Origin of the sequence: Nocardia sp. NPDC051929, from assembly GCF_044548645.1 — a bacterium.
GTDB classification, from domain to species: Bacteria; Actinomycetota; Actinomycetes; order Mycobacteriales; family Mycobacteriaceae; genus Nocardia; species Nocardia sichangensis.
The window spans coordinates 54,337-112,007 of sequence record NZ_JBIUCG010000023.1; the positions used below are offsets into that span (position 1 = coordinate 54,337).

Consider the following 57,671-nt stretch of genomic DNA (forward strand, 5'->3'; position numbering starts at 1 on the left):
GCAGGCATCGGCACGCCGGGAATGGTGCCTGGGATGGGCGGCGCTGGTCGTGGCAAGTCCGATGAAGAGTCCACCCACAAGACTCCGGACTACCTGATCAACAAGGAGAACACCGCTGAGCTGATCGGCGAGCTGCCGCGGACCATACCGGCGGGAGTGATCGGCCGGGACCCGCAGTACGTCGGTCTATCGACGGACGACGACGAAAGCGCAGAGGCCAGCCCAACGACCGAGGCCACGGAAATCTGAACGTCGGCAAACGCACAAACGCGTGAGGATGTGCCGTCACCGCAACGGCTTACAGCGCGATGGGTGGCCGACATGAACGAATGGACGTTGTATGGACGAATGGACCTGGGATCCGGATGACTTCGCTGCACTTTGGTACAGCGACGCCAACGATCGCTTCCCTAATCCATTGCACTACCGAAGCCGCTTCGCACTTCGAGACGAGTTCGCGGCGCACCGCCTGGTCGTGCGCAAGCGCTACTCCTGGAACGAGATGGAGCGGATCCAGCTCGCTCTCGACACACTGACGACCTCGGACCTGCGTATCGAAATACTCGGCGGCACTACCAAGCACAAGGGCCGCGACGGCAGCGTGCGGATGTACCGGATCGTGGGTGCGCGGACCAAGCACCAAGCCGTATCGCTCTACCAGACCGCCAATGTCGAACAGGACGGACCCATCCGACTGCGCCTGTTCAACCCGGACGATCTCCCGGCACATCTGGCGAAGTCGATCCCTGCTCGTGAACCGGGTCAGCATAAACCCGCGACCTTCGATGTCCGAGATCTGCGGCCGGACACCGGTAGTCATCTGGAAGATGTCTCCCGCGCCAGCCCACGGGAAAGGTACGAGCGGCTGGTTCATCGTCCGGCCGACGGTGGCGGTAGCGCTGGCCTGCTCACTGGCCCAGTCAATGTGGTGTCACACCCCCTGGTCGTGCTGCAGTGGCATGACCTCACCGATGACGGGCGCTACCTCGAACGCCGCAGCGGCGATCAAGTCACGGTGAGCCCCGCCTCGGTGGAGGCGCTGTCTACTCAATTCACGACCTGGATCGAGCGCGCCCTGCAACGCCTGCAAGAAGACACACGCGCCAGGTGGTAGCTGTCCGACTGAGCCCGCAAATGATCCGCCAGGATCGCTGGACGTCCGACAGCATCGCCGCGACGCACCGCCAAAGAAACTGCGAACCAATGGAACCGATCGGCGGCCTGCTGCGTCGGATTAGATTGACGGACTCGATCTCGGATATGAGGAGCACGAATGGCTGGCATCGAGCAGGATCCTCTCGGCGCACACAGCGGTGGGCTGGGGCAGCAGGTCGACTCGATGCTCGAGCAGTTGCAGCGGCAGCGTGAGGGATTCGTCGCTGCGCAGTCCCGTCTGTCGTCAGCGACGGCTGAGGCGTGGTCCTCCGACCGGTTGGTTCGGGTGGTGAGCAATATCGCCGGAATCCCCATCGAGGTGCATGTCGTGCCGGAAGCGTTCAAGCGCTCCACTCCCGAGAAGCTGGGCCGGTCGGTCACCGAAGCTGCCCAGTTGGCTGCTCGACTGGTTGCCGAGCGGGCCCAGCAAGCACTCGGCCCCATCGAGCAGCTCGTGGACGACATGCCCGACCTCCCAGACCTCATCCCCGGCGCTCCTAGTGTCAAAGACTTGTTCAAGTCAGTCGTCCCGCGTCCGCCCAGCCCTGCGCCCTCGAAGCCCAAGCGGCCTCGCGTCGATGACGATGACGAAGACGAGTACTTCCGCAACGCCTCGTATCTGGAGGAGCGCCCGTGAGCGACTTCGGCGTCAATCCAGAGGCCCTGCGGGCTACCCAACCTCGGTTCGTCAGCGCGTCCGATCGCGTCAAAGCCGCAGCGGCTGACCTGAGACGCGTTATCGAGGCGGAAGGCACATGCTGGGGGTCGGACAAGATCGGACAGTCCTTCGCCAAGGATTATGTGCCCGGCGCAGACGACGGGTTGAAAGGGACAGACGGCCTGGCCAAAGTGCTTACGAATCTCGGTGACAGCGTCGTCCTTATCGCCGACAAGGTTCAGGCGCAAGATCAATCGACCGCTGACAGAGTGAACCAGATCAGGCCGTGACATGGGCATAGAGCTACCGGGCGAACTACAGTGGGTCGCCAAATGGGTTGTCGGCGCGGGTGACTGGCCTGAGGGTGACGAAACCGCCATGCGGCGAGTCGCCGACGCATGGGACACCTTAGCCACCGTGCTCGACAGCGATATCGAGCTCGACGCCGACGGTGCCCTACGAGATGTTCTCACCGCGCTCGATAGCGGCAAGACCCACGACGCGCTCGCCGACTATTGGCGGCAGATCGACGGTCCAGAGGGATCACTGCCCGCGTTGATCAAGCGATGCCACTCCCTGGCCGACAGCCTGAACGACGGCGCCAACGACATCGAGCACACCAAGATGGTCATCATCGCGGCACTCGTTATCTTCGCTGCCCAGGCGCTATGGGCATTAGGTGTCGCCGCGACAGGGATCGGCGCCCCGGCCGCGGCAGCCGCAGAGGTAGCCGCGCGGGTCGCCACTCAGATCACAATCCGGATGGCGATCAGACAACTCATCCAGCGCATGCTGACGCGGGCCGCGGCCAAAGCCGCCGCCCGCGCCGCGTTAAAGGGCGTCGGCTGGGGCATCCTGCAAAGCGGCGGCGTGGACCTCGGTGCCCGGCTTGTGCAGATCGCCGACGGTCACCGTGACGGATTGAACGCCAAGGACTGGAATCAAGTCGGTCTCGGTACCTTGACCGGAACGGTCGCTGGCGCGCTCGGCGGCGGACTTGGTGCCAGCGGTCTCGGAAGTAACGCCGTCGAGGCGGCAAGCTCCAAAATCGGCAAAGCCGCCACCCAAACCGCGGTCGACGGCGTCGTCGGCACGGCCGCCTACGCAGCGGGCACCGCAGCGACGGTGCCATTCGGCGGCAACTTCGACTTCAGCGCACCGATGGCGACCTCATCCGTCGCCAACGGCGCCATCTTCGCCGCCGGTGCGGGAGCCCACCACAACCACGACTCGACTACTACGAGCGTTGACCATGGCACCGCGCCGCACCTCGACCTCAGTAGCCCCCAGGACATCGGCACAAAGCCATCTCCTACCATCGAGGCCGAGCCAGCTCCAGCAGTTACGACTGAGACCAAACCCAGTCCTCAAACACCGGCCGTCGAGCACACCTCACTCGAGGCACCGCCGTCGCCCAGTCAGCATGAAGTCACTACGGCGCCAGCCTCGACTGGCACGGAAACAGTTCGTCCGGATCACCAGCACGACAGTCCATCGCCGACCACCGCAGACACCACCAGTCGGCCGACCGCGCATAGCGACGCGCCGCCCGCTGCGACGCAACCACCCGCGCATACCGACGCGATGCCCCCAGGCCATCACGAAACCCCAACGCTGCTACAGGAACAGTCCTCGCCGTCGCTGGCCGACAACCAAAGCAGCGGTCCGCGGATGGAACGCCTACCGGACGGCTCCACGCTGCTGTCTGGGCACGGCTCACTGGACATTGAAACCGTTTTTCATCCGCCTACCACCGAGTCAACCCACGCGCTTGATACGCCGTCCGTCGAACCCGACGCGGCGCCGTCGGGCGTGCACGCACCAGCCTCGACGCCTCACGAGGCCGCTACCCCCAGAACAGTCAGTGGTGTTTCTGACGTGGTCTCGGGCGCACCGACGTCGCCAAGCCATCCGAGCACAAGTGCGGTTGCGCCCGTGACCTCGACGGCGGTGGCTGATGGTCCTTCGGTACCGACAACCTCTTCGGTAGGCCCGTCACCCACTCTCGGCCTGAGCGCACCTGCGCATGAGGTCGCTCGGCCGAGCGCACCCAGTCACGCTGTGCCTGCAGATGCTCCGCAAGCGGGACTGCCCACATCTACTGCGGTTCCACCGGCAGCTGCACGTCCTGACACGCCCACGGCAGCGCGACCGGAGGCTCGGCTGCCGCACGCTGCTGCTGCGCCGGCCCCAGCCTCAACGCCGAGAAGCGTGGCACATGATGCCCATTCCACTGCCGTTCGGTCTCTTCACGAGTCTGAGCAAAGGCCGCACGCTTCGGAGCTACGGCCGGAGTCTGGTCGGCCGACCACGACGATTCCAGAGCACAGGCCCCCTCGGGAGGACTCCTCCGTCGCTCGACCACATGATTCTCATCAGCCGCCGCGTGATCCCGGTGCTCCGGCTCACCACCCTGCCCCTCGCGACGCACCGCACGTCAACGAAGCTCGGCCCGAGCGCGAGCGCTACCGACACCAGGCCGACGACGACAGCCGCCTGACTTCGGTCACGCCGCGCGGACGCTCGAACGAAGACGCCGCCTACGACGTGCATCGCTTCACCGACAACCCGAATGACCCGGTCGCGCTGATCAGCATCCAGGTGCACCTCTCATCCGGCGACCACATATCCCCGCAGGAACTACAGCAGGTCCTCGAAAACGCCCAGCTGGGCGCCGACCGATCCTTCAACAGCGGTGAGCGACTTCTCAGCGGCGACCGTCTGCTGGTCGATATCGTCCGCACCGATGACCCGGCCGCCGCACACCTGCACATCAATGTCGACCACGCGCCGACCGGTCCCAACACCTGGCACCCGAACGACCACCCCGACGTCCTCGCCGACCACCTCCGCCACCAACTTGGCCTGCCCACTGATACCGGGCACACTCCGGGTCTCGACGCGGTGGACCTGCGCCACCTCAGTAACGACATCGCTCGCGCCAACACCCCGTCCCGGTTCCAGGACCTGCCTCAAACGCGGGTTGTCGGCAACGGTCGACTGAATCACCTTGAGGATTCGGCCTTCCAAGCCGCGGTGGAGGATGCGCTGCGCGATGGCAACCGCTTCCTGGTCGGAGCCGATCCCCGCACCAACCCCTACGGGCAGCTGATCAACGACGGCGGTCCGGAAAATCCGGGGCGCAGCAACAACTGCGTCGAACAAGCGCTGGCCGCCATCTCCTCCTTCCACGGCGACCCACAGGTCGGGGTCCCGAGATGGGCCGATGTGCTGGCAGACGGAACACTCGATCGCACCGGAGGTGAAGAGGGAGGACTGGAACGCGCTACCGAATGGCTCGGGGGTGAATGGCAAAACTTCGACCACCAGGGCAAGACCATCCAGGAACAGTTCGACGCACTCCACCAATGGATTGCACACCTGGGCCCCGGATCGTCGGCACTGATCGTCAACGAATGGCATGCCCGCGACGTCAACACGGGCGAATTGCGCTATCACCCTGACGGCTCGCCGGTGGTCGACGGCTCGCACGCCACCGTCATTGTCTACCCCTACGACGCCAGCGGACCCGTATGGTGGGACCCGCAGCAACGACTGCTATCAGATACACCGCCGGCCTACATGTCCGCGAACTCATCGTCGCTCTGGTTCATGACAAACGGCCCCGATGGAGGAATCAACAGTGCCAGAACAGCTTCAGACGCGGGAGCAAGTGGAACAGTATCTGGCACGCATCTTCTCGACCGATCAACAGTTCCAGATACTCAAGACCGAGTACGGGTGGGTCTGTCGGAGGATCCTGACGCCAGAGGAGACCGCCAAGGGGATGGGACTCGGGCTGGGGAACTACGTGATCAACGCCCAGACCGGAGTAGTGACAGCCCATTCGAGCCTTCCTCCCCACGTGATCGGGCAGATGTACGACGAAGCGATCCGGAACGGACAACCGATCCAGGGCAGCCAGGTCTACCCACCCCGGTGGCGCGTGAGCATTCAACTGACACAGGAAGATCAACAGAAGATCGAGTACCAGCTCGAAGCCCAGTCGATGGCTCAACCCCCCGTACCGACCATCACGCACCATCTGCTGATCGACAAGCACACCTTGTCCTACCAGCCGACCGACACCACATCGGCGAACGCAGTGGCCTGGGCAGAGATGCGCAACCGGGTGGACGGGACCTGGCCGGAGCAAGGGACATTCGAGTACTGAACTCACTGGGCGCCGCGCCCAACGAGGTACTCACCCCGAGATCAGCACAGCTGCCGGACATCGCCCCACCCGGCCACACTGAACCCGGTGGACCAGAGGGTGATCCGCACGAGCGGCCCAATGAACGGGAGCCGCACTCTTCCTCAGAGGGATCACACTCCTCACGTGACAATCAGTCGACCCCGCCTGGCATGTACCGCGACGCGGACGGCATGCTGCACCGACCGGGCGATCCGGCCAACTCCTACCGAGACCCCGATGGAAGATGGCATCAATTCGGAGACCCGGAAGGCACCTACCGCGACAGCGAATATCGGCTGAGGAACGGGAGTGGCTGGGTCACCGATCCCGCGACCAGAGAGGACATCGCCTTCCTGGCGGATAAAGGTCCGGCCCAAGCCCACGAAGTAGCGAACCCAGACATACGGTCGAGGCTAGACGAGTTGGCTGCCGAGGCCACCCGGCAAGACCGCGACCGCGCTGCTGCCGCCGAAGTGGTCAAAGCCCATATGAGAGAGTTCGACGTCGACAAGATCGACCAACTGAGCGAGAAAAAGCTGGTCGAGTTCATCGAAGACAGAGAAGACCGAATCGCCAACGACCTCTCGCTCACCGACCAGGATAAAATAGCCAAGCTCGAGCGGTTGCACGAGATGCGGGACAACGCCCGAGAGTACAACCGACTTGGCATCGAAAAGGTGCTCACGTCAAAAGAAATGGGGGAGTTGGGTGGAATATCCCACGCCACCGACCGTCCCGACGTTGTACTCCTGACCCCGTTCGAAAACGCGATAGATGGACGCGACACCTTCGACGTCATCGCTTTCGCCGGCCATCCGCCCACGCTGATCATTGATGAGTGCAAGGGCGGCACTTCACCATTGGGTGCTGCCAATACCGAAAACGGACGCGCACAGCAAGGCTCGCGGGAGTACGCTGAGCGCACCGCTGCCATCGAAAAAAATCTCAAGCAACTTCTCATGGAAACACCGGAGCAGATGCGTGCGCGTGGCCTGGACCCGAACAGCCCTGAAGGGCAACAGTTCTTGAAGGCTCGCGACCAGCTGCTCCGAGCCCACGCCGACGGAACTCTCCAAGTCGAGTACAATCTTGTCCACGTATCCCGCGACGGCACCGTCAACGTGGCACATTTCAATATTGAACGTGACGGTCAGTCGTTCTTGCCCGAGATTCTTGGCGGCATCGATAAGTCTCGCGCCTTCGAGCTCGTCGAGAGGCGAGAGCAGGAACAGCAAATGGCGAAGGAGATGGAAGATCTCCGGGTCGAGCTATTGCAAGCACTGCATCCCGACGACCGCCAACCCGTGTTGGATGCGGTCGAATTCGCGCAAACAAGCGCTGTCCCTGGGAAAACGGTAGAGGAGTTGCGGAGCCAGATCCTTGAAGCCATGGAACGGATCAACTCGGCGCAAGCCCTGGAACCCGGAACCTTGAGTAAGGAACTTTTCGCGAGTTATGAACTTCTGGACAAAGTTCACGAGTTGGAGAATGAGAGAAGCCAAGCAATCTTGGCCAACCTCGATCTGCACCCAAGCCTCAAAGAGGTCGCCTCTGAATTGGTGGCGGCCGAAATCGTCGACCGGGACCGAGCGCTCATCGCCAACCTGCGGGCTGTCGACCGCGGATTGGTGAATTCTCTGACGGAACGAATTGTAGAGTCCAGAGAATCGCAGCTGCCGGAGCGTGCGCAACTCTTGGCACAAGCGACTGAAAAGGTCAATGAGCTGACAATCGGTCGCGATAGCGAGCGGGGGGCAGACTTCACACGCGCCCTCGAAGCGCACCGAGCGATCGAGCAAATCGTCGCTGCAGAGCGCGCAAACGATACTCGCACCATCGAGGCGATCGGCCTTGCCCCTCAACATGCAGTGGAGCTGTCTCAGGCTATTGCGGAATCGCGAGAAGAATCGCTTACGCCGTTGAGAGACGCTGTTGCTCGCGAGACAATACGCCAGCATAATCTCGCTGTAGAACAAAATCCCACGTTGAGGATCCCGGAAGGGCGGGAATCTTCATTCGACGCTAAGGCGTACCTGCTTTGCCTGGAAAATGAACCGAGTGGCTTCGACAGGAGTAAACAAGCATACATCTACGAGTTACCAGGCCGCGCGCCAATTCTTGTCCCCTATGACTCGCTAGCCCCACGACTGGCAGAAGCCGCGAAAGCTATTGAACGGGGAGTTTCAGTCGATCACGTCGCACTGGTTCATTTGACCCGGATCAGTCAGGCCATTCCGGCACAGGAGGCCGCTCTTACACGGCCAACTGCTGAGGAATTGCAGATGCGCGGCCGCAGCCGAGACGCGGCCCGGGAACGTGAAAGAGGCCTCTACCGAGGGTATTGAGGCGACGGTGAGTAGTAGGTGAGCGATGATCATAAGGGTGCCGGCATGGCAATGATTCGCGCTGCATTGGGGCGGACAATGCACGATACGACAGCCCGCAGAGTGCAGAAAGGAAGCCTATCCATGTCAAGCCAGGTACATATCGCCCTGCTTGGTTGTGACCGCGAGATTCTGTCCCCGGGCAAGGTAGGGTGTTCCTGTGACTGAATGGCACACCCTCAGTGACGCGGAAATCATCGAGCTGGCGACCCGACTGCGGTCGTTGGATTGGTCATGGCGGATGTCCGACATACCGCAGTTAGCTGCGGAGTTCGGATGGGATGTTCAGAGTCTCGGGGCCCGGTCGGCCATCCTGGACGTCGGCTTCGGGATGGCAAGCGGCGGTGTCCAAGGCCGCGGTGATCAGGCTGAAGTGATCGAAGTTGCGGTGACTTCCAGGGCAAGCAGAGACGCGGCCGGTCAAGCATCGTTACGCGATTCTTTCGCGCGGATGACGTCGACGCTTACCGGTAGCCTCGGAGAGCCGTCGAGTCGGCAACCTGGCGAAGTCCCCGAGATCCGTTGGGCGGGGGAGAAGACGACGCTGCAGCTGATGTGTCTTCGAACGACGGTACGTTTGTATCTGGTGACCAACTCGTGGCTGGCTTTGCATGACAAGACGATAGAACTGCAAGAGCAGGGGCTGATATGACCAGTTGGGCAGAGTTCGCCGATGGTCTGACCCAGCACCTGGCGACCTTGTCGACCGACACCGTCGTAATCATAGGTGAGGCCGGGCAACCGAAAGAGCGGCGCCGCTTCGTACAGTTTCGGCAACTCGACAACATGATTTGGGCCGAGCTGCCGGGCGACAGCTGGCTCGATCCCGATGTACGAGTCGGTGACACCGGAGGCCAGCTCATCACCAGCTGCGGGTGGCAGCAACCCGACGCCGACCACTGCGACAACTGGTGGTACGAATTGCAGTGGCCAGCCACCTCGGACGGCTACCGACAGTTGGCGTCGCGAATAGTGACCGGCCTACGCGACGCATTCGGTATCGCGGATCCGGCGACGTTAGTGTACGAGGCATGGAACGAGCGTGACGGCAATCGCCAGGTGGAGTTGCCGTACCTTGGACTCTCGACAAGAGGGAACGTGCTATGAGTAGCGTCGGTTCGAGCTCTGACCACAGTGCGGCCGGTTGGCGGGTGATGGACGACTTAGCGATCGTCGAGCTAGCCCTCCAGTTACAGTCGCTGGTCTGGTCGTGGCGGATGGATAACCTTATGCGGCTTCTCGTCGTCTTCGGGTGGCGGGATCCGATCATTCAGTCCAGTGACTGGGTTCGCTTCGACAGCGGCCTCGGGCCCGGCAGCTGTGACGTGATCGGCAGCGACGGTGACGCAGAACGGATCGAAATCGCCCTCACCACCCTGGCTTCGGACGACGCCGCTGGCCGAGCTGCGGTCCACGATGCCTACACACGAGCGGCTGCCGCCCTGGCCGGCGCGCTCGGAGCACCGACCGCAGAGATCGTCGGTTCGAGTCCCGAGGTCCGATGGAGCGGTGAGGAAACGACGCTGCTGTTGACGGATCTGGGCCTTACGATAGGACTGCGCTTGGTCGCTAACTCATGGCTGACCAATTACGACCAGGCGAACAACGCGCAGCTACGGCGGACCAGCTGATCAACGGTTGTAGCGGATCTCTGTTGAGAGATGGCGCCTTGGAGCAGTCGATGCACAGCTGCGCTCCAAAAGTCGGTATCGGTATGCGTCATTGACGACGCTGGCACGGAAGCCAGCCGCCGCCTGTGCCGATTGCAGCGGCGGTTCGACGTGCGGCACCCCAACCAGCGACAGACCGTTGTAAGCGCTGGTTACTGATTCGCGTGTTTGTACTGTTCGATTACTTCGGCAGCGATGCGCCCGCGGCTAGAGACCTCAATGCCTCTCTTGCGCGCCCACTCTCGGATAGCTGCAGTCTGATCCCGGTCGCTTGCTGGCCTGCCCTGGCTGCCACGTGCCCGTCGAGCCCGGCCCACCTTGCGGGCGTGAGGCGTCCACTGCTCGAACACGCCGCGCAGGCTGCTGGCGTTCAACACCGACAGGTCCATCTCGTAGGCGATGCCGTCGAGAGCGAAGTTGACGGTTTCTTCCGCGGGGGATTGACCGTCGTAATCGTCGACCATCTCGACAACCACCTTGCGTGCCATGCAGTAGTCCTTTCACACTGGAAAAGCGAGAGCGGAACGCTAAATGCTAACGCATAGCGTCCCCGCGCGGTTCAGCCGCGATGTGCGTGGATGGACGAGCCGGAGCGCATCTGACAAGCGGGTTTCGTCTTCTTAGTTCGTGCTGGCATAAGCCTTTAGGTCGGCCTGCCTACGAGCTGGAAAACAGTTCGGCGGTGGTGAGACGTAGCGCTTGGTCAGCCGATGCAGCGTGGTCAGTCTGGCCCAACGTTTGCCCTGATCGAGAGACGCCATCGTGGCGGCGGCCATATTGGACCGCTCTGCCAGCTGCTCCATGGTCAACCGGCTCTGTCGGCAGTCCCGGAAACCTCCGCCGTCGTGAGGAAATGTTCGCAACATAGCCGGTCTCATGACGGGGGCCGTAAATCGCGCTGGGCGGCGAGTTCGGCTTCCAACTCGGCGATGCGTGCCTCCAACTGTTTGCGGCTGGTCCTCACCGCACGAGGAACAGGCGAGGGTGCCGGTGGTGCTGGTTCCGCCTTCACCCCGATTGGCTCGTACGCGACGATAAGGGCGGGGTCGAGTCCGCATGCTGCACAGGGGTGGGCGGATGAACCGTGCATGGTCGGCTCAGCAGTCTCGCGGTGTCGTGTCGTTTCGGTGATGTGGCCGCAATAGAGTCGGATCCGCCAACGCATAAGGTCGTGGTCCGGCGTTGGCCCCGACGCTGCCATCTTCTTCAACGCGCGGGTCCGGGCGGCCTCTGTCCGTCCGCGGAGGCTGGGGTCTGCCTGTTCTTCTATGTGCCACTTGGCAAGTTGCTCCTTCGCCCATTCTCGCGCTGCCTCGCAGTCCTTTTGTCTACGGTGGTCTCGTCGGGTCAGTTCGTACTTCTCCAACGGGGTGCCGTGGCTCCGGTAGTCAGTCATAGTGTGTCTTCGGCGCTGCGCAGCCGTCTGGATGCTCCGATCTGCACGGCATTGGCTCGTATGGTTGTGCTGGCGAACTCCGAGATCGTTTCTCGGCGAACTCCGACGTCGTATGAGGGCAGTGCGACGTTGTCGTGACGGTGAAAATTGACGTCACTGGGCGTCGGACTTCGGCAGTGCATACCTTGCGTGGAGCCATGAACTCGTGCTGCGCTCGGACAGATCCGCTCTGGCAGCATGGCAGGATGCCGGATCTGCTGTGGAGTGAGGTCAAGAACTTCTTCGACCCCGACCTGATGGGTGCGCTGCCGGATGTATCCGTGTCGGGCACCTCGGTCGAGGACTGGCAGGCGGTGTTCGATCTGGTCCGGTCGAAGGGGTGGGCATGGGAGTACTCGGAGGGTGACGTCACGCAGCGGCTGCCGTCCGCCGCGGAGGTTCTGCCGCGCCCTGCCGGTGCGGAGATCGTCACGCTGCGTGTCTGGCCCGTCCCGGATGTGTTGGTGGTCTTTCGTCCATGGTCTGCCACAGAGATCGACTTCGATGTCGACCTTCGCCAGTTGCAGGGTCAGGCGGGGTTGGACACCCTGTGTGGTTTCCTGTGCACGGTCGGCCGGCGGTTGGGCAAGCCGGTATCCATGAGCGCGGAAGGCGACTACGGTCACCCGGTGCTCGGTTTCGACCCCGCCGCCGACCGCGTGGTGCTGCTGGCAGATCCGGAGCTCGACTGATCTTCTTCCGCGTGCGAATCGGGCTCGAGCACACGAATCGGCGCACTGCAACAGAGAGCACGACGTCAGAATTCGTCGATACGGATATCGTCCGATCGGCACCAACGCCAGCATTCACCGATCAGTGACGTCGCAGATCACCGATAGAACCAGCTCGTAGAACATCAGGAGGGCTGCCACGGAGCAGCCGCTCGGATCCATAGCCGGCGCAGCGGCGACGAACCTGGCGGTGCGGTGCGTTCTGATGGATACGCGAAACCTCGGGAATCCGACCGATTCGTCGACGGGGTCATACCGCATCGTCGAGGATCCATGCCATGGAGGTCGGCGACGAGTACATCTACCGAGCTAAGGACTTCGCGCCATCACAACGGGTCCGCATCATCGGCATCGAGCGGCGGAAGACAACCTCGCGGGTAGACATCGAGTTCTTGGACGGCCAAGCGCGAGGTACCAAGGAGAACGTGCCCGGAAGTCGCCTGCGCGGGCCGTGGGCGCAGGTAGACGAGTTCGACTGGTGGTGGGCCAACTGGGAGCGTCTTAACGACGACCACTACGAAATGACCGCGATAGAGGAATACGCCGTCGCCCAAGTCTTCGGCACGCTGATTCCGGACGAGGTCGCTGAGATCGAAGGACGACCAATCAGAGACTGCATCGCGGTCCGCGACACCACTGCCCTCGAACAACTGCTCGGGATCCCGATGGAGAAGCTGACCGCGGACATCGCCTGGTTCGAAGCGAGCGAGGTGGTGTACCTCTCCTCGGCGGCCGGCATCCTCATGGCCGAACTTGCTTGCCACCAGAATCCGACACCGATACTTGAGCTTGTTATGAAGGAAGAAGCCGAACAGCGGGAGCGCTGCAAGCACGGCCGAACCTTCCAGGCTGTCGATGGGTCAGGTGAACGAACCGCGACCCCCGAGCAGGAGTACGACTCCTACCGTAAGCGCCACCGTCCGCGCCATGAGATGCTTCGTCAGTGGTGCGGTCATCGAGCAGTCACCTTCCACGAGCGTCTGCTTGCCGCGGAGGCTGAAGTCGAGCGGCTGGACATTCTGGCGGCTCGGGCAATCGGCATCGTCAAGGAGAGCAACGCTTTCCTGGGCCAGGAGTTGGAAGAGGAACACGAACGAGAGCGCATCACGCCGGAGAAGGTTCGCCCGGTTGTTGACCGGCCGCTCGATCCTTCGGAAATGCCCGTCATCTATGTCAAGAGGCGGCAGCGCAGATGGTGGTAGCAGCCCGATGTCGTCGATGCTTGGCTGCAAGAAGAATGCTGTCCCGCAGCGCAGGGGCTATGCCGCTGCCCGATCCTGACCGGCTCCTGCGCGGTGAACCTCGTCGTTCTTCACCCAGACGAAGGCGACCCCGCTTCGGGGCATGATCCAGCCATCGAACTGCAGGCCGATCGTTCTGCCGGGCACTGCTTCTGGGCTCTTGGTGACGACGGTCTTGTGGCTGCTGGCAATGAAGTCGATCAGGTTGACGTAGGCGATGTCCGTGTCGCTGTAGTCGAGGTCGATGTCGATCCCGCGGCTTGGCTGATCCACCGTGAACTGCAGCCACCGGCTCTGCGGTGCGGGTTGTAGGCGGTAGGTGAATGCGAGGGTCCGTGGCCGCGTCCGATGGCCATCCGGTAGACCAAGATCGACGGTGTAGGTTTGCGCTCCCTTTCGAGCGCTCCGTCGGATGGCGCGTTCCTCGCCATCAACGGTGAACTGGACCAGTTCGAAGGCTTCCTTGGCGCCAGCGTCGATGCCGCTGGTTGGGTTGTAGTACCAGGCGAAAGTGGAGGCGGGATCGTGGGTCAGGGCGCGGTACTCGTCGGCATCGGATACCGATACGAACCGGCGCACGGTGCCTGACGGCACGGTGGTGTATTCCTGACGCACCGTGATGACAAGCCCGGCGGGATCGGCGGAGATTGCATGGGCGGTATTCGATGTCGGGGTGGTGATCCGAACCGACAGTTTGACGTCATGCCATCGTTCGATGGACTGCACAGCCTGGTCGCGAATGTCTGTGTAGAGCTCGCGGGCCAACTCCCTGTCCTTGAGTCGCATTGCCAGGCTGTTGGCGATGATCTCGTCCAGGAGTTCAGGGGTGGCTACCCGCTGGAGGTCATCGTCTGCGAAGGCGAATCCCTTGATGACGGCTTCTTTCATGGCGGGCGCCTGCTCGATCAGCAGCCGCCGGAGGCGTGCTTCGTCTGCCTCCTGCTTCTCGCGCTCGAAGTAGCTGTCAAGCCAGACGCCGAGCAGGCCGGCGCCAACGAGGAGCGCGCCCAACTCACTCCACGGTACCCACGACAGCCATCCCAGCTCTCGCCCTGCCGGGAGGGACTTGCCGACTGCCATGAGCCCGACGCCCGTCGCGAACAACACCACGACAGCGAGGAGTTTTTTGGTTCGGAGGAGTCGGTTCAGCGCATCATTCATGGAGTTTGATGCATCTATTGTACCAAGCTGGCGGTATTTGGCCTAGACCAAAAGCAGGGTGGGGTGTTCAACTCGCGAGCGCCCCACCCTGCAGTCAAGGTGTCGGTCGTTAGTCGTTGCCGCCACCGAAGAAGCCGTTTCCGCCGCCCATGGTGCCACCTCCTCCCGGTTCGCCTCGCCTAGTGGCGGGTTTGCGCTGGGGGCTTTTGCCCCAGTCAACGGGGCAAAACCGCCCATTCTCTCGGCGAGGGCGACTCGACAGTAAGGTACGAAACGCTTGGGGTCAATACGCTTGCGTACGTCAAACTCTGGCCGCTTCCGCCTGAGTCGTATGGGGTTGGGCATCATGCCCGACGACGCCAAGCCTCCGTTGAACGAGACCACTCGCGTATTCGGCTCTCGTGTCCGTGACCGCCGCCTTGAAATCGGCCTCAGCCAGGAAGCAGCGGCAGTTCGATGCGGCATTCACTGGACCCAACTCGGCAAGGTCGAGCGCGGGCAACGCAGTCTGCGCCTGGAAACCATCGTCAAGATTGCCGACGGCCTCGACATCGACGCGGGCAAGCTGGTCAGCGGATTACCTATTCCGGCGGCTGCGTCAGATTAGAGGGCCGCGGAACTCGGCTCGGACGCGTTAACGGCTCGGGTCGATCGTGCTCCATGGCGACTGGTCCGTGCCAGTGTGTCCGCGGGCGTGGTGAGATCGTCTGCCGTCACCGAGTCAGCTCGTCGGTCGTGCCCAGCTACTCTGGCCCGAGCAGCCAGTCCGGTGTCTGTATGGCTTCCGTCCAGTCCGTTTGAATGATGGACCCGTCAGGGAACATTGGAATCCGGCGCTCGCGAGCTGACGCGAGCAGCTCTGAGACGCGCTCACCGAAGCCGGCCGGATCATCTGTGGGAACTTCCCTGGCCAGGTCAGCAAGTCCTCTCAGGAGTCCGAGTTGCACACGGAAGCCCCCGAAGTTGACCGTCTCGAACGGAACTTCAACCGACGTGTCCTCGAGGCGGTCGCCAGCATCGAGTGCATTGATGAACGGCTGGTAGTAGGCGTGGAGGTAGCGGTCCCATGTCACGTGGTCGAGCCGGATGGCGTCTTCAGCTGGCTCGTCGGGGTCGAAAGCATCGACCACCAGTTCCTCCCCGGTGGGGAAGGAGGCGACGCAGCCCAGTGCGAGCCACGGCGGGTCGGAGTCGATCGACAACACGGAACGCTTTTGCTCGCGGAGCTTCTCGGGAAGCGTGCGCTCCATGGCGCGCGAACGCCCCTTAGCTTCGGCTACCACCCACCCCGGGGAGGCCAAGCCAAATAGATCCGCACGCTTACGGCCGGTCCCGAAGACGACTCCGTACGTCGATGCGTAGCGGTCGATATGCAGCAGATGGCTGACACCAAGCACCTGGCGGCAGAAGATCGCTGTCATTGCCGTACCGAGTGCATAGGAGAGGCCGACGAGTTCGGATCGGTCGAGCTCGTGCGCCAGCCGCGAACGGGTGAGTGCACCATAGGGCCGACGACGAATGTAGGCCGGGATGAGTGACGTGCGGTACAGCCATTCCCAGGTCGATGCGCTGCCATAGCGGTGGCGGTCACCGGGGGCACGCCCGGTAGTGAACAGCGCATGGGCCAACTCTTCGGCCCGAAAGCTCAACTGTCCCCGCGAGTCCACTGAGGTTGGGAACGCGTAGGCGTTGTAGTTCACCTCGAATGACGGTGAAAGCGGAATACCTACCATGATGCCTGTGTCTTTCCTCTGCTCGCTGCCCACTGGCGTCGCCCCGTTCGGTGCCGCCCAAGTGGGCAGCCCAATATCCCAGCGAAGTGCGGCAGACATTCCTTTGCAACTCGATACGGTCAGCCGAAGCCGGGCGTCTCGATCTCGAACTCATCCGGGTACAGTCTGAGCGCACTCGGTGGCCGGCCTTCGGGGATGTGAAGCAGCGGATAGTCCGAGGAGCGGTGCTGCTGCGGTCGGTAGGTTCCTTCGAACAGCACCATCACTGAGCCGCCCACCCCATTTTGGTTTCGTTTCGAGTTCGCATAGCGCCCCGCATTGAGCAGTCCGCGGATATCCCGCCCATCGTTTCCGACGGTGATAGTGCCATCGTGGAACAGCTGGACAAAGGTGCCGTTGTCGGCGCAGACGGTGGCCGCCACCGTGTGGCCGAGTGCGGGATCGGTCGGCACGTCGATATCGGGGCGCCGCGGCTTTGGACCTGGGACCTTCAGGTGTTCACCGATCTCGATGTGGATACTCTCACCCAGAGCGGTCTGGCGCTCCCTGCCACTAACAGTCCAAAGGTGCGCTGTTGAGCGGACTTTGACGCGTCCATCGTAGAACAGGGATATACGGTCGCCGTTGCTGTTGCCAACGACATGCTTGTCGTTATTGGATGCCACTCATACCTCGCGGGGCAATGTTGGTGAATGATCGTGCTGCTGACCTGTGGCGCATCGTCGACTACCGCCACCTCACGCCTCATCGGTACTGTCGGCAGCTGGCGCGAACTGGTGGGGGCCGGGCCATTCCTGGCAGATCAGCCTGGTCAGTTCGGCCGAACGCTTCACAATATCGGTGTCGGTCCACGCGTCAGGGTGGTCATCGATCAGCTCTTTGTTGAGGACAAGCAGGCTGAACTTGCTCAGCAGTGAGCGCTTGCCCTTGCCGGCCTCGCGCCCGGTGGGGGCGATGAGTTGCGTTTCGCTGTCAGTCCAGGGGCGATGGGACAGGGAGCCGTTGAGCTTCTGCGTGACCAGGGTGAGGTTGCCGAGTGTGTTGACGAGTCGGTCGCGCTCGCGGGCGGCCTCGCCGGTCAGGGGCGGCTGCTGATCCCAGTGCTGCTGCCACTTCTGAGGCATGACGTGCTCGATCTGCAGTGGCCCACTGAGACTGACGGATTCATGGCGTTCGGATCGCAGCCGCTGCTCGATCGCCTCGAGAACGACTCGAAGTCGGCTTTGTCGGATCGTCTTGTAGATGCGGAGTGTCGGCAGATACTCCTGCAGCTCATCGTCACTCGGCCACAGTCGCGTCTCGGCCCTCTGCACGCTGAGGTAGCCGAACAGTGCGGTGCCGACCTTCTCCGGCTCGATGCCGTCGAGGATCGCCAAAACTGAGACCATGAACCGATTGACATCCTTCGTGGTGTAGCGCAGCAGCGTACGGCGGATCACCCAGCTCTCCAGCGCATCCAGTGCCAGCTCAATCTGATCGTCGGGGACCTGGTGGTTGCCGGAGATGATCGACATCAGTAGCGGAGTGGTGGCGGCAAGCTCCAACTCTTGGATCACTCGCCGGTAGAAGCGTCCCGCTGCAGTGTCCGGGGGACATTCGGCCAGCGTGCGGTAGGTCTCCGCGTCACGGATCAGCTCGCTGAGCAGTGCCTCGGCCGATTCGACGGTTGTCATGTGATCGCTGGCGTACTGGATGAAGGCCCGAAATGTCTCCTCGACCAGGATCTCCTCTCGTGTGCGCATCGTTAGCCAGTACTGCAGAAATGCGTCGATACGTGAGCGCAGGTGACGTCCCTGGGAAGCTTCATCGCGCCACCAGTCGTCGTCGAAGTCGCTCCAGAACCGGTCCGGCCAGCTATCGATGTCGGCGTGGAGCCGCTCGCCCTGCTGGAAGACCCAGTTCTTGATCAGATCCGCCTTGAGCAAAGGTGTGCCGCGGTCGTTGAGCGTTTCGAAGATCAACTGGTCGTCGTCATGCCCGGACAAGTTGATCGCCACGACGAGCAGGCGCGATTGCAGCACGTCGGTGAGTGCCTCAACCCGCTGCTTCTCGGTCCCAACCGGTTTTGGCTCGCCTTCCTCATGCTCGCCGGAAATCCAGGTGCGGATCTCGGTGCTGAAGAACTGGTGCGCCTCGGCAACGCGGTGCTCGGAATACTGGCCGCTGTCGGTTTGGACTAGGGCGGCGGCGAATGCCTCGCGGTCCGAGCGCGACGGCCAGAGCTTGAACTGCTCCGGCTTGCCTCGAAACCGCTTGGCCGCATTGACCGTCAGCTCCTCAAGCGCCTCGCCCTCGTCGGCGTAACCGAGGTCAGTGAAGGCTTTTTGTGCGGCATCGAGCAGCAGCTGCAGGGTGGTCGTGCGCTGCTGGCCATCGATGACAGCGTGCCGCGTGACGTCTCCGGAGATCGCGGGCTTGGACTTGAAGACGATGGCACCCAGGAAGTGTCCGCCGATCTCCTTCAACGTGTCCTGGTCGCCGTTCGCCTCTACCACCCGCTCTGCGACGCGCCTGACGTCTTGCCATAGAGGTGCCCACTGGTCCTCCTCCGACCAGACATACGGTCGCTGGAAGACCGGGATCTCGTAATGCACAGCACCGTCGAACAACGCTCGCGGCGCCAGCGCGTCAGCTTTCATTAGGCGATCTCCTCGACTCAATGAACCCCCAAGCAAGCATGCCTAGCTTAGGGACGGCGCACGGATCTTGCTGCAAATGCCAGATCAGCTGTCGAGCAGCATGATCTGCTGCCATGGGACCCGCAGGAGCGGCATAGCGACATGTCGTCGATGGAGCAACCCATTGGCAATGGTCATGGCATCGGTGGCTGATATAAGGCAAGCGAGTTGAAAACTGGACGGTCGGGTCAAGCGGAGATCGAGAACATTGCGCCACCACCAGGAGTTTCATTCATTTCAGTAGCTCTTAGCAAGACGTGATGTAGATCACGTTTGAAGATTCAATCTGACCGCAAACTAGCTTTCCATCAGGGTTGGGTCGGATGTAGGCTCCCTTTTCGGTACACAGCAAACCCCAGGCCAGATGCCGAGGGGGCTCTGGTCCTGGGGTTTCGTGTCTACTTGGCGGTAGGGCGCTGAAACTACCAGAGAGGCATGTGGTTGTCAGTGGTGGCAGCCATGTCGTGACGAGAGCTTGACGTTCTGAGTGCCGCGGACCGCGATCCGTCGTGGCCCACGAGATGAAGGGTGGCTCGTCGTTGAGTCGGCTCGGAGTGCAAGTGATCACCGGCCCCATCGGGTCGCTTGGGGGAGTATCGAAGCGCGGCGGTGGCTTAGGAGTGCGACCGATTCCCCTAGCATGTCAGGGTGATTGGGCTGGATGTAGGTTGTAGCCACTACGATATCCGAGATGGCCATCATGGAGATACTCGGATGTATCGCTGTCGATCGAGATCCAGGGTGATGCAACCTCTGTCGATTGCTGAGGCGATTCCTGCATCCGGGGACCTGATCAACACGCCCGAGAAACTCTTGGGTATGTGCAATGCGTCGGGCACTGACTGGGCTGTCCTGCATTTCTAAGCATCCCAAAAAGTCCGCTATTCCAAACTTCGCGCAGACCTGTCATAATAAATCTATTGCTTTAAGTTGAGGTATTTCTGAATGACTAACCCTGGTAGCGGTGTCGAAAGTAGATCGTTGATCTTCCCGTTGCTTTCTGACGAGCCATCAACGACTGACCTACTCTCTTTCGATGCGATTGCGTCGACAGTCGTGGACGCGATTTTCGACGACGCACTCGATCCGGTTGCACTGGGCATTTCTGGCTCGTGGGGCAGTGGCAAGACGACAGTTCTGGAACTGGTTAAGTCGCAGATAAAAGCAAGAGCTGCAGGTAGTGAGAACGGCCAAGTACTCGTGGTACCCGTCGACCCGTGGCGATTCGACCCGCTGGTGGGCCCGAAGGAAAGCCTCATCTCTGCGGTACTGACCGCTCTGGAGGGCGAGATCAAGCCCGAGAGCGACCCCAAGGGTAGAGCGCTTGCCATGGTCAAGAAGCTCGCCAAGAAGGTCAACTGGTCAAAGGCGATCCAAATGGCAGCCAGCACGGCTATCACGCTGCAACTACCGAGCCTTGAGGATCTGCCGGAACTGATAAATGACAGTGGCGACGGAGATGATGATTCCGAGGGTGAGCCGCGGGGGATGGATCAGTTCAGGGAAGAGTTTGAGGAACTTCTCGATTCCCCTGGCCTGAGGCATATTTCGAGGGTCGTTGTGTTGGTGGACGATCTAGACCGCTGCTTGCCCACCACAGTTGTGCAGACACTGGAAGCCGTCCGTCTTTTCCTGTCAGCCAAGCGCATGTCATTCGTCATTGCGGCTGACGAGAACCGAGTGGCTGAGGCGATTCGCCATCACCTGAAGCTCGATGCGCAAGTGGCGGATGATGAAGAGAGCATCGCAGAGCTGTATCTGCACAAGATCGTGCAGACGACGGTACCTCTCCCCGCGCTCAGCCGAGTCGACACGCAGGCGTATCTGTTCCTGCTGCTGTGTCGCGCAAGCGTCGACGACGTGCAGTTCGGTGATCTGGTGTCGCAGTGCACTCACTTGCGGCATACCGAAGGCAGCCTCGATGGTCTCGAAGTGCCGGCCGAGGTGGACCTAGACGAACCTCTGGCGATCGCCGCGAGGCTGACGCCGATCCTGTACGAGAAGCATAAGGGCAATCCGCGGCGCATCAAGCGGTTCCTGAATGACCTCAATGTGCGACATTCAGTCGCATCGCGTCGCGGTATCTCCCTGGAACCAGCGGCTACCGCCAAACTAATGGTATTAGAGAAGTTGCTCAAGGCTGAATTCGAACAAGTACTTGAGTGGCTCTCGGAGAACAAGCTGCGCGACCAGCTCGACGCTGTGCATGCTACCGCAAACCAGGGAACGCCGATGTCAGCCTCTGATGAAGCTGCAGACGGTGACGGTGTACCCGAGGGCCCCGTCTTCAGTGACGAGCTGATCCGATGGGCGAAGCTTCCGCCAACGCTTGATGCGTCGAAGGTTTCAGCCTACCTGTATGGCTGCATCCTTCACCCACAAGCCGATCGTTGATGTGGGGCTTCCGCAGCGATTGCGTGATATCGCGGCGAATCTGATGTCCAGCAGCAAAATTGAGCGACAGTCAGTAACGGATGATGTCCTGCGCGCTCTGGATGCTACTGACGCGCGCCAGCTGGTCGACTATCTGGCACGATCCACCCGAGACCAGCCAGCGATCCAAAAATTCACTGTTCAGTCCATCCTGCGGATCGCTGATTTCCACCAGTCGGTGACAGACGCTGTAATTTCGGGCTTGAAGCGTGTTCCTGTGAAGGAGTTGACACCGGCGACGGTCCTGCTGTTCCGGAACCGGGACGAGGCCATGTATCGGCCGCTCTTCGAAGACTGGCGCCAGGGCGACACACCCAGAACGGTCCGCACCGCTATCGAACAGGTGATGGGGAGGTAGTGACCGAATGGGTACCAGTGGCTCATTTGGTGGCAGCGGCGGCAAGGACGCAAAGGATCTTCGCGATTCTATAGCGGATTGGCTCGATGACGATCCATCGACCGGCCACACAGGGCCGGATAGTGAAGCATCGGCGACGGAACAGCAATTAGATCTACGCAATATTGACCGACTACGGCCGATAATCCGAATGTTGGCAAACTCCCGAGGTGGTAGTGGTGGATCGGCAGGCGGTGCCGGCGGGGCGGGTGGGCGTTCGTCTGGCGGTGTAACTCGGTCGGTTCAGCGGACCTCTCGGGTGGCTGGGCGAGCAGGGAGCCTCGCCTCGGCCTACGCGGCTGGTGATCGCGCGACACTGGCCGCTGCTGGCCTGAATTACGACGAGCTAGTCGCACTCAACGACCCCCTTGAAGTCGGATCACGGATTGCGAAAGCTGCTCTGGATAGCCAGAGTGACGGAACGATTGAATCTGGTGAAGAACGCGTGATCGTCGCCGAACTCATCGCTTGGATCATCGAGAGTCCACCTGATTCCGCCCCCCGGCCCGATGAAGTCGCACGGAAATCGATCGAACTAATTATCGCTGAGTGCTCTCTGTCCGAGGTGTCGGACACGCTGCGCACCGGCTCCATGAACGCTAGTGAGCGCAAGCAGGTCGAAGACGAAATCCGTGATGCTGCTGGTGTCCTCGCTAGCCAGGCGAGTCTGTCGGCCACTGGGGCAACCGAAGCCGAAATCGCGCAAGCTATCCGGGAGGGTATCGACATGCTGGTGAAAATCTATGGGGGTTCGGCATGACGTCGATTCTCTTCGAGGTGTCTGAGGAACGTGCAACCAGGGCAGGCGGATTCGATGAGGTCTTCCTGTGGAATGAAACCGCAGCTTCGACATTCCAAGGCCCCTTAAAGCCCTCACTGACCCAGCTCGGACAGGTGCGTCCACTCAACTCCGACTTCGTACGGATCGCTCTGGCAGTGCTGGCGTCCGACCGGTCGGTGCTGCGCGCTGGAGGGGGATCGAACTGGAATCGGAGGCATTTCGACCTCACCGTCGCGGTGGACCACCCTGAGACCTGGGCAGGCCAAGCAACACGCCTGGCACACATCATCGGCTTCCTCACCGGAGATACGTGGGCGTTCACCTTCGATCAAGCCGTCCCACTGCCCTCCTCCGCGCCCGCCTCGATCCTAGACAACACACGCCGCAACGTTCTCCTCAGCGGGGGAGCCGACTCGGCAACCGGCGCATTGATGTCCAGACACAACCTGGCCGCGGGCGAAGGCCACATCTTGATGTCGCAATTCAGCCAGCATGCCATGGCAGGCGTACAAGAGGCGCTTGCTGCGCAGATCGAGCGTCTGGTTGCTGGCAGAGGACAGGCACATCACCGGATACAACTCACTCGTAAGAGTGAACGGTTGGACGGCACCAAGTTTAAAGACGAGCGCTCAACACGCTCCCGGTCGATCCTGTTCCTGGCACTAGGTCTCGCGGCAGCCTCAGTCACCGACACCCCACTATGGATACCGGAGAACGGGTTCGCCTCACTCAACCCTCCGCTGGGTCCCGAACGCCGCGGCAGCCTATCTACCAAGACCACACACCCGAAATTCCTGGCCGACCTGAGGCACCTACTGACCGATATCGGTGCACATGGCGACATTGTCAATCCCTACGAGCGAATGACAAAAGGTGAGATGTTCCGCAGCCTTGCGGACACCTTCGGTGCTGAAGCCGCCTCAACATACTTGAGTAAGACCAACTCATGCTCCCATGCCGATGGGAGATGGGCTGGCATCAGTCCCGGCAGTTCGTGCGGCGTCTGCTTCGGCTGCCTTGTCCGGCGAGCCTCATTCCATGCGGCGGGGCTGGACGATCAGACAATCTATCTAAGCAACGACAGAACAGGAACGTCCGCCGACTATGTGAAGGGCAAGTCCATCGAAGTCGCGATGAGGGACTTCGTATCAGCGGGCATCAGCAATGCCACGATTATGGCTATGGACCTCCCGGAGAGCTACTCGGCCAGAGACGCGCATGACCTGTGCGTTCGAGGGGTAGCCGAACTCGCGGAGTTCCTGAAATGAGCCGACAACTTCCCCCGCTTGATGTACATGCCCATGTCGAAACCTCGGTCACTCAACGAGACCTGGAGGGACTGGGAGCCGTCATCTTCGCCGCCACCAGGTCACAAAAGGAGTTCGTTCAGACACTAGACCGACATGACCAGATTGTCGTGTGGGGTCTCGGGTGTCATCCAGGAGTCCCCGAGGCACACGTCGCCTTCGACGCAGATACATTCCGCGAACAACTCGCAACCACGCCATTCGTAAGCGAGATCGGACTGGACGCGAGATCGAAGGTCTCTGCGGCTGAACAATATCGCACTTTCCGGACGATACTTGAAATTTGCAAGGATTTGCCTCGAATCCTCTCCATTCACAGTGTAGGAAGAACACGAGAGGTTCTAGACCTGGTCGAGGATGGAGACGTAGACGGCGTTGTTCTGCACTGGTGGCTAGGCTCCGAGTCGGAGACGCGCCGAGCTATCGAACTAGGCTGCTACTTCTCAGTCAATCACGCCATGCTAGGCAAGCTGCAAGTGGAAATCATTCCCCAAGACCGCCTGCTGCTCGAAACGGACCATCCTGCTGGCGACCGGCGTTCTGTCCGTCCCCGTCGCCCGGGAAATACGCACGCTGTCGAGGAAGGGCTCGCACGCTATCAGCAAACCGACGTCGCGGCCATCAGGGCACTGCAATGGGGAAATCTGGCCCGCTTGGCGGGCGATCTGACACTAATACCGCTATTTCCTGCTGCAGTACAGCGCATGCTTGCGCATGCCGAACGCTAGTGCATGTCCCGCAACGCTCAGAAGGTGATCCGGCTGTCGAACTCGGATCCAACGGCGAAGTCGTGGACGGGCCTTTTTGCGTTCTGCGCATAAGCTGTTGCGCTTTGTGACCGTTTAATATCTTGCTGTGCGCGCGTGGGGATAGTTGGTCATTTTACTCTGGACGTATGACTATCACCCATGCCCCGCCTCACCAACCCCACCTACCTCCAAAACTACCGCTTCCTCTATGAAGCTTGGAAGCACAACCCTGGCCCTTTCGGCTATCTCCCCTGGGCTACTCAAATGTCCCTCCACCAGTACTACCGCCTCACCGAACGTCTCTCCGAAAAGACCCTGCTCGAACACGCGCTGCCATATCCAAAGCAGATCCCTCGCTACCACAACGTGCTGGCAAAGCCTTCGCTCAACTCCGTGCTCAGATTGCCTACGGCGAAGCTCATTTACGCCCGGTCTACATCTCCGGCGCGCCCAAGAAGCCACACCTCAAACGCAGTGAGATCACCATCAGCGCCGTAGCCCGTCCCAAGCCAGTTATGAAACCACTTGCCAAAGCCCTCATTGAAGTTGTCCGTGAGCGGCAACGCATCCAAAAGATCCGTGACGAGCTAGAAAAAGAGAGGAAGGACGACAAGCAGGCGGCCGCCTAACCCCTCCGCCTCGGCTTACTCCCACCCCTCGCCCGCATCTGCACCCCCGCCTCCATCAACTTCCGCCGTACCGCGTTCGGTGACACCCCATATTTCGTACCTAGCTGTGCCAGTGTCCACCCCGCCACGTACAGCTGCGCCGCTACTGGCACATCTGCTTCGCACAGTCCTTGTTGTCGCATTTCCACGCCGTGTTCGGCCAACAGCCTGAGCACGCTGCCTTGGCTCAGTCCATATCGTCGGCGCAACTCCGTCGTGGTTGCACCGTCCCGGTACGCCTCTGCCAGCTCACCTTCGGCCTCGGCTGTCAGTCGCTGGCTCACCTTGAACACCTGTGGCAGGGGAGCAGCCTCAGCATTTCGCCCCTTGACCTGCAACGACGGCAGCATCTCGACTAGCTTCCGTAGCCGTGACCCCTGGTACGCGGGTTTCGAATAGGCCCCCAGGAGGTCCACAAACCCCCTCTGATCTGCGGAAACGTCGAACTCGACAGCCGAGTTGATCCAGAACGGCGCTGCGACAGCAATGGATTTCGTCTCATCGAGCACCTTGCGGCCGAAGGGCTCATGGATGCGAATCGCTCTGCAGATGGGCCGCCCGCTGTCCCTGCCGGGCGGCTTGTCGACGGTGCGAGATTATGCCTGCCGGCCTGCCCTGTCAGGTCAGGCGTCGCCGGTCAGATCCGGATCGACTCGGCGCAGCGCCGACGCCAGCCACTCCGTCCGCCGGTGCTCATGGGGCATGGTCGCCAGTCCCTGTGTCGCCTCACGCACCGCTTCGGAATGGCGTCCGAGCAGTGCAAGAACCTCGCCGCGCTGCACGGCGCCGAACCGGGGAGTCCACCAGTACATCGCCTCGGGTGGTTCGACGCCGTCCGCCGTTTCCGTCGCGACGTCGGCGGCGGCCATGGCGCGTTGTGCCTCGCGTGTTTCTGCGCGCGCGGCCAGTAATTCGGCCCGCCGCATATGTGCGTAGGCGACGAGCACGGAATGTGCATCTCACACGCCGAGTGCGGCGTCCGATAGGGCGACGACCTCGCCGTAATCCCCGGTCGCGATCCAGGTGACTCAACCGGAGAATCCCAGGCTGTGCACAAGGCGGTCCGGGTCACGGGAGTCTGCCGCCAGACCTACCGCCGTGGCCAGGCTGCGCCGGGCGGCGGTGTCGGCTCCGACCGCGTGCTCCGGCCAAACTCGATATTGCGTTACCTCGGACGCGAGCGCAGCCGCATCGGCTCGTGCCGTGCGCGCTTCACGGGCGAAGGTTTTCGACCACGGTGTACATCCCGCGCAGCGAGATTCCCGCCGCCTCCCTGGCGGCGCGCAACAGCACCCCAGGTTCCACAACTCCAGCCTAGCCCGGGTGTGGAGGCCTGATGACGGCGAAATCGTCGGCCCGAGAACGCAGCTCACTTAACTTCGATTCAGCCCCGCCACTGGGTCGACTGTGCTCCTCGGCGGCGGGAACTCACCAACGCCAAGGGACGAAGGGCAAAGGGGAATGGACGCGCTCGGTTGGATCGACCCGTCGTCACCGACGGCGGAAGGGGACTCTGCTCAGGTCCGCCGCTTGGCGCGGCGGCTCGGATACGAGCTGCACTGGGCGAATATGGATACGGTGCTCGGCCTGGTCGAACAGGTCGAGTCATCCGGGGGTAGACGTGGTGTTACTACCATCGTCCGCGCACGTGGACGCGGTGACGATGGATCGGGCAATGGCTATCGTCGACGTCGAATGTGCCTCGCCACAGGCCTCATTCGGCCGCTGGCCCGCTTCGGCGAGGTGCTCCGGTGAGCGCGGCTCGGATCGGACTCTCGTTCGTGATCGGCCTACCTTCCGGCGGTCGTCGCAATGATCGTGTGGCCGTCCGACTACGACGAATGAGAGAAGGACGCGTTATGAGGCTCACGCTGCGCGGGAGAGCCGAATCCGGGAGGGCGTATCCCGTGCGCCGCGAGTTCGGAGGTTGAGTGATCCGGCCCGATCGTGGCCGGCGTCGGCATCGGTGGGTGACTCCGCCGATTCACGTTACGTGGTCCGTCCCGGCTGACGACGTAGAAGCCGCGACGGATTGGGCGCTGGAACGCATGGGCATGTGACCAGGTAGAGACAGCGCAAAACCCCTCAGATTCGACGCTGAGGGGTTAAGTGACTTGCGGTCAGGCGGCGCAGACGCGGTTGAGATTGTCGGTGTAGGGGTCGAGGTCGGTGACGTTGGCATCTACCAGTGCGTCGGCGTAGGCAGTGATGACGTCCTTCTCCGCGCCCTGGGCGAAAAGGGCCAGGCCGCCCAGTCGGTCGGACAGCTCGGTCGCCGTCGCCGTGTCCATGGTGCCGCCGCTCGTGTCGATCGCGAGGTTGATCAGCTCGATGGCCCTGGCGCATAAGGGGGACTGGGCTTGCGCGGGTGCGGCGGGCAGGAAGAGCAGAGTGGCGGCGGCCGTAGCGAGTACAGCGGCGAAGGGCTTGGTCATGATTTTCCTCTCAGAACGTTGGGCTGATCGTAACCAGGCGGGAGAGCCCCTATTTCTGGTGGCTCGGTAGGTGTCAGGACGCGGGTGGACACCGATTCGACGAAGCTAGTGTGTCGCAGACGGGGGTGGGGCAGTTGCTATTGCTCGCCGAGCTCCGCATCGCCGAGTAATTCGATCAGTTCCCGCACCGCCGCTTCGACATCGGACTCGGTGTTGCCGGGAAGCCTGCGGTACTGGACCCCTTTGAGGAACTCGGGTAGCTCCACATGCTGAAGTCGTACGGGTAGCAGTGTCGCGCGGCCTTCGATGCTGGCCTGGTACAGGCGTTGGGCCTCGGTTACGCAATACGGGCTGGCGACGTAGCTGGGCGAGAGCAGCAGGACGCCGACCGCTGTCTTCGCCAAGCTGTCCATGAGTTCGTCCAGCCAGTTCTGTCCGGTGCGTATGGATCCGGTCTTCCGATAGTCGAAGACTTCCTGGAACCTGGCATGCAGGGCCCGGCTGAACAGGTCCGCCGTTTCTCTGTCCTCGTTGGCGTAGCTGAGAAATACGACTTCTTTGCGAAGCGCGGCCGTGGTGAAATATCGGCTGGCCTGATCGGCGTCGTGGAAAAGCCGGGGCTGATGCCCGATCACAGTGAGGGTTTCCTCGAAAGAGCTTCCGAGGTCGTCGCGATCCTGCCAGGACAACACCCGCCTACTGTGGCGCGGCTGGACATCCTCGAACAACGCTCCGGAGAGTTGGTCGGGCACTCGATCGGCAGGCGTGTGCAACAGGGGCAGCGTAGGCACGCCGTGCCCTGCGGCAAAGCTCGCCGCGATATATGCCGCCGGGTCGTCGAGTGCGACTACCAGCCAGTCCAGTTCGCGCAGCCGGCTGACGAACGTCAAATCGAGTCGAGGCGGCCAGGCCAGGTTCACCGGCTGCCACACCGCTTCCTCGAGGCTGCTTTCCAACACATCGCCGATCTCCGCCCTGGTGCTCCGGTTCAGCAGCAGGCCTACTTCTCTTCGGCGGTACGAGCGTGTTCCGGCGCGTGCGGAGATATGCGCCCGCAAACCGTTGGCGAAAGTCTCGAATGCTTTGGTGACGCGCGCGATCAGCGGCGAATAGCGTTCGTCGGTGATCTCCTGCGGGTCGTACTCAACGACTCGTATCTCCGGAGGGCACCGGAACAGGGCGCCGTACCGGTGGTCGCAGAAAACGATGCTGGGATACCGCAGGCGTGCGGCGATGCTCAACTCGAGCAGGAAGTACCGCGCTTCGTGCTGGAGCGTGCGCAGATCCCACGCCGTCTGCGCGTCTCCTGGTAGCGGGTATATGCCCACGAACCCGTCCGCGTCTCGCATCATCCGTTCCAGCCGTGTCGGGCTGGTGAAGGTCAGCCCTTCGTCCACGCGGAAGGCGACCGGTTGCACCTTCCGGATGATTCGCCAGAAGAACAGGTTGACATCGGGTGATCGGTACCGGTGACTGAGAAAGACGTTCGGCCTGCTGGAAGAGTCTTTCTCAGTTGCCATTCTGATCCGCCTGCGGCTCGGGAAGGACCGAACGCAGGCCGGATGTGTCGACGACCTGCTGTTGGCGGATTTTGGCGTACACCGCGTCGAAGGTGTAGCCCGCGATGAAACCGACGGACAGTACGAAGAACAGGAGCCGTCGCGCGCCGGGGCCCGTCAACAGATCGGGCGAGGTCGCCAATTGTGCCGAGATGAACAAAAGGACCGCGATCGCACCCCGGCCGACATCCCCAATACCGAACTTCGCGCCCAGTCCTCCCTGCGGTCGACGGCAGTGCGGATTATCGCCCCTGACGTCGCCGCGAGCAGGGAGCCCGCGATCAGCCCGACCAGGGTGAGCGATGCGTTGCCGTCCACCGCGTAAACCAGCGGGATCATCGCGAATCCGCCGATCAGCAAGAGCGCGCCGAAGAGCAGCCCGATTCCGGACTTGTACTCGGCATGCCGCTCGGCGCGCGACCGCATCGTCTCCGCTGATTGTTTGCGTTCCTGCTGAGTGCGCAGGATCGCGACGACATTCTCAGCGGCGCCGGCGTTCCACTCGCCGCCCAGGATCGAAAGCTCTTCCGGCGTGACGAGATTGCCGGTGCGTCCCATCGATACCCATGCCTTACGCGCGGCACCACCGAAAGCGGCGACGGGCGCGAGGGGAATATCGAACGCCATCGCCACCATCGCGGTGATCAATGTGGTGCGGCCGCCACCGATGAGTACGACACCGTCGGCTTCACGCAGCGAACGGTAATAAGAGACTTCCCAGTCGTCTTCCGCTTCATGACGAATTTCGAAGGCGCCGGACTTATGTGGTGGATGCGGGAAACTGGTTTCGGAAGATCCGTACGGTGGCCGGACATGGATGGAACCGGCTCTGCACGGCTCGACGGAAAGGTATCCGGCTACCACATCGCGTTCGACGAATCGCGGCGCGCTGGAATAGACGAAGAGGTCGTAGCCTGCCCTTGCCAGTTCGGCGCCGACCTCCCGCGCGGCTCGGGCGCCGTTGTCCTCGGTCCACGACGGACGGTCCTCCACCCCGCAAGGGCGTATCCCGCCGACGATCGCGATTGTGCGGCGCTCGCCGATCGAGCCGTTTGTGCCTGACTGCACCGAACATCCCCTCGTTGATCAGGTAACAGTAGGTTGGATAGTAGCGACCGGGCGGCCGTCCGCGCCGAAAATCGTTGTGCCGTAGACCCCGTTCAGCGAGATTCTCGCCGCCTCAACGGCATCCGCCTGCCCTGGGCGCGGTCGCCTGCTCCCGACCGCGGAAGACCGGGAACCGCAGGTGATCCGGCGGGACAAGGGAAACGCCTCTGTTTCGACGCTGAGGGTTTCCCGACGTGGCCGGTTCGGTGCTGCCGGCCGGGCAATTCGAACATGTCTTTCGCGGGCATCGGGTCGGTGAAGTCGACTCGCCGACGAGATTTCGGCCATTGACGCGGGCGCGGTGCGCGAACCCGTGCTCGCCTCGGGTTTCACCCCGAGGGGTGAGTGTTTCCGACCCGTAGGACGATGATCTTGCGAGCTTCCTGAGAGAAGAGTTAGAGGGGTCATAAGAGGGAGCCTTCAACGGGCGAAGGCATCCCAACCGTCAGTTGAAGGAAGCACAATGACCAAAAACAAGATTATCGCAGCCGCGGCTGCGGCAGCCTGTGTGCCAATGATCGCTTTCGGTTCGGGTGTTGCTACCGGGTCCCCGGACGTAGCGCCTGTGCCTGCCCCTCCTGCAGCCGTAGATGTCTCCCAGCACGGGCAATTGCAGACCGATGACGCCGTTCTATTCTGGGCCCCGTTCTTCTGGCCGGTCTGCTTCTTCCCGCCGTTGATCTTCGTCTTCCCGATCTGCATCGCATGATCTGCTGGACGGCATCGCTCAGGAAACGACGAACGCCGCGCGTCACGCACCCTCGCCAGATCGTGGCGTGACCGTCGGCGTTTCGTCACCTAGGAGGCGCACTCGACCAGGCTCGATCCCGCAAGATTGGTGACGACGTCCGGACGCCTGGTCTTCGAGTTCTTCAAGTAAACAGCAGTACTGTTCGCGCGGCATGGGGGGGACGATCTTCCCCTTCGACCGATTGGATCCGGCATGTTCGAGAAACTTGCGGGAACAGCTGCTGCGTTCGCGGCATGCGCAACGCTGATCGGGGCGCACGCGGGCATGGTGCGCGCCGCCGCTCCGGTCGTGCTGGGCGGCGGCTCCGGCATCGCCGTCAACGATCAGGGCCTCTGTACGCTCACCACGATCGGGCACGACGGCGCGGGCCGGTTGGTCGGATTCACCGCGGCTCATTGCGGTGGTGCGGGTACCACCGTCGCCGCGGCGGCCGATCGCGACGCCGGCGTTGTCGGCACCATCGTCCAGGCCAACAACGACATGGACTACGCCGTCATCGTGTTCGAACCGGACAAAGTCGTACCGGTGAGCCGCGTCGGCAACACGACGATCGCCCAGGTGGGCGGTCCGGCGCAGTTCCCGGATATCGCGTGCAAGGAAGGCTATAGCACCGGCCACACCTGCGGACTGACCTACGGAGACGTGCTGGAGTCCGGGTGGACCTGGACGCAGATATGTGTCGTCCCTGGTGACTCCGGCGGGCCGGTCGTGGTCGGAACGACACTCGTCAGCATGGTGAACGCATACGTGACGGTGCCCTGCCTCGGACCTCAGCTCGGGACGAAGATGACCGCCATCATCGACGACGTCGACGCGCGCGGTGGTCCCGGAGCCGGCTTCCGTCCGATCTAGTCGGCCTACCGACCGAGCGGGGACCGCCGACATCCCCGCCCGCCGCCGGATCCGCCCGGTCCCGCGCTCGGGATGAATACGGAATTCGCGGACACCGACCGTCATCGGAGACGGCCGCGGTAGTCGAGGCAGGCGCGCCCGTCGGTGGGCGGGGCCGCGGGTGTGGTCGCGGCCGTGATGGCCTCGGTGTAAGCGCGCAAACCCTCGGCCAGCCTGCCCGCCATGTTCTCCAGCTGCTCGGGTCGCAGATGCTTGCCGAACGCGGCCGCATCCAGCAGCTGCCTGCGCACCTGGTCGATCTGCGTTCCAGCGAAGGGGATGGGCTCGTGGTCCGGCATACTCCGGCACCTTACCTTGAGTCGAACATATGTTCCCATCGGTCTGGCTGGTGTTCTTGATGTAATCGGCGCCAGAACATTTATCCAAGCCGTTTGTGCTTCATCTATCTAACGTCTGACCTTCCTTTTCGGTGATCGTCTACTCGTGCGAACACCCGGATGTCGAAGGGGTCGGTTGTATGGCAGGAACTCGGTGTGCTCAGTGGGGCCATCCAAGGACGGTGAGTGCGTCGCCAGCTGACGCGGCGGTTGACGAGGCCGAGATTCACTCCCATCGGCCGAGGGTGGTCGTCGGTTCGTCGACTGATCGGATGTCGCATTGAGCGGTTGTGACCTTTGCCTGTATCGGTCGGTGACGCCTGGGCTGCGTGGGCCTGGTGCGAGTTTCGAGCAGCAGATGCTGTCGGGAATCGAGCGGCTGGAAGACGACGACGGCTCGGACTATCGGATGCTGCGGCGCATGCTCCGCGCTGCGGCCGCGGTCAGCCGCTCGGAGGTCGAATGGATACGCCGGATGCGGGCGACCGGGACCGTCCTGCGGCCCCGAGTCAGTGTCGTCGACGGCTATGTCGCGGGCTACATCGCCCAATGGCGGGACGCCCACAGTGCACGCCTCGGTCCGGCGATCACCGACCTCGAGGTCGGTGCAGGCCTGAGCTTGCCCGACTTGCGGGATGGGTGGGAACCTGACGCGCATGCGGTGGCGGACGCGCAGACCGAGTGGAAACTTCCGCGTTCGGTCACGCGGTCGGCCAGGGAAACGGTGCTGTGGGATGACACCGAGTTGTGGGCATACGCGCTGGCTGATGTCCGGAGCTTCAACGAGATATTGGCGCGTGTTCCGAGCAATGAGCGCGCGGTATGGCGGTGGGCGGCAAGCCAGGTATCCGGTGTGCTGGCGATGTGGTCGTGGCGGGTCGAGCCGGACGCGCGCGGACCGTTCGCCGTTGCCGCGCACGAAGTCGGAAGGTCCGCACTCGCGGCCGGAAGCCGCGCGCGCCCGCACATCTTCCGACCGCCCGCGCCGGATCTGGAGAAGGTAGCGTTCGTCCTGGCGCGGCTGTGTAGGGAGGTTCACGAGCCATCCACCGAGTCCGATTTGGTCGGCGCGCTGATCACCAGTATCGCCGCGATAATCAAAGCTCATCGGGAACGGGGGGAAATGGCGCGAGCGTCGAGCATCTACGCCACCGCCGTGGGTCCTTTGAAGTGGATAGAGTACGACATCCGCATCACAGTTCCGACTTCGGTGATCGGCTGCCAACTGCGGCTCGGGCACGCATCGCCGTCCCCTCCGAGTTAGCGCCGCGCCAGCCACCTCAGGATTCGCCGATCAGGCCCGGTCGACGGGTCCGTACCGGGCCGCAACGACATGGTGAACCCGCGGTCCACCGACATCGACGCCATGCCATGGTGCCGCGTAGTCGGCGGTGGGCATGACCTTTTGCTCGGCTACCGTCCGGCGAGCTCGGCGACGATCGGAGCGAACCGGTCGGCGAAGTCGGCGCCGAAGACGAAGTAGGAGAAGCCGATCTCCTCCCGTCGCCGCCGGATTTCCTCGGCGGCGGCCGCCGGATCATCCGGAAGTACGGCCAGTGCGTCCGCCGCGCGAAGCGCGGCAGGGTCGGTGTCGGGTGGCGCCATGTGCGGCGCGACAGTGTCGCCGATGACCGGCACGGCGAGCGCGAGCTCGACGTTCCCGATGGTGCGGAAGTCGCGTGCCAGCCGCTCGACCTCACCCCGCGGCTGAGCCCCCAGCGCGAACGTGACCGTGTCCGCGACCTCCGCCGCCAACGACCGGGCCTGTGGACCCAGTACGGCCATCGCCACGGGCGTGTGCAGGTCGGGGCCGTCGAGTTCGCGCAGCGTTTCGACGGTCTCACGTACCTGCGCAAGCCGCTCGTTCGGTGGCGCGACGGACAGTCCCTTGTCGCGGAGTTCGTCCTCGATTCCCGGTCTGCCGGTGCCGATGCCCATCTCGAAGCGTCCGTCGGTGAGTAGCGACAGCGAGTGCGCTTCCCACGCCGTCAGCCAAGGCGGGCGTAGCGGCGAGGCGTACACCCAGGTGCCAACGCGCAGGTCGGTCAGGGCCGCGGCGGTGGCCAGCATGGGGCCGGGCGCCGGTTGCGTCTGCGGGAAGTCGGGCACCAGCAGCGTCGAGTAGCCGCTGTCGGCGATGCGGCGCACGCGATCTCGCCACGTCGGCAGGTCGGTCCTGAGCGGGGCGACGACCCCGAATCGAAACGGTCTCGTCATGCCTGACTTCCTCTCGGAGAGCGTCGGTTCGAACAATTGATGGATCGTTCCGGTTTACCTGACCTGGGCGGGTATTGCCCGGTCCACGATCGTCCGCACCAGTTCGGCGGCCCGCTGCTCGTCGAAAATGCCGGGCAGGGTGAGTCGTTCGAGGATGAGCCAGTTCAGGGCGAGGTAGAGCAGCACAACGGCGTCCTCGTCGCCGGGCAGCTCCGACTCCCGATAGTTGCTGATATTGAAGTCGAGATCCGCGCGTACCCGCTCGGTGAGCAGCGCCTGCAGTTCGGGCCGCCGGGTGGCCTCCAGTCGCAGTTCGAGGATCGCGAGATAGCCGGTGCGGAAATGGGAGACCCGGTCGACCACCTCGGTCATGAGTTCGGTCATGGACTCGCGGGTCTGCGGTCCGCGGGATTTCGCCATGGCGGCGTCGCTGGGGATCAGCCGCTCGTAATAGCGGTGTCCGACCTGGACGAGCAGTGCGTCCCGGTTGGGGAAGTAATTGGAGGCGGTTCCGGCGGGCACTCCCGCCTCCTGATCGACCGCCCTGAAGGTCAGGCCACGTGCCCCTTCGCGGGCCAGGACCTCGATTGACGCATCCAGCAGGGCCTGCCTGCGTTCCGGATTCGTGCGCACCACTTGACACCACTCCATCTGTAGTACTACGGTTCAAATCACTTCGCACAGAGTACTACAGTTGAGGCGGTTAAGATGCGAAAGCTTGTCTACTACGTGGCGGTCTCCCTCGACGGCTACATCGCGGGGCCGCAGGGGGAATTCGACTTCTATCCGATGTGTGAGGACATGACGGCGTGGATCAACGAGCGCTATCCGGAGACGGTGCCGACGCCTCTGCGCGAGTCCGTCGGCATGCCCCTCGACACGCCGAACAAGACCCTGGACACCCTGGTCATGGGTCGCGGCACCTACGAACCGGGCCTCGCCATCGGCTGCACCAGCCCGTACAACCACTTGAGGCAGTACGTCTTCTCGACCACCCTCGCGCCGGTGGACAACCCGCAGGTGGAGGTCGTCGACGCCGATCCGGTCGAGCTGGTCCGGCAACTGAAGAAGGAAGCGGGCCTGGATATTTGGCTCTGCGGCGGCGGCAATCTGGCCGGACAGCTCCTCGGCGAGGTCGACCAGCTGATCATCAAGAGCTACCCCGTGATCGCGGGCGACGGCGTCAGGGCATTCACGGGCAATTTCGAGCCGACGCGATTCAAGGTCACCCAGCGCCAAGAGTTCAGCACCGGCGCGCAGGTCACCTGGTTCGACCGCGCCTGATCCGGCGCCGAACCCGCCGGAGTTCCGGCATCCCGTGGCTTCACATGAGCATCGAAAAGGCGGTACCGATATGCGAAAGCAACGCAGCACCTTCCCGACCAAGACCAGCCAGCAGCGCTTCGTGACTCGCCCCGTGCCTCCGCGCACGGTCACCAATTCCAAGGGCGGGTGGCCCCGGCACGGCAGGTACGGGGCGCGGTAGCGCCCGATCGGCGACCTGGGCTGTCCGAAATCGTTTGCCGCGGCCGGAATCGGCCGGGATGGGAGTAGCAATGCATACCGACGTGATCATCGTGGGCGCGGGCCCGACCGGCCTGATGCTGGCCGCCGAGCTGCGCTCGGCCGGAGTGCGGCCGCTGGTGCTGGAGCGGCAGTCGCGGCCGCGGGACACCCCGAAGGCCGGTGGTCTCGGCGGGCAGATCCTGGAGTTGTTGCGCTACCGGGGCTTGCTGGATCGGTTCGAAGCGGCCTGCACCGATCCGATTCCGGCTCCCCGGTTTCCGTTCGGCGGTGTGCACGTAGACCTCACCCAGCTGGACGAGTCCCCGATGCATGCGCTGCCGCTGCCGCAACAGCAGCTGGAGCGACTACTCGGCGAATACGTCGGCGAACTCGGCGTCGATATCCGTCGCGGACACCAGGTGCTCGATGTGCGGCAGGACGCCGACGCGGTCACCGCGGAGGTCAACGGGCCGGTCGGGCCGTACCGGGTGACCGCCCGCTATCTGGTGGGCTGCGACGGTGCGCGCAGCCGGGTTCGTGACCTGGCCGGCATTCCGTTCCCCGGCACCGTATATCCGGAGGTGAATCGGCTGGCCCAGATCACCGTGCCCGATTCGGTGACCCGGCTCGACAACGGCGACCTCGAGGTTCCCGGGTTCGACGCCATCCGTGCGGGTTTCACGCGGACGGATCGCGGTCTGTTCGGGATGGGTGTGTCACCCGCCTCGGAGGCACTGTCCGTCTACACGATCGAGGACGAGACCGTCGAATACGACGATGACGTGCCGATGACCGTGGCAGAGTTGCGCGACAGCATCCGTCGCGTGCTGGGAGTGGATCTGCCTGTGGCGGAGACATTCCGGCTGTCGCGATTCACCTTCAAGGCCCGCCACGCCGAACGCTATCGCGCGGGCCGGGTCCTGCTCGCCGGTGACGCGGCCCATCTGTTTCCCGCCACGGGCGTGGCACTCAACGCCGGAATGCTGGATGCGGTCAACCTGGCCTGGAAGCTGGCTGCCGAGGTCAACGGGTGGGCGCCGGCCGGCCTGCTGGACACTTATCACGAGGAACGCCATCTCGCCGGGGAGCGCACCATGCTGCACACCCGGGCACAGGTCGCGCTGCGGCGCGGGCACGACCCGGCCTCCGAAGCACTGCGGGCGGTCTTCCAGGAACTTCTCACCGACGAACAGCCCCTGCGGCGCATGGCGGCCCTCATCGCCGGCGCCGATATCCGCTATCGACTGCCCGATCCCAACAACCACATCTCGACCGGAACCTTCGCGCCCGACCTCACCCTGCATACCGACGACGGGACGACCAGCGTCGCCGAAGTCATGCACGCCGCACGGCCCGTCCTGCTCGACCTCGCCGACCGCGCGGACCTGCGTGATACCGCCCGAGACTGGCGGCACCGCATCGACATCCGCTCCGCCAAAGCCGAGAACCGCGAAGCCGATGCCCTCCTGATCCGCCCGGACGGCCACATCGCCTGGGCCGCGACCATCGACGAACCCGCCGACACCGCCGAGCACGGCCTGCGAGCAGCGCTGTCGTTATGGTTCGGCACACCCGCGGAAACGACGATCCCGACCAGCGATTGACGACGGCAGGTCGTCACCACCGATGGAGGGTTGCCGCTTCCGAACCTCCGTCGGCGAAGACGATCTGCACGTGCACGGACATCTGCTCGTCGGATGCGGCGCTGACCAGGCCGAATGCCGTGTCAGCGGACGTGTCAGGCCGGTGTCAGGGCGGTATCAGCGGGGCTCGCGACAGTATCCCTGTGAACAGTTCAGCGATTGCGGCTTCCGGGCTGCGAAAGACATACGGGGACAAGACGATCCTCGATGGTATCGACTTGGATATCGGTGCGGGCACGATCTTCTCTCTGCTCGGCCCGAACGGGGCGGGTAAGACGACCACGGTGAACGTGCTGACCACGCTGTCGAAAGCCGATGGCGGCACGGCGCGGGTCGCCGGGCACGACATCGCGACCGATGCCGAGGCGGTGCGCGCGTCGATCGGGGTCACCGGTCAGTTCGCGGCGGTGGACGATCTGCTGACGGGGGAGGAGAACCTGCGGCTGATGGCGGATCTGCACCATCTGCGGGCACATGAGAGCAAGCGGGTGATCACCGAATTGCTCGAACGGTTCGATTTGGCGGAGTCGGCGCGAAAACAGGCGTCGACCTATTCCGGGGGTATGCGCCGGAAATTGGATCTGGCGATGACGCTGGTCACCAAGCCGGACATCGTCTTCCTGGACGAGCCGACAACGGGATTGGATCCGCGCAGCAGGCGCACCATGTGGGAGATCGTCCGGGAATTGACGAACGACGGTGTGACGATCTTCCTGACCACTCAGTACCTCGAGGAAGCCGATCAGCTGGCCGACCGGATCGCGGTGCTCGACCAGGGCCGCGTAGTCGGCGAAGGCACACCTGACGACCTCAAGCGCCGGGTGCCCGGCAGCCACATCCGGCTCCGATTCACCGACGTCACGCAGCTCGATGCGGCGGCGCGGATCCTGCCGGGGGCCACCCGCGACGACGAGGCCCTGACCCTGCGGGTCCCCGGCGACGGCGGGACGAAAGCACTGCGGGACCTGCTGAATCGGCTCGCCGAACACTCGGTCGACGCCGAGGAGGTCTCCGTCCACACCCCTGACCTCGACGATGTCTTCTTCGCCCTGACCGGTCACGCCACCAAGGAGGCTGTCGCACCATGAGCACCATTTCCGCGCCGCTGGCCGATTCGTCGATCATGCTGCGCCGCAACTTCAAGCACATCGCCCGGACTCCGGTCACGATCTTCAACGCGGCCATGATGCCGGTCGTGATGATGCTGATCTTCGTGTACGTGTTCGGCAACGCGTTCGATGTCGGCGAACAGTACATCGACTACGCGACACCGGGCATGATCCTGCTGGCCATCAGCTACGGGTTGTCGGGCACCGCGGTCTCGGTGAGCTCCGATATGGCGAAAGGCGTCATCAACAGGTTCAAGGTCATGAGCGTCTCTCGTGGCGCCGTACTGACCGGCCACGTCGCGGCCACCGTACTGACCAATGTGGTGGCCATCGCGGCCGTCATAGGTGTGGCCTTCGCGCTGGGGTTCCGGCCGCCCGCGACCGCACTCGACTGGCTGGGCGCGATCGGCATCATGGCGGCGACGTCGTTCGCGGCCGCCTGGCTCACGGTCGCACTGGGAATGGCCGCGAAGACTCCGGAGTCCGCGGGCATGACCGTGGTGCCGCTGATCATGCTGCCGTTCGTGAGCAGCGCGATCGTGCCCGCCGACCAGATGGGGCAGGGTATCCGGCAGTTCGCGCAATACCAACCTTTCACGCCGATCATCGAAGCGTTGCGCGGGTTTCTCGCCGGACACCCCTCAGGTGGCTACACGGCCGCCGCGCTCGCCTGGTGCGCCGGATTCGCCGTCGTCGGATACCTGTGGTCGCGCGCCACTTTCAACAAGCGCGTGTAGTCGCGACCAGCCGCCCATTTCACACACCAACCAATTCACACACAGGAGACAGCCATGCCGACGTTCGAGACCCCGGAACCGATCGCCGTCACGATCGACGTGCTCTCCGGTGCGGTCACGGTGATCGCCTCGGACCGTATCGACACCGTCGTGGAGGTCCGTCCGGCCGACGCGTCCAAAAAGGGTGACGTGCGCGCCGCCGCGCAAACCCAGATCGAATTCACCGCAGGCACTTTGACCGTGCGAACGCCGAAAGACTGGCGGACCTACACCCCGTTCGGCGGCAACCCGTCGATCGAGCTGACCATCGAGGTACCCACCGGCTCCCAGCTGAAGGGCACCGCCGCGGTGGGCCGATTGCTGGGCGCAGGCGAACTCGGCGAATGCGACCTGGAGATATCCGCGGGCGACATCACCGTCGAGCGCCCGCGTGATTCGGTAACCGCGAAAACCGCCAAAGGCGACATCCGTATCGGTGAGGCGTCGCGCGGCGTGCTCCGGCTGGAAACGTCCATGGGCGAGCTCCAGGTCGGAATCAGCCCGAGCAGCGCGGTGCAGCTGGAAACCAACGCCCAGCACGGGACCGTGCGCAACCGGATGCAACCGGTCGACCGGTCGCAGGGCGAGGAGGACATCGTGCGGGTGTACGCGCGCAACTCTTACGGCAACATTGTCATCCAGCACGCCACGGCCGCCTGATACTGCACTCCCGCCACCCCGTCCCGCGCACATTGTCCAACAGGTGTGCGACACCAGGTCGGTGTCGCACAACTGTTTTCGCCATGTTCAGCAAGCGAGCGCAGTGGCGACCAGTTCACGCCAGCTCGCCTGCGCACCCTCCTTCGTCGCCTCGGTGAACCGCACTTCGCCGAGGCGACGTCGTGCTGTCTGCTCGATCCGTTCCACATCCGGTTGGGAACGGTCGGACAGGCCGCGCACTGCGGCACTCGCCGCGAGCAGCCGGACGGCCTGCTCATCGTGGTCGGCGCGTTGCGCCAGGTCGGCGATCCCGACGAGCACCTGAGCGGTCAAAGGCGCGTATCCCGCATCGGATGCCGCCTGGAAGGCCGCGTCGTGGTGTTCGCGGGCTTCATCGAGCCCGTCGGCGAGGTAGCCGAGCAGGTTGTGGGTCCGCGCCCTGACGTAGCGCTGCTCGGCATCGCTGCCGAGGAGGGTTGTCGCGAGATCGATCTGCCGGTACGCCTGCTCGGTGTCGTCGCTCCAACGAGCCAGCTCCGCCCTGGTCAGGGCGAGTTCGGCCAGTGCGTTCGGCCAAGCGGAGCGATCCGCGTGCCGCTGCGCCTCGGCCATGGCGGCCGCACTCGCCTCCGCATCGCCCAGCAGCCAGTACAGCTGAGCCTGCCGCGCCCGCATCAAGAAAACGTCCTCGATCGCGCCGACCTCGGTGACCACCGCGATCGCCTGGTCGAGATGCTCGCACGCACCGGCGAACTCACCGCGCATGGCGATTCGATTCGCCAGTTCGGTCAGAGCGAACGAGATCCCCCAGCGCTCGCCGATGGTCCGGAACTCGGCGAGCGCCGTCTCCAGATACTCGTCCGCCTCCCGCCCCTGCTGTCCCAGCGCGATCCGCGCCTTGCCGAGCTGGAGCCGGGCCAGCGCCCGCACCCAAGGGTCGTCATCGGTGAGCAGCGGTTCGAACGCGGGCAGCAACGCGTCCGGCCCCTGCAACATGCGTTCCAGCGCTGCGACGAACGCCAGCAGCGGGTATCGCCCCCGACTGCGTCGGCTGAACAGGTATGCCTTGTGGATCCATTCCTCCACTTGGTGCTCGTCACTCGGCCCGGAGCTCATGAAGTGCACGACCAGCCCGTACACCCTGGCCCTGATCTCGTCGTCCACCTCGCCGGACGTGTCGGCAGCCGCGGTGATCAGCTCCATGCCCTCGGCCTTGTGGCCGCCGAGCCACCAGTACCAGCCCGCGGCCGCCGCGAGCCGCATCGCCCCGGTCGCGTCCGCGGCCGCGAGCGCGCCACGCATCGCGACGGCGATGTTGTCGTGTTCGACCTCGAGCGTGGCGAGCCACTCCAATTGCTCGGCGCGGCGCAGGTGCGGCTCCGCGATGTCGGCGAGTTCGGTGAAGTACGCGAGATGCGCTCGGCGCGCCGAATCCGATTCGCCCGACTCCTCGAGCCGGTCCCGGGCGTACTGCTTGATCGTGTCCAGCATCCGGAAGCGCGGCCCGCTGTCCTCCACGGTACGCAGCAGCGATTTCTCGGTCAGCGCGGTCAGCAGCTCGAGCACCTCCCACCGCTCGACCGCCATGCTCTCCTCGCCCTGGGCTTCGGGCCCCGCGCAGACCTGCTCGGCCGCCTCCAGGCTCGCGCCGCCGGAGAACACCGCGAGCCTGCGCAGAACCATCCGTTCGGAGTCGGTGAGCAGCTCCCAGCTCCAGTCGACTACCGCTCGCAACGTCCGGTGCTGCGGAATCGCGGTGCGGCTGCCGCCGGTCAGCAGACGGAATCGATCATCGAGGCGGTGGGCGAGCTGGTCGAGGGACATGGTGCGCAGTCTGGCCGCGGCCAGTTCGATCGCCAGGGGGATTCCGTCGAGGGCCCGGCAGACGCGCGCCATGGTCGACAAGGTGGGAGCATCGGCCGCGAGATCCTGACGCACCGCACCGGCCCTGTCCCGCAACAGCTGCACCGCCGGGGATGACTCGATCTCGCCGGGATCCGCGTCCTGCGCGGGCAACGCCAACGGCTCGACCTGCCATAACGCCTCGCCCATGATGCCGAGCGGTTCGCGGCTGGTCGCGAGGATCCGCAGCCGCCCGCACTCTCCGAGCAGCCGGTGGGCGAACGCCGCCGCGGACTCGATCACGTGCTCACAGTTGTCCAGGATCAACAGCGTTTCGCGCTCGCGGATCGCCGCGACGAGCCGGTCCATCGGTTCCGCGTTCGGTGCGCCGCCGAGCAGCGCGTCGCGGAGTCCGAGCGCGGCGAGGGCGGATTGCGCCATGTCGCCACTCGCGCCGACGGACGCCAGTTCCACCAGCCAGGCCCCGTCGGGCAGGTCGTCGAGCATGGTTCGCGCGGTTTCGAGGGCCAACCTGGTCTTGCCCGAGCCACCAGGACCGGTCAACGTGGTGAGCCGATGGTTCGCGATGAGTTCGCGCACGGCGGCGATATCGGCGTATCTGCCCACGAATTCGGTCAACTCGGCCCGCAGGTTCGTGTTGCGGTGGTTCTCCTCCGTTCGCACTTCGCCGCGCAGGAGCGCCACGTGTAATGCGGAGAGTTCCGGCGACGGATCGACGCCCAGCGTGTCGGCGAGTGCCTCCCGTGCGCGCTGGTACGCGATCAGCGCCTCGGCGCCGCGACCCGCGGCGCCGAGCGCGCGCATCAGCGCGGCGACGAGCCGTTCCCGCACCGGGTGCCGGGCCACCAGCTCGGTCAGCTCGGTGATCAGCTCCGTACCCCGGCCGAGGCGGACCTCCGCTTCGTACCGATCCTCCATGGCGGCGAGGCGCAGCCCCTCCAGCCGGGTGACCACCGCGTCGAAAGCCTCGCTGTCCGGTATTCCGACGTCCTGCATCGGCGCGCCGCGCCACAGCTCGACGGCCTCGTGCAGGAGCTGGGCCTGTCGCGCGTCGTCACCGCCGCGGGCCTGGTCGAGAAGCCGTTCGAACCGCAGGGCGTCGACGGCGTGGGGTTCCACCGTCAGCCGGTATCCGCCCGCCTGCCCGTCGAGCGCCCCGTCCGGCAGCACCCTGCGCAGCCGGGAGACCAGTGCCTGCAAGGCGTTCGCCGCGTCGGCGGGCGGTTGCTCACCCCAAATCCAGTCGACCAGCGTCGCTTTCGGGACTACCCGACCTGGTTCGAGCGCGAGCGCGATCAACAGCGCCCGCAACCGAGCGCCCGGTACCTCGATCAATCCGCCGTCGTCTAGTCGGATCTCGAGCGGTCCAAGCATCCCGATCTGCACCGGCCCATTCTGCCGTGGACTCTCGGCGGTGAGCCGGGCCGCCCGTCCCCGCGGTGATAACCGCTCCGATGGCGGCGACCGACACCGGTCGGCCGCAGCGTGCCGAGATGTCGGCTTGCCGGAGAGCGGGCGCATACGCGATCTGATCGGCTCTGCGCGGAGGCGATGCGCGTCGACCAGGGCGAACGCCGTATCGGCTGCGTGTCAGGCCGGTATCAGGTCGGTGTCAGCCAGTCGGGCGACAGTTCTCCTGTGAACAGTTCAGCAATGACAGGGCTGAGGAAGGTGTTCCGGACGCCGCTGTGCACCAGTGCACTTGCCCACGGTGTGCGCTCTCTCCCGGTCACCTGGGAAAAGGGGTAGCCGGTGGAACTCAGAGTGGACCGTGAGCGCTGCGTCGGCGCCGGCATGTGCGCACTGACCGCCCCTGGAGTATTCGACCAGGACCCGGAGGACGGCCGGGTGGCGCCGCTGGACCTCACACCCGCGCCCGAGTGGGAGCAGGCCGTCCGCGAGGCGGCCCAGTTGTGCCCGTCCGGCGCGATCACCATCGTTCGACAATCGCCGCGAGAGGAAATTCGATGAGTCAGACGGCCCCCATCCCGCACGGCCTCCCCCTGGAGCGCGACGCGGGACCCTTCGACCCACCCCGCGAGATCACCCGGCTGCGTGAGCTTCGTCCGGTCAGCCCCCTGATCTTCCCCGACGGTCACGAGGGCTGGCTCGTCACCGGCTACGACGCGGTTCGCCGGCTCATGGCCGACACCCGGTTCAGCTCCCGCCAGGACATCGGCATCGTCCACGTGCCGTACGAGACACCCAGCATGCCCGTCGCCACCGAACCGTCACCGCAGGTGCCGGGTTTGTTCATCGCCATGGACCCGCCGGACCACACCCGGCTGCGGCGCAAGCTGACCGGCGCGTTCACCGTCAAACGGATGAGGCAGCTCGAGGAGCACATCATCGACATCGCCGAGCGGCAATTGGACCAGATGGCGCGGCTGACCCCGCCGGTCGACCTGGTCGAGGAGTTCGCGCTGCCGGTGCCTTCGCTGGTGATCTGCGAGCTGCTCGGCGTGCCCTACGCGGACCGCGAGACCTTTCAGGTCAACTCCGCCAAGTTCTTGGTCAAGGACCAATCGCTCGAGGAGAAGATGGCGGCGTACGGCGCGATGACGACGTACCTGGCCGAACTGGTCACACGCAAGCGCGCCGAACCCGGCGAGGACATACTGTCCGACCTGGCCCGCCACGACGACCTCACCATCGAGGAGCTGACCGGCATCGCCTTCCTGTTGCTGCTCGCGGGCCACGAGACCACCGCGAACATGCTCGCGCTCGGCACCTTCGCGCTGCTGGAGCACCCCGAGCAACTGGCCGAACTGCGCGCCGACCCGGATCTGCTTCCCGACGCCGTCGAGGAACTCATGCGCTACCTGTCGGTCGCCGACATCTTCTATCGCTACGCCACCGACGACATCGAACTCGGCGGTGAAACGATCGGCAAGGGTTCCACCGTGGTCGTCTCGCTGCTGGCCGCCAACCACGACCCCCAGCGTTTCGACCATCCCGACACCCTGGACCTGCACCGCAAGGCCCGCGGCCACTTGTCCTTCGGCCACGGCGTCCACCAATGCCTCGGCCAGCAACTGGCCCGCATCGAGATGCGCGCCGGTTTCGCCGGACTGCTGCGCCGCTTCCCGACGCTCGAGCTCGCCATCCCCGCCGGTGCGGTGAAACTCCGGACCGACATGAATATCTACGGCGTCCACGAACTGCCGGTCACCTGGACGGAGACGGCACGGTAGAACTGTCGGCCGAGCGCGTGGGAACGCGCCTGCACGGCCGGTCCGTCAGCCCTGGCCGTATCGGTTGTCGGCCAGGGCGGGCATGCCCATGACGAGGCGCGCTGTGGCCAAGGCGCGCAGCGTATTTCCGGCGTCGTCCTCGTCACCGGCGGCGGGGTGGTTCGAGCCCATGCGAAAGAACACGAAGTAGGCCGTGTGGGCCGCGACGGACCGGTGGCATGAATACCGCTCACGGACAGAATGAACACCCTCGCCACGGTTGGATCGGCATATCGCACACGAGCACCGCGGCGAAACTCTTGCGATCCCACTTTTATACTCGCCGGTAACAATTGGAATCGAGAATAGCCAATGAGTAGCTGGCGACTTATTTTTGGCTCTGACATCGCTCTTTGCGAGGGAATGATGGTTGCGAGTCGAACGCGTATTGACGGATGGGAAGCGGCACGGGCAGAATCGGCCGGGTTGATCCCGGGGGTGGAGGAGTTATGCGCGTAAAAACCGATATCCATTTCACCGTCGGCGTCGATCCCATCCGGGTGTTCGATGCGGTCGCCGCGATCGAATTGCTTCCCGAATGGTCGACGCATTCGGATGCGCGCGTGGCCACCCGCGGTGAATCCGGTCGTCCGCAGCGGGTCTACGTCACCGCGGAGACTCCGCTCGGCAAGTCCGATCTCCAGGTGCTGGAATACGACTGGACCGCGGACCGAGTGTCGTGGCAGGTCGTGGACAGCTGTGTCGGCGTCGGCGGCGGTGGCTGGTTCGAAGTCGCCGAGGACGGCGCGGGATCGCAGGTCTGGTATCACACCGAGCTGCAATCCTCGCTCTTGCTGCCCGGGCTACTCCTCAAGCGCAGCGTCCGGCGGGAGGCCGAGACCGTCGTGCAGAACTTCATCGAATTCGCCGAGGGATATACCGCGCCCCCGAAATCACGCGCCGTATAGGTCGCTCCGCTTCACCATTGGATATCCGCGACCGAGTTCAAGGGGGCGGCCACTTCCTCCGGCGCCAGTTGCAGATCCGCGTCCCGCAGCGCTTGCGGGAAGTGGAAGCGGGCTCGCTGCTCGATCTCGGTCAGCGGCAGCTGGAAGACGCGGAACTCGTCGAGATCGAGCACTTCCAGCTGGTCCAGGTTCTGGCTCAGCAGGAAGCCCCGGGCCTTCAGTTCGCCGTTCTCCCGGAACGCGATGACCTTCCAGAACTCGCGCGGAATCCTGACCTGCCGGAATTCCTGGTCGTCGTCGGTGAAGACCGGGCCGCCGAACGCGCTGACCTTGAGGTCGTCGACGGTGACGTCGGCGAAGACGGCGTCCTCGAGCCGCCCCCAGACCCCATCGCGCATGCTCTGGTTGAAGTCGTCCATCTGCGGGGTGATGTTGGTGTAGAAGAACGAATCCTCGTTGGCCTTCTTGGCCTCGGGCAGGCTGCCCCACAGTAGGTCCGCGCGGCGGGCGAGGTGGCCGCGATCGAGCCGGTTGTCGCGGTACAACTCGTTGCCGACCTGGGCGTCCGCGTCGAGCCGCGCGTCCTTGACGAAGTCGATCTTCTTCCGCGACAGCTTCTTGATCGAGCCGCCGTCGATATTCCAGGCCACCCAGATGGCGAAGCGGCGCGAGCGGCGCATCGCGAGGGAGAAATGCGTGTAGTGCAAGACATCGGCGCCGTCCAGGGTGGTCGCCACGTCGGGGCGGACCTCGGCGTCCACCTCGGGGACCGGAATCGGCGACGCGAGGAAATTCGGGTCGTATCCTGCGACGGCCGCGGCTTCCTCCGCGGCCGGCGGGGTCAAGGTGATGCCGAGCTTCTCGAACACCGATTGCGGCAGGCAGGCCAGCGCGTGCTCGTCAGTGTCCGCGCCCGTCTCGCCTGCGAAATGCAATCCGGCCAGCACGGTGCTGGTCTTGCCGTCGGGGAGCTCGAAAATCCACGCCGATCCGGAGTCGCCGCCGCTGCTGATCTCGCCGTCGACCGCGGGATGGTCCGGGTCGGGCCCGATCTCGAAGCCGCCGATGCTTCTCGTGCCAACGCCGTGATAGTCGATCTTGGCGACCACGTCGACGCGCCGCACCATGCCGTGGGTGACCTGGGTGGTCCGGCCGCTCTTGATCACCTTGTCGCCCAGCTCGGGTTCGCCGAGGCGGTCCGGGACGACGTCCAGGCCCATGATCGCGGCGCTGAACCGCCGGTTCTCGATGTCGGCGACGGCGCAGTCGCCCGCCGTGCCGAGATGGGATCGGATCAGCTTGCCGAGCCGGTTGCGGTCGACCCGGTTGTCGTCACGCGGGCCCGGCTGCACGACGTCGTCGCCGAGATTGCCCGCCGCGGTGTTCAGGACGTGCCAATTGCTCAGCACATACGGTGTTCCGTCGTCCCGGTCGTAGACGACGCAACCGATCGTCCCCGCCGTAGTGCTCGGGTGGGCAACGCTGATTCCCGGCACGATCGGGTCGAGGCGCGACTTGCGCTCGGGCGCGGCCGCTTCGGTGACCAGCCGGAAGGCCGGCTCGAACGTGCGCTGTAGCACGTCGGTCGGTACCTCGATCCCGTCGACGGTGACGGTCTCCGGAATCGCCGACGTGCCAAGCGCTTCCAGCGCCTCCGGTTCGGACACCTTCTCGTGCACGGTGAACTGCACCGCGATCTCGCCGGTCGATTTTCCGTCGACTTGCTTGTGGCCGATGCCGATCGAGGAGATATTGGGGTCTTCGAGGAAGTTCTCGCCCTTGCTGCGGATGAATTTGCGCAGTGCGGCGAGAAGGTCGTCGTTTCGGGTGTTCGTCCGGCGGGCTGGTGAATTCTTTTTGGCAGGCATGGTGGCTCCGTGATCGAGGTGAGCGTGGCGTCGACGGCGCTGTCGCACCAGCTATCGCCATTCTCTGGTCACAGTCGTGCCCGCACACGAGTAGCGAACTACTCGAACGACGGGTGCCGCAATGCTGCGCAAAAGTTAGTTCGCATAACCAAAACAGTAGGTAGAGCCTATGCGTGCTGTCGGTTTCAGCGACGTTAGATTTTCACCGATGTTCGGCCAAGGCTGTCGCCGTCGCGGTCACGAGGCCGATCAATCGAGTTCGGTCGATGCCGGGAAGCCTGCGGGCCAGCTCGTGCTCCAGCTCCGCGCGGAACTTGTGTCGCACCGCCGAGCCCTGTTCGGTGGGAACGGCGCGAGTCACGCGGCGGTCTCCCGGGTCGGTCTCCCGGACGAGTAGCCCTCGCCGCTCCAGCCGGTCGACCATGCCGGTCACATTGGTCTTGTCACAACCGAGCGTCGCGGCCAGCTCGCCGAAGGACGGCGGCCGGTCGGCGCCGAGCAGGCACAGCAATTCGGCTTGCTGACTCGTCAATTCGAGGCGTCGCGCGATCGAGGTGTAGAGGGCGCTGATCTCGCGGTGCAGCCGTGCGAAAGCGGGCGCGAGCCCCTGATCATCGGGCGGCATGGGGAAAGTCTATGTCATCGACAGTTGACATCCTCGCTGATTTGGTTGATGATCTCGACTATCGCCATGGTCATCAATGGGAGGTGAGATGCCGGTCGCGATCGTCACCGGAGGATCCCGCGGCATCGGTCGCGCCATCGCCGAGCGTCTGGGCGCGAGGGGAGCCGCCGTCATCGTCAACTACCGATCGAACCGGCAGGCCGCCGAACAGGTGGTGGCCGCCATCGAGGGCTCCGGTGGGCAGGCGTGGGCGGTGCGGGCCGACGTCGCCGACCCGGCGGGCCCGCGCAGGTTGTTCGACGCCGCCGAGGAGCGTTTCGGCGGCGTGGACGTCTTCGTGAACAACGCGGGCGTCGGGCGTTTCGGCTCGATAGCCGAGGCCACCGACGAGGACTTCGAGCTGATGTTCGCGGTCAACACCAAGGCGACGTTCGTCGCCCTGCGTGAGGCCGCGAAGCGGTTGCGCGACAACGGCCGCATCGTCGTCGTGTCCTCCGGCGCGACACTGACCCACCGGCCGGGCTCGGGTGTCTACGGCGCCAGCAAGGCCGCCGTAGAGCAGCTGGTTCGGGTGCTGGCCAGGGAACTCGGCCCGCGCGGCATCACGGCCAACAGCGTGCTGCCCGGTGTGGTGCGCACCGACGCACTCGCCGCGTCAGGGGCGATCGGGGCGAATCAGCAGATCGTCCAATCGATTCCGCTCGGCCGCATGGGCGAGCCCGACGACATCGCCGACGTGGTCGGCTTTCTGACGTCGGAGGAGGCCCGCTGGATCACCGGGGCGAGCGTGCCCGCCGGTGGGGGAGCGTTCTGAACCGCGAACGTACCGGGACGGAGACGGTCCGAGACGGAACCAGGGTGTGCGCGCCTAGATCTCGATGTGAGCGCCCATGATCACCGTGCGCTCGCGGGGTAGGCCGAACTGCTCGGCGGCGTCGGCGGTGATGTAGGAGGTGGCGATGAACAGCCGCTTGCGCCACTGGGCCATCGTCGGCTCGGTACCGGGGCGCAGCTCGATCTTCGACAGGAAGTAGGACGCACGGTCCAGCTGCAACGGTCCCTCGGTGAGAGCGGGGTCGAGCAATGCCAGCGCGCCGGGCACGTCTTGCGACTCCATGTAGCCGAACCGGGCGCACACGTGGATGATGCCGTCTTCGGTGTAGCCGAGGGAATCGACGCTGATCCGTTCGTCCGCCGGAACCCGCGGCACGGGTTCGGTCTCGATCGACATGATCACGACGTGCGCGTGGCGCACGTGGTTGTGTTCGGCGTTGGCCCGCAGGGCCAGCGGCGCGGTTCGTTTGCCTCGGTTGAGGAAGACGGCCGTGCCGGGGACCTCGAGTATCGATGGGTCGCCCGCGTGCAAGTGGTCGACGAACTCGCGCAGCGACCCCTCCCGCCGTTCGCGTTCGGCGGTGACGATGTCGCGCCCGCGTTGCCAGGTGGTCATGATGGTGAACGCGGTGAGACCGATCAGCAGCGGCAGCCACGCGCCGTGCACGAGCTTGGTCAGGTTGGCCGCGACGAACAGCAGGTCCACCGACAGCAGGGGGACGGCGCCAAGGGCGAGCAGCCAGCGCGGGATATTCCAGCGGGCGCGGGCGACGTAGAAGAACAACAGCGTGGTGATGGTGATCGTGCCGGTCACCGCCATGCCGAACGCGTAGGCCAGCGCCGCCGAACTGCGGAAGGCGAACACCAGGGTGAGCACCGAGACCATCAGCAGCCAGTTGATCCACGGCACGTAGATCTGGCCGACCGTCGCCTCCGAGGTGTGCGCGATGCGCAGCCGGGGCAGGTAGCCGAGCCGGGCGGCCTGGGATGCCACCGAATACGCGCCGGTGATCACCGCCTGCGACGCGATCACCGTAGCGGCGGTGGCCAACAGCACCAGCGGCAGGCGGCCCCATGCGGGCATGAGCAGGAAGAACGGGCTGCTGACGTGGCCGGGATCGTCGAGGATCAGCGCGCCTTGGCCGAAATAGCTGAGGATGCACGCCGGGAACACCAGAAACAGCCAGCCACGGGTGATCGCCCTGCGACCGAAATGACCCATGTCGGCGTACAGCGCCTCGGCTCCGGTCACCGCGAGGACGATCGCGGCCAAGGCGAAGAAGGCGGTGCCGAAATGGCCGAACAGGAAGCCGAGCGCGTAGGTCGGTGACAGGGCTCGAAGAATCTGCGGATGATCGGCGATGCCCGCCACCCCGCACGCGCCGATGACGGCGAACCAGGCGATCATCACCGGCCCGAACACCCGGCCCACGGCCGAGGTGCCCCGGCGCTGCACCAGGAACAGCGTCACGATGATGACCGCGGTGATCGGTACGACGAAATCCGCCAGCGACGGTTGCACGACCTCGATTCCCTCGACGGCGGACAGCACGGAGATCGCCGGAGTGATCATGCTGTCGCCGAAGAACAGCGAAGCGCCGAAGATGCCCAGCGCCGCCAGCGCCGCGGTCTGCCGTCGGCCGTGCTGCGAACCCCACCGCCGCAGCTGCGTGATCAGCGCCATGATGCCGCCCTCGCCGTCGTTGTCGGCGCGCAGGGCCAGCAGGATGTAGGTGACGGTGACGATGATGGTGACCGACCAGAAGATCAGCGAGACCACGCCGTACACGTTGTCCACGCTCACCGGCACCGGATGTGGGTCGGCAGGGTTGAACACCGTCTGGATGGTGTAGATCGGACTGGTGCCGATGTCGCCGAACACCACGCCGAGTGCGGCGACCACCACGCCGAGCCGCGCGGTGTCGTGTGCGCTCGTCGCGGAGGGCGCGGGGGGCCGCTCCTCGTCGGATGTGGTCGTGTGCTGCCGATCGGTCACCGAGTCCTCCTAGCGCGGGCTGTCCGGCCGCCCGTGCGGACGATACCGTTCCCGGAGTTGGGCCGTCGGGCAGTAGCCGCCGCATGACATCCGGCGTCGTGCCTACCGCGGCTCAATACGACACGCGCGTCATGCGGATCTCGGAGATCGACATGCCCCGGCGGCGGCGGAACAATCCACGCAGTGTTCCGGCGTTGAGATAACCCACCTTGGCGGCCACCGCGTCCACCGTGAGCGAAGTGGTGCGCAGCAGTTGCACGGCGCGTTCCAGGCGGATGTCGTGCACGAATTCCGTGGGGGACATGCCCAGTTCGGCGTGGGTGGCCCGCTGCAGGCTGCGTTCGGTGACGCCGACGGCGCGAGCGGCCTGGGATATCCGGAAATTCTCGCCGAGGTGTGCGCGGACCCAGCGTTCGAAGGCGGCGGTGACGGAATCGCCGCGGGCGATGATCTCGGGGACGATGAACTCCCGTTGCGGTCGGCCCGCGCCCACCGCCAGGTAGCGCATGGCGCGTTCGGCCAGGGCCGGGCTCTTGCTCGCGATCAGCGACAGCGCCAGGTCCATGTGCGAGAGCGCGGCGCCCGCGGTGGTGACGCGTCGACCGCGACACAGCGTGCGTCCCTCGTCGAGTTCCACGTGCGGGTAGCGGCGCCGGAAGCTGGGGCCGAGCCACCAGCTCGTGGTCGCGGGGGAGCCGTCCAGCACGCCCGCCTCGGCCAGGAAGAACGTTCCGGTGCAGGCGCCGGCGAGGTGAGCGCCCCGATCGCGGGCCGCGACCAGCCGGTCGAGCACCGGACGGCTGGCGGGTGCGGAAACCAGGTCGATCAGCGCCGCGGCCTCCAGGACGTTCACGGCGGGCACGATCATCAGATCGAATCCGTCGCCGAGCTCGTCGAGCGGGATCGTCGGCACGGTGTGGCCGTTGCCCGACCGCACCGTGGCGCCGAACGACGCGCTGTGCACCCGCCACGGCTGCGGCGGGTCGGGCAGCTCGGTGCGCACGGCGTTGGCGGTGTTGAAGGTTTCCAGTAGGGCGGCGTATCCGAAATCGGCTACGCCGTCTACCACGAAGACGACGACGTCCATGTCGGAAACGGTACCGAAGATGTCGTTTGCGACACTCGGTTCCGCCGGGATTCTGTCCTACCGTCATCGCGAGACGGCTCGCCGCCGAGCGAACCGGGGAGCCGATCGAACCCGCCGTACCTCGTTTGGGAGCGTGACCATGATCGAAACGACCGGGACGCATCACATCCGGTTGACCGTGACCGACATCGCCCGGTCGCGTGCCTTCTACCGAGATGTGCTCGGTTTCCCCATCGCCGCCGAATCGCCAGGCAGCCCCGACGATCCGGAGGTGCGCGTCGACCCGATGCGACTGTTCGGCGGGGTGGTGTTCCAGGCCAACGGCATGTTGCTCGGCCTGCGTCCGGTCGCCGATCCGGCGGACCGATTCGATTCCGAACGTGTGGGTTTGGATCATCTCAGCTTCACCGTCCCGGCGCGGGACGATCTGGTGGCCGCGGCCGCTCGCCTGGCCGATGCGGGCATCGAACACGGGAAGATCACCGAGATGGCCGATTTCGGCATCGCGATCCTGTCGTTCTCCGATCCCGACGGCATCCATCTCGAACTCACTGCGCCCCTGTGAGTTTGCGTCCGCCCGCAGCGGGCATGCCCGATCCGGAATGAACGCTGTCCTGATGAAGGCTTGGCCGACCGGCCGTACGAGCGGTGCGGTCGTGCCGGGGAGGTAGGCCGATGCTGGTCCAGCGTGCGCGACCGCGGAAGCTGTCCGAGGATTCGGCGCTGCCGAGTCCGAGCGCACTGCTGTGCGCGCTGGGCGGCCAGCACGTGCAGGGCCCGGTGAGCCGGTGGGCGCGCGAGCTGACCGAACTGCACCGGCGGCGCCGGGAGGACGCACGGGAATCGGTCGGGACGCGGCGGCGGCGCGCCGAGTTGGTCGAACGGATCGACACCTGGGCGGCGCTGCACCTGCCGTGCGCCGACCCCGCGGTGCGGGTGCACCACGAGAGCCTGGGGGAGATGATCGACCGGATGGCCGCCGTCGCGGAAGACGCGTTCCATCTGCTGATGCACGACGATCCGGGAGGCGAGCGCATGCACGCGGCATGGACCCGGCTGGCCGAACTGGAGATCGCCTACGCCGATCTGGTGCGCGCGATCGGGGACGGTCGTCGGCGTCTTCCGTCCGGACGAACCGGCGCTTCGGGGGCCCAGTGATGCCGGGGTGGCCTACCGGCGGTCGATCGAGTGGCCGAGCCGATCGCATCGGACGAACTCGCTGGTCATCGTTGTCGGCAGCCGTTGTGGGGAGTGCGCGCGTCCGCGTCGCGGCGCCTCGCGATCAGCCGTCCCCGGACGAAGACGCGCGCGCCGAGCCGTGGCCGATCGAGTTCACTACGGAGGAGGGCGTAGGCTTGGCGCTCCGACGGACGGCGCGACTTCTGGGAGCGGTGCATGAGCAAGGGTGAGGGGACTCCTCCCGCTACGACGCGGACCGGCACGATCAGCGTGCGGGTGCCCGCGGTGTCCGAACAGCTCGCGATGTTGCGTGCCTTGGCCGAGACCGTCGTGCTCATGGCCGATTTCGGCATCGACGAGGTGACCGACATCCGGCTGGCCCTCGACGAGGTGGCCAGCGCCCTGGTGCTGGACGCGGTGGACGGGGCGGAGCTGGAGTGCGCGTTCGGCTTCGAGGACGACGCGGTGGAGGTGCGCGTCTCCACCGTCACGGTGTCGGACGCCAGCCCGGACGAGTCCGGCTTCGGCTGGCACATCGTGGCGACGCTCACGGATTCGGTCTCGGCCACCCGAGGCGCACACGACTCCGCTGTGGGCGGCTACCCGACCGTCGTCGACTTCCGTTGGGTGCGCGGCGGCTCGAATAATGAGTAGCGAGTCGAATCAGGTCGCTTCCAAGCGCAAATCGCGGGGAGACACCTACGACAATATCGAGCCGCTCTTCGCCGAACTGGCCGCGCTGGCCCCGGACGATCCACGCCGGGACGCCGTGCGCACCGAGCTGATCGAACGTTGCCTGCCGCTGGCCGAACACATCGCCCGCAAGTTCAGCGGCCGCGGCGAGAGCTTCGAGGACCTGTTGCAGATCGCTCGGGTGGGCATGCTCGCCGCCGTCGACCGCTTCGATCCGGGGCACGGCGCGACCTTCCTGTCGTTCGCGGTGCCGACGATCATGGGTGAAGTGCGCAGGCATTTCCGCGACTACGCCTGGTCGGTGCGAGTGCCAAGGCGGCTCAAGGAGATCCAGTCCACCATCGGTCCGACGGTGGAGATCCTGTCGCAGCGGCTGGGCCGGATGCCGCGGGCGCGGGAGATCGCCGAGGAACTGGGCGCGGACCTGAACGAGGTGACCCAGGCGCTCATCGCCCGCAACGCCTACCAGACCTCCTCGATCGACGCCGCCTCGGACACCGACGACTCCGAATCCGGCGGTCCCTCGCTGCTGGACTCGCTCGGCGCCGAAGACCCGGACTTCAGCACCGTGGAGAACTACCTGGCGGTCAAGCCGTTGCTGGCGGCTCTGCCGGAACGTGAGAAGCAGGTGCTGGTGATGCGCTTCTTCGACTCGATGTCCCAGGAGCAGATCGCCCAGCGCATCGGATGTTCGCAGATGCAGGTCTCACGGATTCTGTCGAAGACCTTGAAATCGCTGCGCGAGCAGGCGCTGCGGGACTGACCCGCGCCCCGGCGGAGGCGTTCACTCGCCGGTCAGCCCGTGGTGACGCTCGCGCATCGCGTGGACGACGGCGACCAGCACGCGATGTGCGGCGCGCAGGTCCGCGTCGGGCAGTTCGGCCATCGCGGCTCAGTTTCTGAGAGAGTTGGCGGGGTGAGCGCTTGGGATCGCTATGCGTCGGTGGTGACCGCCCGGACCTCGTGGGTGCTGCTCGTGGTGCTCGCCGCGGCTTCGATCGGCCTGATCGGCGCGGTGGGCGAGAACGAGTCCGCCGGGCAGGCCCCTACCGCGCTACCGGCCTCAGCCGAATCGGCGCGAGTCGAACAGGCGCTCGAGGAGTTCCCGGACGCGGGGTCGGCCGCCGCGATCATCGTGGTGACGCGCGCCGATGACGGCGAGCTGACCGATGACGACCGCAACGCCACCGTGACGGCGGTCACGCGCGCGTCGGGACGGACACCCGGCCCGAGCGATCTGCTCGCTTCGCCGGACCGGAAAGCGGCGATCGGGCAAGTGCCCGTGGACGCCGATCTGAGCGGATTCCCGCTGACCGACCGGATCGGGGACATCCGTGCCGTCGCGCGGGAGGGCCTGCCCGAGGGACTCGTCCTGCAGGTCACCGGCGGTCCGGCGTTCGGCGCCGACATCGCCGACTCGTTCTCCGGCGCCAACGTCACCCTGCTGGCGGTGACCGCGATGGTCGTCGCCGTGCTGCTGATCGCGACGTACCGCTCCCCGGTGCTGTGGCTGGTGCCGCTCGCGGTGGTCGGCGCGGCCGATCGGGTGGCCACCGGCGCCGGAACCGCGCTGGCGCGTGTGACCGCCCTGACCTTCGACGGCTCGACCTCCGGTGTCACGAGTGTGCTGGTGTTCGGTGCGGGCACCAACTACGCGCTGCTGCTGGTGTCGCGTTATCGGGACGAACTGCATCGGGAAGCCGACCACCGCACGGCATTGCGACACGCGGTGCGGCGCGCCGGGCCCGCGATCCTGGCCAGCAACGTCACGGTGGTCGCCGCCCTGCTCGTGCTGGTGCTCGCCTCCGTGCCCAGCACGCGCAGTCTCGGTGTGATGGCCGCGCTGGGATTGCTGGTCGCGGTGGTGTTCGTCCTGCTCGCGCTGCCCGCCGCGCTCGCGTTGTGCGGACGCAACGTGTTCTGGCCGTTCGTGCCGGAGGCCGACGATCGCGATACGGCGAACGAGGGCGTCTGGCACGCGGTCGCCGCGTGGGTGGTGCGCAGGCCCGCGGTGGTCGCAGGAACCGCGCTCGTGGGGCTGGCCATCTGCGCGACCGGATTGCTGTCGACGCAGGTGGGCCTGTCGCAGACCGAGCAGTTCCGGGTTCGCGCGGAGTCGGTGGAGGGATTCGACGCCCTCGCTCGGCATTTCCCCTCCGGCGCTTCCGATCCCGCGATCGTCCTCGCGCGCAGCGACGCGGTGGTGGAGGTCGACGCGGCGTTCCACCGCACGGAGGGCGTGGTGATGACCTGGCAGACCGGCACCTCGCCGACCGGGCTGACCCGGTGGGCCGTGGTGATCGACGCGCCGCCGTCTTCCGCACGTGCCTTCGACACGATCGAGGCGCTGCGCGCGTCGGTGGCCCAGGTGCCGGGCGCCGACGCGATTGTCGGCGGCACCGATGCCCAGGCGCTGGACGTCCAGACGGCCGCGAGCCGCGACCGCAAGCTGATCATTCCGCTGATCCTGGTCGTCGTGCTGGTGGTGCTGCTGGGGCTGCTGCGCGCGGTGCCTGCCGCGTTGCTGCTCGTCGCGGTCACGGTGTTGAGCGCGCTGGCGGCGCTCGGGCTGGGCAGCTGGATGAGCGAGCACGTGTTCGGGTTCCCGGCGCTGGACATCAGCGTGCCGCTGTTCGCGTTCCTGTTCCTGGTCGCGCTCGGCGTCGACTACACGATCTTCTTGGTGACCAGGGCTCGCGAGGAGACTCCGGGCCACGGCACCACGCATGGCATGGTGCGGGCGGTGTCGGTGACCGGCGCGGTGATCACCAGTGCGGGCATCGTGCTCGCGGCGGTGTTCTGCGTGCTCGGCGTGCTCCCGCTGATCACCCTGACTCAAGTCGGCATCGTGGTGGGCCTCGGCATCCTGCTGGACACGTTCGTCGTGCGCACGGTGGTGATCCCCGCGCTGTTCAGCCTGATCGGGCGGAAGATCTGGTGGCCGAGCGAGCTGCGGCTCGTCGAGGAGGAGGGCGACGGGCGCGGCGGCGGGGATCAGTCGGCGGGCGCCCAGCCCG

54 protein-coding genes (3 of these 54 cut by a window edge) are annotated in these 57,671 nt (G+C 64.7%); 33 read left to right on the forward strand and 21 right to left on the reverse strand.

The features are described 5' to 3' along the window. The 8 genes from ACIHAX_RS28620 to ACIHAX_RS28655 form a co-directional block, all read left to right on the forward strand. Positions 1-249, forward strand: the 3' end of a protein-coding gene (locus tag ACIHAX_RS28620) for a WXG100 family type VII secretion target (protein ID WP_397280608.1). The gene continues 960 nt to the left of window position 1, outside the view; 249 of the gene's 1,209 nt are visible here — the last part of the coding sequence; its start codon lies beyond the left edge, outside the window; it ends in the stop codon at positions 247-249. Between the two features lie 91 nt (positions 250-340). Further along, positions 341-1,114, forward strand: coding sequence for an ESX secretion-associated protein EspG (locus ACIHAX_RS28625; RefSeq protein WP_397280610.1), 774 nt, complete (start codon positions 341-343; stop codon positions 1,112-1,114). 159 nt (positions 1,115-1,273) lie between these two features. Further along, positions 1,274-1,792: a YbaB/EbfC family nucleoid-associated protein gene (locus ACIHAX_RS28630; protein ID WP_397280612.1), complete on the forward strand. Its 519-nt coding sequence runs from the start codon at positions 1,274-1,276 to the stop codon at positions 1,790-1,792. Next, on the forward strand, positions 1,789-2,103 hold the full coding sequence (locus ACIHAX_RS28635) for a WXG100 family type VII secretion target (RefSeq protein WP_397280614.1): 315 nt from the start codon (positions 1,789-1,791) through the stop codon (positions 2,101-2,103). Before ACIHAX_RS28630 ends, ACIHAX_RS28635 begins: the two co-directional genes overlap by 4 nt. Before the next feature lies 1 nt (position 2,104). Continuing rightward, positions 2,105-8,353 (forward strand): toxin glutamine deamidase domain-containing protein, encoded by a 6,249-nt coding sequence (locus ACIHAX_RS28640; protein WP_397280616.1) that lies wholly within the window; start codon positions 2,105-2,107, stop codon positions 8,351-8,353. Positions 8,354-8,552: 199 nt separating this feature from the next. After that, complete coding sequence (locus ACIHAX_RS28645) at positions 8,553-9,044, forward strand: DUF6301 family protein (protein ID WP_397280618.1); 492 nt, start codon at positions 8,553-8,555, stop codon at positions 9,042-9,044. Beyond that, entirely contained in the window at positions 9,041-9,499 is a 459-nt protein-coding gene (locus ACIHAX_RS28650) for a TY-Chap domain-containing protein (RefSeq protein ID WP_397280621.1), read from the forward strand. Before ACIHAX_RS28645 ends, ACIHAX_RS28650 begins: the two co-directional genes overlap by 4 nt. Further along, positions 9,496-10,023: a DUF6301 family protein gene (locus tag ACIHAX_RS28655; protein WP_397280623.1), complete on the forward strand. Its 528-nt coding sequence runs from the start codon at positions 9,496-9,498 to the stop codon at positions 10,021-10,023. Before ACIHAX_RS28650 ends, ACIHAX_RS28655 begins: the two co-directional genes overlap by 4 nt. Positions 10,024-10,214: 191 nt before the next feature. Here ACIHAX_RS28655 and ACIHAX_RS28660 read toward each other — a convergent pair whose 3' ends face one another. Further along, positions 10,215-10,550: an Lsr2 family protein gene (locus ACIHAX_RS28660; RefSeq protein WP_397280625.1), complete on the reverse strand. Its 336-nt coding sequence runs from the start codon at positions 10,548-10,550 to the stop codon at positions 10,215-10,217. Positions 10,551-11,703: 1,153 nt separating this feature from the next. On the opposite strand from ACIHAX_RS28660, the gene ACIHAX_RS28665 reads away from it, so the two are divergent. Together ACIHAX_RS28665 and ACIHAX_RS28670 are read left to right on the forward strand one after the other, a co-directional pair. After that, positions 11,704-12,189 carry a hypothetical protein gene (locus tag ACIHAX_RS28665; protein WP_397280627.1) on the forward strand — a complete coding sequence of 162 codons (486 nt, stop codon included), beginning with the start codon at positions 11,704-11,706 and terminating at the stop codon, positions 12,187-12,189. Positions 12,190-12,506: 317 nt separating this feature from the next. Further along, a complete protein-coding gene (locus ACIHAX_RS28670) occupies positions 12,507-13,430 on the forward strand; it encodes a hypothetical protein (RefSeq protein WP_397280629.1) in 924 nt (307 codons plus the stop codon). Positions 13,431-13,487: 57 nt separating this feature from the next. Here the strand turns inward: ACIHAX_RS28670 and ACIHAX_RS28675 are convergent, their stop codons facing one another. Further along, positions 13,488-14,630, reverse strand: a complete 1,143-nt coding sequence (locus ACIHAX_RS28675) for a hypothetical protein (RefSeq protein WP_397280631.1) — start codon at positions 14,628-14,630, stop codon at positions 13,488-13,490. 346 nt (positions 14,631-14,976) lie between these two features. On the opposite strand from ACIHAX_RS28675, the gene ACIHAX_RS28680 reads away from it, so the two are divergent. Then, positions 14,977-15,237, forward strand: coding sequence for a helix-turn-helix domain-containing protein (locus ACIHAX_RS28680; protein ID WP_062969593.1), 261 nt, complete (start codon positions 14,977-14,979; stop codon positions 15,235-15,237). A gap of 136 nt (positions 15,238-15,373) precedes the next feature. Here ACIHAX_RS28680 and ACIHAX_RS28685 read toward each other — a convergent pair whose 3' ends face one another. From ACIHAX_RS28685 to ACIHAX_RS28695, 3 genes are all read right to left on the reverse strand, one after another. Continuing rightward, on the reverse strand, positions 15,374-16,330 hold the full coding sequence (locus ACIHAX_RS28685; protein WP_397280633.1) for a hypothetical protein: 957 nt from the start codon (positions 16,328-16,330) through the stop codon (positions 15,374-15,376). Positions 16,331-16,482: 152 nt separating this feature from the next. After that, complete coding sequence (locus ACIHAX_RS28690) at positions 16,483-17,028, reverse strand: hypothetical protein (RefSeq protein WP_397280635.1); 546 nt, start codon at positions 17,026-17,028, stop codon at positions 16,483-16,485. 72 nt (positions 17,029-17,100) lie between these two features. Next, the gene (locus tag ACIHAX_RS28695; protein ID WP_397280637.1) at positions 17,101-19,002 is read right to left on the reverse strand and encodes a DUF262 domain-containing protein; all 1,902 of its coding nucleotides are present in this window, start codon (positions 19,000-19,002) and stop codon (positions 17,101-17,103) included. A 1,020-nt stretch (positions 19,003-20,022) separates the two neighbouring features. Between ACIHAX_RS28695 and ACIHAX_RS28700 the strand changes: the two genes are divergently transcribed. From ACIHAX_RS28700 to ACIHAX_RS28720, 5 genes are all read left to right on the forward strand, one after another. After that, on the forward strand, positions 20,023-21,435 hold the full coding sequence (locus tag ACIHAX_RS28700; protein WP_397280639.1) for a P-loop NTPase fold protein: 1,413 nt from the start codon (positions 20,023-20,025) through the stop codon (positions 21,433-21,435). Continuing rightward, positions 21,401-21,832: a hypothetical protein gene (locus tag ACIHAX_RS28705; protein ID WP_397280641.1), complete on the forward strand. Its 432-nt coding sequence runs from the start codon at positions 21,401-21,403 to the stop codon at positions 21,830-21,832. Before ACIHAX_RS28700 ends, ACIHAX_RS28705 begins: the two co-directional genes overlap by 35 nt. Before the next feature lie 298 nt (positions 21,833-22,130). Further along, on the forward strand, positions 22,131-22,631 hold the full coding sequence (locus ACIHAX_RS28710) for a hypothetical protein (RefSeq protein ID WP_397280643.1): 501 nt from the start codon (positions 22,131-22,133) through the stop codon (positions 22,629-22,631). Beyond that, entirely contained in the window at positions 22,628-23,920 is a 1,293-nt protein-coding gene (locus ACIHAX_RS28715; RefSeq protein ID WP_397280645.1) for a hypothetical protein, read from the forward strand. The genes ACIHAX_RS28710 and ACIHAX_RS28715 overlap by 4 nt, the downstream gene beginning before the upstream one ends. Next, positions 23,917-24,687, forward strand: a complete 771-nt coding sequence (locus ACIHAX_RS28720; protein ID WP_397280648.1) for a TatD family hydrolase — start codon at positions 23,917-23,919, stop codon at positions 24,685-24,687. Before ACIHAX_RS28715 ends, ACIHAX_RS28720 begins: the two co-directional genes overlap by 4 nt. A gap of 646 nt (positions 24,688-25,333) precedes the next feature. Here the strand turns inward: ACIHAX_RS28720 and ACIHAX_RS28725 are convergent. The 6 genes from ACIHAX_RS28725 to ACIHAX_RS28750 form a co-directional block, all read right to left on the reverse strand. Then, positions 25,334-25,885, reverse strand: coding sequence for a hypothetical protein (locus tag ACIHAX_RS28725; RefSeq protein WP_397280650.1), 552 nt, complete (start codon positions 25,883-25,885; stop codon positions 25,334-25,336). A gap of 114 nt (positions 25,886-25,999) precedes the next feature. Continuing rightward, positions 26,000-26,323: a hypothetical protein gene (locus ACIHAX_RS28730; protein ID WP_397280652.1), complete on the reverse strand. Its 324-nt coding sequence runs from the start codon at positions 26,321-26,323 to the stop codon at positions 26,000-26,002. Positions 26,324-27,496: 1,173 nt separating this feature from the next. Next, complete coding sequence (locus tag ACIHAX_RS28735) at positions 27,497-27,811, reverse strand: hypothetical protein (protein ID WP_364427510.1); 315 nt, start codon at positions 27,809-27,811, stop codon at positions 27,497-27,499. Positions 27,812-27,948: 137 nt separating this feature from the next. Then, positions 27,949-29,331 (reverse strand): toll/interleukin-1 receptor domain-containing protein, encoded by a 1,383-nt coding sequence (locus ACIHAX_RS28740; RefSeq protein WP_364427513.1) that lies wholly within the window; start codon positions 29,329-29,331, stop codon positions 27,949-27,951. Further along, entirely contained in the window at positions 29,321-29,512 is a 192-nt protein-coding gene (locus tag ACIHAX_RS28745; protein WP_397280655.1) for a hypothetical protein, read from the reverse strand. The genes ACIHAX_RS28740 and ACIHAX_RS28745 overlap by 11 nt, the downstream gene beginning before the upstream one ends. Continuing rightward, positions 29,488-30,438: a hypothetical protein gene (locus ACIHAX_RS28750; protein ID WP_397280657.1), complete on the reverse strand. Its 951-nt coding sequence runs from the start codon at positions 30,436-30,438 to the stop codon at positions 29,488-29,490. The genes ACIHAX_RS28745 and ACIHAX_RS28750 overlap by 25 nt, the downstream gene beginning before the upstream one ends. A gap of 502 nt (positions 30,439-30,940) precedes the next feature. On the opposite strand from ACIHAX_RS28750, the gene ACIHAX_RS28755 reads away from it, so the two are divergent. Beyond that, entirely contained in the window at positions 30,941-31,186 is a 246-nt protein-coding gene (locus tag ACIHAX_RS28755; RefSeq protein WP_364427519.1) for a hypothetical protein, read from the forward strand. Between the two features lie 234 nt (positions 31,187-31,420). Beyond that, positions 31,421-32,080: a serine protease gene (locus tag ACIHAX_RS28760; RefSeq protein ID WP_397280659.1), complete on the forward strand. Its 660-nt coding sequence runs from the start codon at positions 31,421-31,423 to the stop codon at positions 32,078-32,080. Between the two features lie 101 nt (positions 32,081-32,181). Here ACIHAX_RS28760 and ACIHAX_RS28765 read toward each other — a convergent pair whose 3' ends face one another. Beyond that, positions 32,182-32,418: a DUF6374 family protein gene (locus tag ACIHAX_RS28765; RefSeq protein WP_355072629.1), complete on the reverse strand. Its 237-nt coding sequence runs from the start codon at positions 32,416-32,418 to the stop codon at positions 32,182-32,184. A gap of 352 nt (positions 32,419-32,770) precedes the next feature. Here ACIHAX_RS28765 and ACIHAX_RS28770 point away from each other — a divergent pair, with 352 nt between their 5' ends. Next, positions 32,771-33,721: a hypothetical protein gene (locus ACIHAX_RS28770; RefSeq protein ID WP_364427523.1), complete on the forward strand. Its 951-nt coding sequence runs from the start codon at positions 32,771-32,773 to the stop codon at positions 33,719-33,721. Positions 33,722-33,870: 149 nt separating this feature from the next. Here ACIHAX_RS28770 and ACIHAX_RS28775 read toward each other — a convergent pair whose 3' ends face one another. After that, positions 33,871-34,674 (reverse strand): LLM class flavin-dependent oxidoreductase, encoded by an 804-nt coding sequence (locus ACIHAX_RS28775; RefSeq protein WP_364427526.1) that lies wholly within the window; start codon positions 34,672-34,674, stop codon positions 33,871-33,873. Positions 34,675-34,728: 54 nt separating this feature from the next. Continuing rightward, complete coding sequence (locus ACIHAX_RS28780; RefSeq protein WP_356964973.1) at positions 34,729-35,310, reverse strand: TetR family transcriptional regulator; 582 nt, start codon at positions 35,308-35,310, stop codon at positions 34,729-34,731. A 72-nt stretch (positions 35,311-35,382) separates the two neighbouring features. On the opposite strand from ACIHAX_RS28780, the gene ACIHAX_RS28785 reads away from it, so the two are divergent. The 5 genes from ACIHAX_RS28785 to ACIHAX_RS28805 all read left to right on the forward strand — a co-directional run bounded on the left by ACIHAX_RS28785 (position 35,383) and on the right by ACIHAX_RS28805 (position 40,368). Then, complete coding sequence (locus ACIHAX_RS28785; protein WP_356964974.1) at positions 35,383-35,958, forward strand: dihydrofolate reductase family protein; 576 nt, start codon at positions 35,383-35,385, stop codon at positions 35,956-35,958. Between the two features lie 272 nt (positions 35,959-36,230). Further along, positions 36,231-37,784: an FAD-dependent monooxygenase gene (locus ACIHAX_RS28790; RefSeq protein WP_397280663.1), complete on the forward strand. Its 1,554-nt coding sequence runs from the start codon at positions 36,231-36,233 to the stop codon at positions 37,782-37,784. A 182-nt stretch (positions 37,785-37,966) separates the two neighbouring features. Continuing rightward, entirely contained in the window at positions 37,967-38,911 is a 945-nt protein-coding gene (locus ACIHAX_RS28795; RefSeq protein ID WP_364427541.1) for an ATP-binding cassette domain-containing protein, read from the forward strand. Then, a complete protein-coding gene (locus ACIHAX_RS28800; RefSeq protein WP_355072642.1) occupies positions 38,908-39,669 on the forward strand; it encodes an ABC transporter permease in 762 nt (253 codons plus the stop codon). The genes ACIHAX_RS28795 and ACIHAX_RS28800 overlap by 4 nt, the downstream gene beginning before the upstream one ends. Positions 39,670-39,723: 54 nt before the next feature. Further along, entirely contained in the window at positions 39,724-40,368 is a 645-nt protein-coding gene (locus ACIHAX_RS28805) for a DUF4097 family beta strand repeat-containing protein (RefSeq protein ID WP_355072644.1), read from the forward strand. Between the two features lie 87 nt (positions 40,369-40,455). Here ACIHAX_RS28805 and ACIHAX_RS28810 read toward each other — a convergent pair whose 3' ends face one another. Next, positions 40,456-43,617, reverse strand: coding sequence for a BTAD domain-containing putative transcriptional regulator (locus ACIHAX_RS28810; protein ID WP_355072646.1), 3,162 nt, complete (start codon positions 43,615-43,617; stop codon positions 40,456-40,458). A gap of 366 nt (positions 43,618-43,983) precedes the next feature. Between ACIHAX_RS28810 and ACIHAX_RS28815 the strand changes: the two genes are divergently transcribed. Both ACIHAX_RS28815 and ACIHAX_RS28820 read left to right on the forward strand, forming a co-directional pair. Further along, positions 43,984-44,202 (forward strand): ferredoxin, encoded by a 219-nt coding sequence (locus tag ACIHAX_RS28815; protein ID WP_364427546.1) that lies wholly within the window; start codon positions 43,984-43,986, stop codon positions 44,200-44,202. Further along, complete coding sequence (locus tag ACIHAX_RS28820; RefSeq protein WP_397280666.1) at positions 44,199-45,425, forward strand: cytochrome P450; 1,227 nt, start codon at positions 44,199-44,201, stop codon at positions 45,423-45,425. Before ACIHAX_RS28815 ends, ACIHAX_RS28820 begins: the two co-directional genes overlap by 4 nt. Before the next feature lie 45 nt (positions 45,426-45,470). Here the strand turns inward: ACIHAX_RS28820 and ACIHAX_RS28825 are convergent, their stop codons facing one another. Beyond that, on the reverse strand, positions 45,471-45,596 hold the full coding sequence (locus ACIHAX_RS28825; protein WP_355072651.1) for a hypothetical protein: 126 nt from the start codon (positions 45,594-45,596) through the stop codon (positions 45,471-45,473). Positions 45,597-45,913: 317 nt separating this feature from the next. Between ACIHAX_RS28825 and ACIHAX_RS28830 the strand changes: the two genes are divergently transcribed. Continuing rightward, on the forward strand, positions 45,914-46,372 hold the full coding sequence (locus tag ACIHAX_RS28830; protein WP_364427554.1) for an SRPBCC family protein: 459 nt from the start codon (positions 45,914-45,916) through the stop codon (positions 46,370-46,372). An 11-nt stretch (positions 46,373-46,383) separates the two neighbouring features. Here the strand turns inward: ACIHAX_RS28830 and ACIHAX_RS28835 are convergent, their stop codons facing one another. Next, positions 46,384-48,240, reverse strand: coding sequence for a DNA/RNA non-specific endonuclease (locus ACIHAX_RS28835; RefSeq protein ID WP_397280669.1), 1,857 nt, complete (start codon positions 48,238-48,240; stop codon positions 46,384-46,386). A 202-nt stretch (positions 48,241-48,442) separates the two neighbouring features. After that, positions 48,443-48,865, reverse strand: coding sequence for a MarR family winged helix-turn-helix transcriptional regulator (locus ACIHAX_RS28840; protein WP_397280671.1), 423 nt, complete (start codon positions 48,863-48,865; stop codon positions 48,443-48,445). A gap of 88 nt (positions 48,866-48,953) precedes the next feature. On the opposite strand from ACIHAX_RS28840, the gene ACIHAX_RS28845 reads away from it, so the two are divergent. Beyond that, positions 48,954-49,679: a glucose 1-dehydrogenase gene (locus tag ACIHAX_RS28845; protein WP_397280673.1), complete on the forward strand. Its 726-nt coding sequence runs from the start codon at positions 48,954-48,956 to the stop codon at positions 49,677-49,679. A gap of 54 nt (positions 49,680-49,733) precedes the next feature. Here ACIHAX_RS28845 and ACIHAX_RS28850 read toward each other — a convergent pair whose 3' ends face one another. Together ACIHAX_RS28850 and ACIHAX_RS28855 are read right to left on the reverse strand one after the other, a co-directional pair. Then, positions 49,734-51,602: a potassium transporter Kup gene (locus tag ACIHAX_RS28850; protein WP_397280725.1), complete on the reverse strand. Its 1,869-nt coding sequence runs from the start codon at positions 51,600-51,602 to the stop codon at positions 49,734-49,736. A 205-nt stretch (positions 51,603-51,807) separates the two neighbouring features. Further along, the gene (locus ACIHAX_RS28855) at positions 51,808-52,782 is read right to left on the reverse strand and encodes a helix-turn-helix domain-containing protein (RefSeq protein ID WP_355072661.1); all 975 of its coding nucleotides are present in this window, start codon (positions 52,780-52,782) and stop codon (positions 51,808-51,810) included. 139 nt (positions 52,783-52,921) lie between these two features. On the opposite strand from ACIHAX_RS28855, the gene ACIHAX_RS28860 reads away from it, so the two are divergent. The 5 genes from ACIHAX_RS28860 to ACIHAX_RS28880 form a co-directional block, all read left to right on the forward strand. Further along, positions 52,922-53,347, forward strand: a complete 426-nt coding sequence (locus ACIHAX_RS28860; RefSeq protein WP_356964988.1) for a VOC family protein — start codon at positions 52,922-52,924, stop codon at positions 53,345-53,347. A 110-nt stretch (positions 53,348-53,457) separates the two neighbouring features. Then, the gene (locus ACIHAX_RS28865) at positions 53,458-53,940 is read left to right on the forward strand and encodes a DUF4254 domain-containing protein (protein WP_364427568.1); all 483 of its coding nucleotides are present in this window, start codon (positions 53,458-53,460) and stop codon (positions 53,938-53,940) included. A gap of 237 nt (positions 53,941-54,177) precedes the next feature. Next, positions 54,178-54,615 (forward strand): anti-sigma factor, encoded by a 438-nt coding sequence (locus ACIHAX_RS28870; RefSeq protein WP_355072666.1) that lies wholly within the window; start codon positions 54,178-54,180, stop codon positions 54,613-54,615. Beyond that, positions 54,608-55,417 carry an RNA polymerase sigma factor SigF gene (locus ACIHAX_RS28875; RefSeq protein WP_355072668.1) on the forward strand — a complete coding sequence of 270 codons (810 nt, stop codon included), beginning with the start codon at positions 54,608-54,610 and terminating at the stop codon, positions 55,415-55,417. Before ACIHAX_RS28870 ends, ACIHAX_RS28875 begins: the two co-directional genes overlap by 8 nt. A 153-nt stretch (positions 55,418-55,570) precedes the next feature. Continuing rightward, on the forward strand, positions 55,571-57,671 hold the 5' portion of the coding sequence (locus ACIHAX_RS28880) for an MMPL family transporter (RefSeq protein ID WP_397280676.1). Its footprint extends 17 nt past the window's final position; only the first 2,101 of its 2,118 coding nucleotides appear in the window; the start codon lies at positions 55,571-55,573; the stop codon falls past the right edge of the window. After that, a protein-coding gene (locus ACIHAX_RS28885) for a sterol desaturase family protein (protein WP_397280678.1) crosses the window boundary here: on the reverse strand, positions 57,649-57,671 show its 3' portion. 805 nt of this gene lie beyond the right edge of the window; 23 of the gene's 828 nt are visible here — the last part of the coding sequence; the start codon falls outside the window, past its right edge; it ends in the stop codon at positions 57,649-57,651. The two genes, ACIHAX_RS28880 and ACIHAX_RS28885, sit on opposite strands and share 40 nt — an antisense overlap.

Coding starts and splice junctions, on each gene's coding strand:
- ACIHAX_RS28625 (WP_397280610.1), top strand. CDS start 341: ATGGACGAATGGACCTGGGATCCGGATGACTTCGCTGCACTTTGGTAC.
- ACIHAX_RS28630 (WP_397280612.1), top strand. CDS start 1,274: ATGGCTGGCATCGAGCAGGATCCTCTCGGCGCACACAGCGGTGGGCTG.
- ACIHAX_RS28640 (WP_397280616.1), top strand. CDS start 2,105: ATGGGCATAGAGCTACCGGGCGAACTACAGTGGGTCGCCAAATGGGTT.
- ACIHAX_RS28650 (WP_397280621.1), top strand. CDS start 9,041: ATGACCAGTTGGGCAGAGTTCGCCGATGGTCTGACCCAGCACCTGGCG.
- ACIHAX_RS28655 (WP_397280623.1), top strand. CDS start 9,496: ATGAGTAGCGTCGGTTCGAGCTCTGACCACAGTGCGGCCGGTTGGCGG.
- ACIHAX_RS28660 (WP_397280625.1), bottom strand. CDS start 10,550: ATGGCACGCAAGGTGGTTGTCGAGATGGTCGACGATTACGACGGTCAA.
- ACIHAX_RS28665 (WP_397280627.1), top strand. CDS start 11,704: ATGCCGGATCTGCTGTGGAGTGAGGTCAAGAACTTCTTCGACCCCGAC.
- ACIHAX_RS28670 (WP_397280629.1), top strand. CDS start 12,507: ATGGAGGTCGGCGACGAGTACATCTACCGAGCTAAGGACTTCGCGCCA.
- ACIHAX_RS28675 (WP_397280631.1), bottom strand. CDS start 14,630: ATGAATGATGCGCTGAACCGACTCCTCCGAACCAAAAAACTCCTCGCT.
- ACIHAX_RS28680 (WP_062969593.1), top strand. CDS start 14,977: ATGCCCGACGACGCCAAGCCTCCGTTGAACGAGACCACTCGCGTATTC.
- ACIHAX_RS28695 (WP_397280637.1), bottom strand. CDS start 19,002: ATGAAAGCTGACGCGCTGGCGCCGCGAGCGTTGTTCGACGGTGCTGTG.
- ACIHAX_RS28705 (WP_397280641.1), top strand. CDS start 21,401: ATGGCTGCATCCTTCACCCACAAGCCGATCGTTGATGTGGGGCTTCCG.
- ACIHAX_RS28715 (WP_397280645.1), top strand. CDS start 22,628: ATGACGTCGATTCTCTTCGAGGTGTCTGAGGAACGTGCAACCAGGGCA.
- ACIHAX_RS28720 (WP_397280648.1), top strand. CDS start 23,917: ATGAGCCGACAACTTCCCCCGCTTGATGTACATGCCCATGTCGAAACC.
- ACIHAX_RS28735 (WP_364427510.1), bottom strand. CDS start 27,811: ATGACCAAGCCCTTCGCCGCTGTACTCGCTACGGCCGCCGCCACTCTG.
- ACIHAX_RS28740 (WP_364427513.1), bottom strand. CDS start 29,331: ATGGCAACTGAGAAAGACTCTTCCAGCAGGCCGAACGTCTTTCTCAGT.
- ACIHAX_RS28755 (WP_364427519.1), top strand. CDS start 30,941: ATGACCAAAAACAAGATTATCGCAGCCGCGGCTGCGGCAGCCTGTGTG.
- ACIHAX_RS28760 (WP_397280659.1), top strand. CDS start 31,421: ATGTTCGAGAAACTTGCGGGAACAGCTGCTGCGTTCGCGGCATGCGCA.
- ACIHAX_RS28765 (WP_355072629.1), bottom strand. CDS start 32,418: ATGCCGGACCACGAGCCCATCCCCTTCGCTGGAACGCAGATCGACCAG.
- ACIHAX_RS28775 (WP_364427526.1), bottom strand. CDS start 34,674: ATGACGAGACCGTTTCGATTCGGGGTCGTCGCCCCGCTCAGGACCGAC.
- ACIHAX_RS28785 (WP_356964974.1), top strand. CDS start 35,383: ATGCGAAAGCTTGTCTACTACGTGGCGGTCTCCCTCGACGGCTACATC.
- ACIHAX_RS28790 (WP_397280663.1), top strand. CDS start 36,231: ATGCATACCGACGTGATCATCGTGGGCGCGGGCCCGACCGGCCTGATG.
- ACIHAX_RS28800 (WP_355072642.1), top strand. CDS start 38,908: ATGAGCACCATTTCCGCGCCGCTGGCCGATTCGTCGATCATGCTGCGC.
- ACIHAX_RS28805 (WP_355072644.1), top strand. CDS start 39,724: ATGCCGACGTTCGAGACCCCGGAACCGATCGCCGTCACGATCGACGTG.
- ACIHAX_RS28820 (WP_397280666.1), top strand. CDS start 44,199: ATGAGTCAGACGGCCCCCATCCCGCACGGCCTCCCCCTGGAGCGCGAC.
- ACIHAX_RS28825 (WP_355072651.1), bottom strand. CDS start 45,596: ATGGGCTCGAACCACCCCGCCGCCGGTGACGAGGACGACGCCGGAAAT.
- ACIHAX_RS28830 (WP_364427554.1), top strand. CDS start 45,914: ATGCGCGTAAAAACCGATATCCATTTCACCGTCGGCGTCGATCCCATC.
- ACIHAX_RS28835 (WP_397280669.1), bottom strand. CDS start 48,240: ATGCCTGCCAAAAAGAATTCACCAGCCCGCCGGACGAACACCCGAAAC.
- ACIHAX_RS28840 (WP_397280671.1), bottom strand. CDS start 48,865: ATGCCGCCCGATGATCAGGGGCTCGCGCCCGCTTTCGCACGGCTGCAC.
- ACIHAX_RS28845 (WP_397280673.1), top strand. CDS start 48,954: ATGCCGGTCGCGATCGTCACCGGAGGATCCCGCGGCATCGGTCGCGCC.
- ACIHAX_RS28855 (WP_355072661.1), bottom strand. CDS start 52,782: ATGGACGTCGTCGTCTTCGTGGTAGACGGCGTAGCCGATTTCGGATAC.
- ACIHAX_RS28860 (WP_356964988.1), top strand. CDS start 52,922: ATGATCGAAACGACCGGGACGCATCACATCCGGTTGACCGTGACCGAC.
- ACIHAX_RS28865 (WP_364427568.1), top strand. CDS start 53,458: ATGCTGGTCCAGCGTGCGCGACCGCGGAAGCTGTCCGAGGATTCGGCG.
- ACIHAX_RS28870 (WP_355072666.1), top strand. CDS start 54,178: ATGAGCAAGGGTGAGGGGACTCCTCCCGCTACGACGCGGACCGGCACG.
- ACIHAX_RS28875 (WP_355072668.1), top strand. CDS start 54,608: ATGAGTAGCGAGTCGAATCAGGTCGCTTCCAAGCGCAAATCGCGGGGA.